This is a genomic window from Pseudomonas tremae, from assembly GCF_001401155.1.
GTDB classification, from domain to species: Bacteria; Pseudomonadota; Gammaproteobacteria; order Pseudomonadales; family Pseudomonadaceae; genus Aquipseudomonas; species Aquipseudomonas tremae.
Genome location: NZ_LJRO01000206.1, coordinates 57,672 through 115,342 on the forward strand (window position 1 = coordinate 57,672; position 57,671 = coordinate 115,342).

Annotated in this window: 51 protein-coding genes (1 of these 51 only partly in view); 8 read left to right on the forward strand and 43 right to left on the reverse strand. The window is 57.6% G+C overall.

Annotation, left to right across the window (positions count from 1 at the left end; all coding sequences use genetic code 11):
• Window positions 1-48: 48 nt before the first annotated feature.
• The 24 genes from fliJ to ALO43_RS14955 all read right to left on the reverse strand — a co-directional run bounded on the left by fliJ (window position 49) and on the right by ALO43_RS14955 (window position 30,835).
• On the reverse strand, window positions 49-498 hold the full coding sequence (gene fliJ / locus ALO43_RS14840; RefSeq protein ID WP_005890105.1) for a flagellar export protein FliJ: 450 nt from the start codon (window positions 496-498) through the stop codon (window positions 49-51).
• Window positions 499-504: 6 nt separating this feature from the next.
• Window positions 505-1,863: a flagellar protein export ATPase FliI gene (fliI, locus tag ALO43_RS14845; RefSeq protein WP_024670736.1), complete on the reverse strand. Its 1,359-nt coding sequence runs from the start codon at window positions 1,861-1,863 to the stop codon at window positions 505-507.
• On the reverse strand, window positions 1,853-2,674 hold the full coding sequence (gene fliH, locus ALO43_RS14850; RefSeq protein WP_054997726.1) for a flagellar assembly protein FliH: 822 nt from the start codon (window positions 2,672-2,674) through the stop codon (window positions 1,853-1,855). The genes fliI and fliH overlap by 11 nt, the downstream gene beginning before the upstream one ends.
• Window positions 2,675-2,689: 15 nt before the next feature.
• Window positions 2,690-3,706, reverse strand: coding sequence for a flagellar motor switch protein FliG (gene fliG / locus ALO43_RS14855; RefSeq protein WP_005890098.1), 1,017 nt, complete (start codon window positions 3,704-3,706; stop codon window positions 2,690-2,692).
• On the reverse strand, window positions 3,699-5,486 hold the full coding sequence (gene fliF, locus ALO43_RS14860; protein ID WP_005890096.1) for a flagellar basal-body MS-ring/collar protein FliF: 1,788 nt from the start codon (window positions 5,484-5,486) through the stop codon (window positions 3,699-3,701). The genes fliG and fliF overlap by 8 nt, the downstream gene beginning before the upstream one ends.
• A gap of 15 nt (window positions 5,487-5,501) precedes the next feature.
• Window positions 5,502-5,831, reverse strand: a complete 330-nt coding sequence (gene fliE / locus ALO43_RS14865; RefSeq protein WP_005890094.1) for a flagellar hook-basal body complex protein FliE — start codon at window positions 5,829-5,831, stop codon at window positions 5,502-5,504.
• A gap of 240 nt (window positions 5,832-6,071) precedes the next feature.
• A complete protein-coding gene (locus ALO43_RS14870; RefSeq protein WP_054997727.1) occupies window positions 6,072-7,484 on the reverse strand; it encodes a sigma-54-dependent transcriptional regulator in 1,413 nt (470 codons plus the stop codon).
• Complete coding sequence (locus ALO43_RS14875) at window positions 7,484-8,698, reverse strand: sensor histidine kinase (protein ID WP_054997728.1); 1,215 nt, start codon at window positions 8,696-8,698, stop codon at window positions 7,484-7,486. The genes ALO43_RS14870 and ALO43_RS14875 overlap by 1 nt, the downstream gene beginning before the upstream one ends.
• Before the next feature lie 123 nt (window positions 8,699-8,821).
• Window positions 8,822-10,297 carry a transcriptional regulator FleQ gene (gene fleQ / locus ALO43_RS14880; protein ID WP_024670740.1) on the reverse strand — a complete coding sequence of 492 codons (1,476 nt, stop codon included), beginning with the start codon at window positions 10,295-10,297 and terminating at the stop codon, window positions 8,822-8,824.
• Window positions 10,298-10,476: 179 nt separating this feature from the next.
• A complete protein-coding gene (gene fliT, locus ALO43_RS14885; RefSeq protein ID WP_005890082.1) occupies window positions 10,477-10,773 on the reverse strand; it encodes a flagellar protein FliT in 297 nt (98 codons plus the stop codon).
• 26 nt (window positions 10,774-10,799) lie between these two features.
• Window positions 10,800-11,189, reverse strand: a complete 390-nt coding sequence (fliS, locus tag ALO43_RS14890) for a flagellar export chaperone FliS (protein ID WP_024670741.1) — start codon at window positions 11,187-11,189, stop codon at window positions 10,800-10,802.
• Window positions 11,190-11,310: 121 nt separating this feature from the next.
• Window positions 11,311-12,762, reverse strand: a complete 1,452-nt coding sequence (fliD, locus tag ALO43_RS14895) for a flagellar filament capping protein FliD (RefSeq protein WP_005890078.1) — start codon at window positions 12,760-12,762, stop codon at window positions 11,311-11,313.
• Window positions 12,763-12,846: 84 nt separating this feature from the next.
• Window positions 12,847-13,239 (reverse strand): flagellar protein FlaG, encoded by a 393-nt coding sequence (locus ALO43_RS14900; RefSeq protein WP_005890075.1) that lies wholly within the window; start codon window positions 13,237-13,239, stop codon window positions 12,847-12,849.
• A 72-nt stretch (window positions 13,240-13,311) separates the two neighbouring features.
• Entirely contained in the window at window positions 13,312-14,160 is an 849-nt protein-coding gene (locus tag ALO43_RS14905) for a flagellin domain-containing protein (RefSeq protein WP_005890073.1), read from the reverse strand.
• Window positions 14,161-14,490: 330 nt separating this feature from the next.
• Window positions 14,491-15,417, reverse strand: a complete 927-nt coding sequence (locus ALO43_RS14910; RefSeq protein WP_005890072.1) for a ketoacyl-ACP synthase III — start codon at window positions 15,415-15,417, stop codon at window positions 14,491-14,493.
• 305 nt (window positions 15,418-15,722) lie between these two features.
• A complete protein-coding gene (locus ALO43_RS14915; RefSeq protein ID WP_054997729.1) occupies window positions 15,723-18,632 on the reverse strand; it encodes a TIGR00180 family glycosyltransferase in 2,910 nt (969 codons plus the stop codon).
• Between the two features lie 113 nt (window positions 18,633-18,745).
• Window positions 18,746-22,321, reverse strand: coding sequence for a glycosyltransferase (locus ALO43_RS14920; protein ID WP_054997730.1), 3,576 nt, complete (start codon window positions 22,319-22,321; stop codon window positions 18,746-18,748).
• 88 nt (window positions 22,322-22,409) lie between these two features.
• Entirely contained in the window at window positions 22,410-24,002 is a 1,593-nt protein-coding gene (locus ALO43_RS14925; protein WP_054997731.1) for a flagellar hook-associated protein 3, read from the reverse strand.
• 13 nt (window positions 24,003-24,015) lie between these two features.
• Window positions 24,016-26,076, reverse strand: a complete 2,061-nt coding sequence (flgK, locus tag ALO43_RS14930) for a flagellar hook-associated protein FlgK (RefSeq protein WP_024670746.1) — start codon at window positions 26,074-26,076, stop codon at window positions 24,016-24,018.
• 10 nt (window positions 26,077-26,086) lie between these two features.
• Complete coding sequence (gene flgJ / locus ALO43_RS14935) at window positions 26,087-27,328, reverse strand: flagellar assembly peptidoglycan hydrolase FlgJ (protein WP_054997732.1); 1,242 nt, start codon at window positions 27,326-27,328, stop codon at window positions 26,087-26,089.
• Window positions 27,329-27,338: 10 nt separating this feature from the next.
• Window positions 27,339-28,448 carry a flagellar basal body P-ring protein FlgI gene (locus ALO43_RS14940; RefSeq protein WP_005890060.1) on the reverse strand — a complete coding sequence of 370 codons (1,110 nt, stop codon included), beginning with the start codon at window positions 28,446-28,448 and terminating at the stop codon, window positions 27,339-27,341.
• A gap of 13 nt (window positions 28,449-28,461) precedes the next feature.
• On the reverse strand, window positions 28,462-29,175 hold the full coding sequence (gene flgH / locus ALO43_RS14945) for a flagellar basal body L-ring protein FlgH (protein ID WP_005890058.1): 714 nt from the start codon (window positions 29,173-29,175) through the stop codon (window positions 28,462-28,464).
• 84 nt (window positions 29,176-29,259) lie between these two features.
• On the reverse strand, window positions 29,260-30,048 hold the full coding sequence (gene flgG / locus ALO43_RS14950) for a flagellar basal-body rod protein FlgG (RefSeq protein WP_005890056.1): 789 nt from the start codon (window positions 30,046-30,048) through the stop codon (window positions 29,260-29,262).
• A gap of 46 nt (window positions 30,049-30,094) precedes the next feature.
• Window positions 30,095-30,835, reverse strand: coding sequence for a flagellar basal body rod protein FlgF (locus ALO43_RS14955; protein ID WP_024670748.1), 741 nt, complete (start codon window positions 30,833-30,835; stop codon window positions 30,095-30,097).
• A 284-nt stretch (window positions 30,836-31,119) separates the two neighbouring features.
• On the opposite strand from ALO43_RS14955, the gene ALO43_RS14960 reads away from it, so the two are divergent.
• Window positions 31,120-31,311 carry a hypothetical protein gene (locus tag ALO43_RS14960; RefSeq protein ID WP_024670749.1) on the forward strand — a complete coding sequence of 64 codons (192 nt, stop codon included), beginning with the start codon at window positions 31,120-31,122 and terminating at the stop codon, window positions 31,309-31,311.
• Here the strand turns inward: ALO43_RS14960 and ALO43_RS14965 are convergent, their stop codons facing one another.
• The 9 genes from ALO43_RS14965 to ALO43_RS15005 form a co-directional block, all read right to left on the reverse strand.
• Window positions 31,312-33,060 carry a flagellar hook-basal body complex protein gene (locus tag ALO43_RS14965; protein ID WP_054997733.1) on the reverse strand — a complete coding sequence of 583 codons (1,749 nt, stop codon included), beginning with the start codon at window positions 33,058-33,060 and terminating at the stop codon, window positions 31,312-31,314.
• 195 nt (window positions 33,061-33,255) lie between these two features.
• On the reverse strand, window positions 33,256-34,584 hold the full coding sequence (gene flgE / locus ALO43_RS14970; protein ID WP_005890046.1) for a flagellar hook protein FlgE: 1,329 nt from the start codon (window positions 34,582-34,584) through the stop codon (window positions 33,256-33,258).
• Between the two features lie 25 nt (window positions 34,585-34,609).
• A complete protein-coding gene (gene flgD / locus ALO43_RS14975) occupies window positions 34,610-35,299 on the reverse strand; it encodes a flagellar hook assembly protein FlgD (protein ID WP_005890044.1) in 690 nt (229 codons plus the stop codon).
• 15 nt (window positions 35,300-35,314) lie between these two features.
• Window positions 35,315-35,755 (reverse strand): flagellar basal body rod protein FlgC, encoded by a 441-nt coding sequence (gene flgC, locus ALO43_RS14980; protein WP_002554316.1) that lies wholly within the window; start codon window positions 35,753-35,755, stop codon window positions 35,315-35,317.
• Window positions 35,756-35,758: 3 nt separating this feature from the next.
• Window positions 35,759-36,166 carry a flagellar basal body rod protein FlgB gene (gene flgB, locus ALO43_RS14985; RefSeq protein WP_005767037.1) on the reverse strand — a complete coding sequence of 136 codons (408 nt, stop codon included), beginning with the start codon at window positions 36,164-36,166 and terminating at the stop codon, window positions 35,759-35,761.
• A 319-nt stretch (window positions 36,167-36,485) separates the two neighbouring features.
• Window positions 36,486-36,959 (reverse strand): nuclear transport factor 2 family protein, encoded by a 474-nt coding sequence (locus ALO43_RS14990; RefSeq protein ID WP_003370064.1) that lies wholly within the window; start codon window positions 36,957-36,959, stop codon window positions 36,486-36,488.
• A gap of 10 nt (window positions 36,960-36,969) precedes the next feature.
• Window positions 36,970-37,437 carry a cyanase gene (cynS, locus tag ALO43_RS14995; RefSeq protein ID WP_005890043.1) on the reverse strand — a complete coding sequence of 156 codons (468 nt, stop codon included), beginning with the start codon at window positions 37,435-37,437 and terminating at the stop codon, window positions 36,970-36,972.
• 110 nt (window positions 37,438-37,547) lie between these two features.
• Window positions 37,548-38,375 (reverse strand): protein-glutamate O-methyltransferase CheR, encoded by an 828-nt coding sequence (gene cheR / locus ALO43_RS15000; RefSeq protein WP_005890042.1) that lies wholly within the window; start codon window positions 38,373-38,375, stop codon window positions 37,548-37,550.
• Window positions 38,376-38,426: 51 nt separating this feature from the next.
• On the reverse strand, window positions 38,427-39,353 hold the full coding sequence (locus ALO43_RS15005) for a chemotaxis protein CheV (protein WP_005890041.1): 927 nt from the start codon (window positions 39,351-39,353) through the stop codon (window positions 38,427-38,429).
• A gap of 78 nt (window positions 39,354-39,431) precedes the next feature.
• Here ALO43_RS15005 and flgA point away from each other — a divergent pair, with 78 nt between their 5' ends.
• The 4 genes from flgA to ALO43_RS15025 all read left to right on the forward strand — a co-directional run bounded on the left by flgA (window position 39,432) and on the right by ALO43_RS15025 (window position 42,011).
• Complete coding sequence (flgA, locus tag ALO43_RS15010) at window positions 39,432-40,190, forward strand: flagellar basal body P-ring formation chaperone FlgA (protein WP_024670752.1); 759 nt, start codon at window positions 39,432-39,434, stop codon at window positions 40,188-40,190.
• A gap of 160 nt (window positions 40,191-40,350) precedes the next feature.
• Complete coding sequence (gene flgM, locus ALO43_RS15015) at window positions 40,351-40,665, forward strand: flagellar biosynthesis anti-sigma factor FlgM (RefSeq protein ID WP_005890039.1); 315 nt, start codon at window positions 40,351-40,353, stop codon at window positions 40,663-40,665.
• Between the two features lie 49 nt (window positions 40,666-40,714).
• On the forward strand, window positions 40,715-41,182 hold the full coding sequence (locus ALO43_RS15020) for a flagella synthesis protein FlgN (RefSeq protein ID WP_005890038.1): 468 nt from the start codon (window positions 40,715-40,717) through the stop codon (window positions 41,180-41,182).
• A gap of 82 nt (window positions 41,183-41,264) precedes the next feature.
• Window positions 41,265-42,011, forward strand: a complete 747-nt coding sequence (locus ALO43_RS15025; protein ID WP_005890037.1) for a flagellar brake protein — start codon at window positions 41,265-41,267, stop codon at window positions 42,009-42,011.
• A gap of 66 nt (window positions 42,012-42,077) precedes the next feature.
• Here ALO43_RS15025 and ALO43_RS15030 read toward each other — a convergent pair whose 3' ends face one another.
• The 3 genes from ALO43_RS15030 to ALO43_RS15040 form a co-directional block, all read right to left on the reverse strand.
• Complete coding sequence (locus tag ALO43_RS15030) at window positions 42,078-43,469, reverse strand: MFS transporter (RefSeq protein ID WP_005890036.1); 1,392 nt, start codon at window positions 43,467-43,469, stop codon at window positions 42,078-42,080.
• A gap of 54 nt (window positions 43,470-43,523) precedes the next feature.
• Window positions 43,524-44,765, reverse strand: coding sequence for a glutamine synthetase family protein (locus ALO43_RS15035; RefSeq protein WP_167346615.1), 1,242 nt, complete (start codon window positions 44,763-44,765; stop codon window positions 43,524-43,526).
• A 175-nt stretch (window positions 44,766-44,940) separates the two neighbouring features.
• The gene (locus ALO43_RS15040; RefSeq protein WP_054997735.1) at window positions 44,941-45,852 is read right to left on the reverse strand and encodes a class I SAM-dependent methyltransferase; all 912 of its coding nucleotides are present in this window, start codon (window positions 45,850-45,852) and stop codon (window positions 44,941-44,943) included.
• 233 nt (window positions 45,853-46,085) lie between these two features.
• Here ALO43_RS15040 and ALO43_RS15045 point away from each other — a divergent pair, with 233 nt between their 5' ends.
• Window positions 46,086-46,895, forward strand: a complete 810-nt coding sequence (locus tag ALO43_RS15045; protein WP_054997736.1) for a glycosyltransferase family 2 protein — start codon at window positions 46,086-46,088, stop codon at window positions 46,893-46,895.
• A gap of 207 nt (window positions 46,896-47,102) precedes the next feature.
• On the opposite strand, the gene ALO43_RS15050 is transcribed toward ALO43_RS15045, so the two are convergent.
• From ALO43_RS15050 to ALO43_RS15060, 3 genes are all read right to left on the reverse strand, one after another.
• Window positions 47,103-47,798, reverse strand: coding sequence for a sensor histidine kinase (locus ALO43_RS15050; protein ID WP_054997737.1), 696 nt, complete (start codon window positions 47,796-47,798; stop codon window positions 47,103-47,105).
• Window positions 47,795-49,396 carry a tetratricopeptide repeat-containing response regulator gene (locus ALO43_RS15055; protein WP_054997738.1) on the reverse strand — a complete coding sequence of 534 codons (1,602 nt, stop codon included), beginning with the start codon at window positions 49,394-49,396 and terminating at the stop codon, window positions 47,795-47,797. Before ALO43_RS15055 ends, ALO43_RS15050 begins: the two co-directional genes overlap by 4 nt.
• 395 nt (window positions 49,397-49,791) lie before the next feature.
• The gene (locus ALO43_RS15060) at window positions 49,792-50,466 is read right to left on the reverse strand and encodes a TIGR04211 family SH3 domain-containing protein (protein ID WP_024670759.1); all 675 of its coding nucleotides are present in this window, start codon (window positions 50,464-50,466) and stop codon (window positions 49,792-49,794) included.
• 437 nt (window positions 50,467-50,903) lie between these two features.
• Between ALO43_RS15060 and ppnN the strand changes: the two genes are divergently transcribed.
• On the forward strand, window positions 50,904-52,277 hold the full coding sequence (ppnN, locus tag ALO43_RS15065; RefSeq protein ID WP_054997739.1) for a nucleotide 5'-monophosphate nucleosidase PpnN: 1,374 nt from the start codon (window positions 50,904-50,906) through the stop codon (window positions 52,275-52,277).
• 51 nt (window positions 52,278-52,328) lie between these two features.
• Here ppnN and ALO43_RS15070 read toward each other — a convergent pair whose 3' ends face one another.
• Complete coding sequence (locus ALO43_RS15070; protein ID WP_054991435.1) at window positions 52,329-53,198, reverse strand: helix-turn-helix domain-containing protein; 870 nt, start codon at window positions 53,196-53,198, stop codon at window positions 52,329-52,331.
• Window positions 53,199-53,350: 152 nt separating this feature from the next.
• On the opposite strand from ALO43_RS15070, the gene pobA reads away from it, so the two are divergent.
• Window positions 53,351-54,535: a 4-hydroxybenzoate 3-monooxygenase gene (gene pobA, locus ALO43_RS15075; protein WP_054997740.1), complete on the forward strand. Its 1,185-nt coding sequence runs from the start codon at window positions 53,351-53,353 to the stop codon at window positions 54,533-54,535.
• A 47-nt stretch (window positions 54,536-54,582) separates the two neighbouring features.
• On the opposite strand, the gene ALO43_RS15080 is transcribed toward pobA, so the two are convergent.
• The 3 genes from ALO43_RS15080 to ALO43_RS15090 all read right to left on the reverse strand — a co-directional run.
• The gene (locus ALO43_RS15080) at window positions 54,583-55,824 is read right to left on the reverse strand and encodes an ATP-grasp domain-containing protein (protein ID WP_054997758.1); all 1,242 of its coding nucleotides are present in this window, start codon (window positions 55,822-55,824) and stop codon (window positions 54,583-54,585) included.
• A gap of 31 nt (window positions 55,825-55,855) precedes the next feature.
• A complete protein-coding gene (locus ALO43_RS15085) occupies window positions 55,856-57,106 on the reverse strand; it encodes an ATP-grasp domain-containing protein (protein WP_024670762.1) in 1,251 nt (416 codons plus the stop codon).
• 141 nt (window positions 57,107-57,247) lie between these two features.
• A protein-coding gene (locus tag ALO43_RS15090) for an amidinotransferase (RefSeq protein ID WP_005890020.1) crosses the window boundary here: on the reverse strand, window positions 57,248-57,671 show its 3' portion. Its footprint extends 677 nt past the window's final position; the window shows 424 of its 1,101 coding nt (coding positions 678-1,101); its start codon lies beyond the right edge, outside the window; it ends in the stop codon at window positions 57,248-57,250.

A 57,671-nucleotide genomic window follows, 5' to 3' on the forward strand; every position in this document is an offset into this window, starting at 1 on the left:
AGAGCGTAGACCAGACCAACAGAAGGCCAGGTCTGATTAGGTCAAAAATCAGAATGGTTCATGACGCGGCAGTCGCTGCGACAGTTCGTCCAGCAGCTTTTGCTCGCGCTTGTCTTCAAGCTTGCGCGCTTCGTCCATGTAACGCTGTACCAGCTTGCGCAGGCCTTCGACCCGCGCATAGCAGTCCTGCCAGGCCGTGCGCGCTCGAGCCAGATTGGCCGTGTGCCATTCGAGGCTTTTATATTGCTGTGCAACCGCGACGTCCAGCTGACTGAGAAAACGTTGATAGCCCAGCAACCATTGCCCGGAAACCCCGGCACTGCCGCGCTGCAACCATTGCTGCTGATAATCCTGGCGGAACTGGTCCAGCTCCTGCAGTTTGTTGTTGGCCAGGTTGACCTGCCCCTGAAAATGCCCGAGACGCTGAGCCGCCGTTCGTTCGGCAGCCTCGGCCATCTCGACCACAGGCGCCAGGCGCGCCGCTCTACTCTGAGCCATCGCCTATCAGCCGCCAGGTGCCGGGGCAAATATCGATGCAAGCGCTTCGCCACTGCCCTGCATGCTTTCATTCTCGCGCAGCGCCTGGCGCTGATAACGCACCAGCACCGGATGCAACGCGATTGCCATATCGGTTTCGCGGTCGCCACCGGCCACATAGGCGCCCACGCTGATCAGGTCACGGGTCTGCTGATAGCGTGACCACAGTTGCTTGAAGTGTTGCGCCTGGGCCATATGCTCCGGGCTGACCACTGCGGGCATGACCCGGCTGATGGACGCTTCGATGTCGATAGCCGGGTAATGCCCCTCCTCGGCCAGACGCCGGGACAGCACGATGTGGCCGTCTAGCACGCCTCGTGCGGAGTCGGCAATCGGGTCTTGCTGGTCATCGCCTTCCGACAGCACGGTATAAAAAGCGGTAATCGAACCACCGCCCTTTTCGGCATTACCGGCACGCTCGACCAGTTTTGGCAGGCGGGCGAACACTGACGGCGGATAACCCTTGGTGGCCGGAGGCTCGCCAATTGCCAAGGCAATCTCCCGCTGAGCCTGAGCAAAACGGGTCAGGGAATCCATCAGCAACAGGACGTTCTTACCCTTGTCGCGAAAATATTCGGCAATTCGCGTGCAATACATGGCCGCACGCAGGCGCATAAGCGGCGCATCATCGGCTGGCGAGGCAACCACCACCGAACGCTTCAGGCCCTCTTCGCCGAGAATGTGCTCGATGAACTCCTTGACCTCCCGGCCCCGCTCGCCGATCAGGCCGACGACGATAATGTCCGCTTCGGTAAAGCGCGTCATCATGCCGAGCAGCACACTCTTGCCCACACCAGTACCCGCAAACAGGCCAAGACGCTGGCCACGCCCGACTGTCAATAAACCGTTGATGCAGCGAATGCCGACATCCAGCGGCTGACTGATCGGGTCGCGCTTGAGCGGGTTGATCGTCGGGCCGTCCATCGGCACCCAGTCCTCGGCCTTGATCGGCGAGCGCCCATCCAGCGGACGACCGGCGCCGTCAAGCACCCGCCCCAGCATACTCATGCCCATCGGCAGACGTCCGGTGTCAGCCAGGGGCACAACCCGCGCACCCGGCGCGATGCCTGCCACGCTGCCTACCGGCATCAGAAACACCTTGCCACCGGAAAACCCCATCACCTCGGCTTCGACTTCCACCGGGTGATGGCTGTCGTCGTTGATGACCATGCAGCGACTGCCCATTGCCGCGCGCATGCCTTCAGCCTCCAGCGTCAGGCCGACCATGCGCAGCAGGCGCCCTTCGACTACAGGCTGGGCAGGCAGGCTGATCGACTCGGCGTAGGTGCCGAGTCGTTTGCCGAAGCTGGTGCGATCAAGGCGCATCGAGTGTGTCCGCGTCAGGTTCTACAGCACCACCGGAGGCTTTTACCGGCGCGGCGTCCAGATCGACATTCAGGTCTGCCGCAGCCGGATGAGTGATCTGCTCGTGCAACTGATCATGCATCCTGGAAATCGCCAGCGCGATGCGCGTTTCGACGCTGGCGTCGATGCGGCTGTGCTCGGTTTCGATCCGGCAACCGCCGGGCAGCAGGTCTTCGTCTTCGACGATTTTCCAGGCCTCCTCATGGCGCTCGCGCATCGCCTTGACCAGCAGGAAATCCTGGGGGTTGATAAAGATACGCAGGTTCTGAGCACCCATTGGCAACAGCTTCAACGCATCACGCAACACCGTGGCGATCTGCCCGGAATCGGTCACCAGCTCGCGCTGAATGACCTTGCGTGCGATGTGCTCGACCAGATGGACAACGGCTTTTTCGATCTGCGTATCCTGCTCGGCGATAGGCTCCAGCAAATGCGCCATCAACTGTTCAAGGCTGGCGATTTTAGCCGCCAATGCAACCTCAGCCTCTTGCCGAACCTTGAGCTGGGTGCTGTGAAAGCCTTCTTTTTCGCCGGTGGCAAAGCCTTCGTTCCAGGCCTCCTGGCGAATGCTCTCCAGCTCTTCGAGGGTCAGCGGCTGAACTTCGTCCAGCGGCACCTCTTCCATCTCGAGCGGTTCGTCGGCAGGCTCCGGTTCGGGTTCAGGCTCGGGTTCCACATGCGGGTCGAAGCTGGGTAACGCCCAGATATCGAGCGTCCCGGCGTCCTTGGCGCGAATGAGGTCGCTGGCCAATTCTTTATTGGGAGTGGACATGAGTCAGCTGAATCCTTAGATCATTTCCTCGCCGCCTTTGCCACCGAGTACGATCTCGCCGGCCTCGGCCATACGACGCGCGATGGTGAGGATTTCTTTCTGGGCAGTTTCCACATCGCTGACACGTACCGGACCCTTGGCTTCCAGGTCGTCGCGCAGCAGTTCGGCGGCACGCTTGGACATGTTCTTGAAAATCTTTTCCTTGATCGCTTCGTCCGAGCCCTTGAGCGCCAGTACCAGCACGTCCGAGGATACTTCGCGCAACAGCGCCTGGATACCACGGTCGTCGACATCGGAAAGGTTGTTGAAGACAAACATGAGGTCTTCGATCTGCACCGACAGGTCTTCGTCGACCTCGCGGATCGAGTCCATGAGTGCGCCTTCGATAGAACTGTCGAGGAAGTTCATGATGTCTGCCGCACGCTTGATACCACCCAGCGTGGTACGCGACGTGTTGGCATTACCAGAGAACTGCTTCTCGAGAATCTGGTTGAGTTCTTTCAGCGCGGCAGGCTGCACCGTGTTGAGCGAGGACACGCGCAGGATGATGTCCAGACGGACTTTGTGGTCGAAGTGCCCGAGCACTTCACCAGCCTGGTCGGCATCCAGATACGCCACCACAATGGCTTGAATCTGCGGGTGCTCGAAACGGATCACGTCGGCCACCGCGCGCGGCTCCATCCACTTGAGACTGTCCAGACCGCTGGTATTGCCACCCAGCAGAATACGATCGATAAGACCGTTAGCCTTGTCTTCACCCAGTGCCTGGGTCAACATTTTGCGGATATAACCATCGGAACCGACGCCGAGGCTGGTCTGATCGCCAACGATGTCGACAAACTCGCTCATCACCTCTTCGACCTGCTCGCGATGCACGTTGCGCATCTGAGCCATGGCTACGCCCACTTTCTGGACTTCTTTGGGCCCCATGTGCCGCAGCACCTGAGCCGCGTCGGTTTCACCCAGAGAGAGTAACAATACTGCCGCTTTTTCAACTTTCGAGAGTTTGGCTACCATGGCTCGTTCATTCATCAGTGTTGATCCACTCTTTCACAACCTGAGCCACACGGCCAGGATCCTCAGCCACCAAACTCTTGATTGCATTCAGCTGTGCGTCATAACCCTCGGTAGGGCTAGGCAGCAAGATACTCTGCGGTCCGCCCAGGCTCACGCGGTCGTTGGACAGCTCGCCGTCCAGCCCGCCCATGCCACCGAGCTCGGCATCGCCACCGCCGAAAGCGGCCAGTTGCTTGCTTTTGCCGTTGGTGATGTTGTTCAGCACAGGGCGCAGTACGCCGAAGACCAGGATCAGGATGAAAATCACACCCACGGCCTGCTTGACGAGGTCCCAGAACCAGGGCTGCGAGTAGAACGATGCCTCGGGCAAGACTTCTGCACGCTCGCTGGAAAACGGCACGTTGATCACGCTGACGCTGTCACCGCGGCTGGCGTCGAAACCGACAGCATCCTGCACAAGACGCGTAAAGCGGGCCAGATCTGCGGCGCTCCACGGCGCCCGGCTGACTTCACCGTTGGCAGCATTGGTCTTGACCATGTCGTCGACCACCACAGCAACCGACAAGCGCGTCAAGCGACCCTGCTGTTGCTTGGTGTGACTGATCGACCGGTCCAGTTCGAAGTTCTTGGTCGACTGCACACGCTTGTCAGCTGGAAACGGCGCCAGTGCAGGCTGACCGGTGGCCGGGTCCATGATCTGCTGACCATTGGCATCCAGCAGCGGCTGGCCCGGGGCGATAGGACCAGCAGCACCTGCGCCACCTGCTCCGGCAGTCTGCGGAGCCGTCGCAGGGCCGGGCGGCTGATTGCTCAATGCACCCGGAACCCCGCCCGAGCCTGAACTGCTGGAGCGTTGTTCGTTGACCGACTGCTCGCTGCGCAGGGCAGGCTGATCAGGGTTGAAGCTTTCTGCGGTCGATTCGACAGCACTGAAATCCACCACCGCCGACACTTCGGCCTTGTAGCGATCATTGCCCAGAATCGGCTGCAATATGTTCTGCACGCGCTGGGTCAGCATGCCTTCCATGCGACGGCTGTAATCAAACTGTTTGCCAGCCATGGTCAGCTCGGAGTTTTCCGCCTGGTCAGACAGCAAAGTGCCCTTCTGATCCACAACGGTGATCTGCGACTTGCTCAACTCAGGGACGCTGGTGGCAACCAGGTTGATAATGGCCAGAACCTGACTCGGCTCCAGCGAACGACCGGCATACAGCTCGACCAGTACCGAAGCGCTGGGCTTGCGGTCGTCACGAACAAACACCGAGCTCTTCGGGATTGCCAGGTGGACACGGGCAGCCTTGACGTTGTTCAGGGCCGAGATGGTCCGGGCCAGTTCGCCCTCCAGCCCGCGACGATAGCGCGTGGCTTCCATGAACTGACTGGTGCCCAGCCCCTGATCCTTGTCGAGGATCTCAAAACCAATATTGGCGTCGTTCTGTACCACGCCTGCCTGGGCCAGTTGAATGCGTGCACGCTGCACGTCATCGGATTTCACCAGCAGAGCCCCGGAGTTGGGCTCGACGGTGTAATTGATGTTCGCCGCCGTCAGGGTTTCCATGATCTGCTTGCTGTCCAGACCTGCCAGACTGCCATACAGCGGACGATAGTCAGGCTGCTGCGACCAGAGAACCACGGCAAAGCCGATGGCCACGCTCGCTGCCAGACCGACCATAAGGCCGACCTGACGCAGCATGGTCATTTCGGAAAGATTTTCCAGAAAAGACAAACCGAACAACGGTTTCTTATCGGAAGCGCCCGCTCTTGCAGGAACGGGATCGGCAGTTGCTTCGGCCATGACTCAGTACGTCCCTTAAACCGGCATCTGCATGATGTCTTGATACGCTTGAACCAGCTTGTTACGAACCTGGGTCAATGCCTGAAAAGACACACTGGCTTTCTGCGACGAAATCATGACGTCGGTCAGATCAATACCGCTCTTGCCGACTTCAAAAGCACTGGCCAACTGGTTAGAGGCCTGCTGAGTCTGAGCAACCTTGTTCACGGCCTGGCCAAGCATGTCGGCGAAGCTGCTGGCTCCGGCTTCCTGCGCGCCGGACACGGGCTTGGGAGCAGACATCGCATCCATCTGCATGGCCCGCATATCCAACATCAAGCGATTAAATTCAACACCTTGGCTCATGGACGTTTCTCTCGTAAGGCCCGCAAATTTTTGACACTGATTCAGCGGGTACAGAAGACTTAGCAACAACGGTGCCAGCTAGATAGAGGCAATTTGCCACACCAGATAAAATGTCATGTCGCCTGTCATGAAATGGCCCTGAAGCCCGCGCGATTCAAGGCCTGAAGACTTTCAAGACAGGTGTCGGTGTTGTTGCGGTTCAGCAATCGATTTTTATGCCTGACGAGCTGAGTCCGTCATTCAAGTGGCAAACAGATAAGCCTCGACGTCCATACCTGCGTCGCGCATCTGAGCAAGCTTGTAACGCAATGTACGCGGGCTGATACCCAGCCTTTCAGCGGCTTCTTTGCGACGCCCGCGCTCCGAACGCAGCGTGTCGATGATCATTTGAAACTCGCGACGCCGAAGGTCATCCCCCAACGCGCCGACCGACTCGGGACTGACACCGGCATTGGCATTCTCCGCGACGGACATGACAGGCAAGGACGCTGCAGCCTCTACAACCGCCGCTGGCAAGCTGGTGACTGGCCCCGACAGACAGAAATCCTGCGCCTGAATCACGCCGCCCTGCTGCAAAATCAAAGCGCGCTGCACGGCGTTATCCAGTTCTCGCACGTTGCCCGGCCAGGGGTAACCCACCAGACACTGCTGCGCTTCGGCAGAAAGCCGGACCGGCGCATGCTTCATTTTATTGACATGCTTGGCCAGAAGCCGCTCGGCCAATGGCAGAATATCGGCAGTCCTTTGACGCAACGCCTGCCAGGCCAGTGGAAACACCGACAGACGATAAAACAGATCTTCACGAAAGCGCCCCGCCGCCACTTCGCCCGCCAGATCACGGTTGGTGGTAGCCACGACACGGATATCCAGCGTAATCGGCTTGCGCGCTCCAACGCGCTCTACCTCTCGCTCCTGCAGCACCCGCAACAGCTTGGCCTGAAGCCCCATGGGCATTTCGGAAATTTCATCAAGCAGGATGGTCCCGCCGTCAGCCTGCTCGAACTTGCCGGCCTGCGCTGCAATAGCGCCGGTAAACGAGCCTTTCTCATGACCGAACAGAGTGGCCTCGAGCATGTTGTCAGGAATGGCCGCACAGTTGATCGCTATAAACGGTTTATCGGCACGCGGCGAATTTTGGTGAATGAAACGCGCCAGTACTTCCTTGCCAGTACCGGACTCGCCGGAAATGAGGACTGTGGAGTCGCTTTTTGCCACCCGACTGGCGAGGTTCAATAACTGAACGCTGGCAGGCTCGACGGCAATCGGCCCGTCACTCTCGGCAGGCCCCAGACGCCCGAGCGCGTGCCGAGCAACCAAGGCGATAAGGGCTTTGGGCTCAAAGGGCTTGACCAGGTAATCGGCTGCACCCTGGCGCATAGCGTCCACCGCTCGCTCGACAGCGCCGTGCGCCGTCATCAGCAGCACCGGCAACTGCGGATGCCGGCTGCGCAGCAGGCTCAGTAACTGATGGCCATCCATGCCCGGCATGTTGACGTCGCTGACCACCAGATTGAACGGTTGCGCCTCGACGGCCAGCACCGCCTCTTCGGCAGAGCCGACCGCTTTGTAGCCATAGCCGGCCAGCTCCAGGGTTTCGCCCAGCGCTTCGCGCAATGCACGGTCATCCTCGACCAATAGCACGTTGATCGACATCAGTGATTACCCAACTGGCCGGAAGCCGGAATCAGCGGCAGGCTGACAATTGCACAGGTGCCGCGCCCGACGCGGGACAGGTAATGCACCCCGCCCTGATGCGCACGCGATACTGCGGTTACCACCGCCAGACCCAGCCCGGTGCCGTTGGTCTTGGTGGTGAAAAACGGTTCGCCGATACGGGCCAGTGCAGCCCTGTCCATGCCGCTGCCGCTATCACTGAAACACACACGCAGCATGTTACCGCGGCTGTAGGCATGAATTTTCAGGCGCGCCTGACCGGCACTGGCCTGCACCGCGTTTTCAATCAGATTGAGCAGCGCACCGACCAGCGTGTCGCGATTGCACAGCAGTTCGCCGTCAATGCTGTCGCACTGCCAACGCACCGCAACGCCCTGCACATGAGTGGTCGCGGCATTCTGCAGTGCCTGGAACAGCACGCCCGGCGTCAGGCGATCAGTCAGCGGCAACTCGCCACGGGCGAACACCAGCATGTCGCGAACCTGATGCTCAAGCTCATGCAGACGGTCCTTGAGACGCGCAGCGAATCGCTGCTGAGTCTCAACCGGCAATTCCTGCTCGGCCAGATGGCTGGCATAAATCATGGCGGCCGACAACGGGGTGCGGATCTGATGCGCCAGAGAAGCCACCATTCGCCCCAGCGACGAAAGACGCTCGTGACGGGCCAGCTGCCCTTGTAGATGACGGGTCTCGGTCAGGTCATTGAGCAGCACCAGTTGACCCGGCTCGGCATCCAGTGATCGAGTGGCAATGGACAGCCTGCGGCCGTCCTTGAGAGACACTTCATGGCCGTCGTCTTCGCGCGGAGCAAAGCAGCGGCTGATGACGTTACGCCAGAGCATCCCCAGCAGCGGCTGGCCCAGCAGGTCAATGGCGGCCGGATTGGCTTCGCGCACAACACCCATGCCGTCAATGACGATCACACCGCCCGGCAGCAGGTCGAGCAGGTTCTGCAGACGATTGGCCAGACGCTCCTTTTCTGCCAGTTCCTGCAGACGCTGGACGCCGGCATCGGCCAGCTCGCCCTTGAGTTCAGTAACACGCGCCTCGAGCAAGCCGTAGGAATCGGTCAATTGCGCCGACATCTGGTTAAACAGCGAGAACGCCTGCTCGAGTCCCTGACGACTTTCGAATTCCGGGGAATACGGAACCTGAACAGATGAGGCAGAAGTCAGTTGGGCGGCCTGGGACATAGTTCATCTCTCTCGTGGCGAACCGTCAGTTAAACGGTGTGTTAAGAGAGACTTAGCAATCCTCGTGCCGAAAAAAAACCCCTGAAAATTCAGAGGCTTGATTTTTGGCGTTTACAACAGGCGTCAATCCTCCGCCTGTTCGTCCCCTTCGCGACGGCTCATCCCGTACTTGCGCATCTTCTCGACCAGTGTGGTCCGACGGATCCGCAGACGCTCCGCAGCGCGGGCAACGATACCGTTGGCATCGTCCAGCGCCTGCTGAATAAGGCCCTGCTCAAGGCCACCGAGGTAGTCCTTCAGATCAAGCCCTTCAGGCGGCAGCATGGCACCCGAAGAAAAGTTCGGCGTGTTGCTGTTGATGGCGACACGCTCTTCGATGTCGCTGCGCAAGCTGTCAACCATCTGCTCGTCTTCATCATCGACGTAGCGAAACTTCTTAGGCAGCTCGGCCACGCCAATCACGCCGTAGGGATGCATGATCGCCATGCGCTCCACCAGGTTGGCCAGTTCACGGACGTTGCCCGGCCAGGCGTGACGGCACAGCGACATAATGGCCGCAGAGTTGAAACGGATGGAGCCGCGCTTTTCGTGCTCCATGCGCGAGATCAATTCATTCATCAGCAGCGGGATGTCTTCGACGCGCTCGCGCAACGGCGCCATTTCGATGGGGAATACATTGAGGCGGTAATAGAGATCTTCGCGAAAACTGCCAAGCTCGATCATGTTTTCGAGATTCTTGTGCGTCGCCGCAATGATGCGCACATCGATGCTCTGGGTCTTGTTGCTGCCCACGCGCTCAAACGTACGCTCCTGCAATACGCGCAACAGCTTGACCTGCATCGGCAACGGCATGTCACCGATTTCATCGAGAAACAGAGTGCCGCCATTGGCCAGCTCGAAACGGCCGGCACGGCTGGTGATGGCCCCGGTAAACGCGCCCTTCTCGTGCCCGAACAGCTCGCTTTCAAGCAGTTCGGCCGGAATGGCCCCGCAATTGACCGGGACAAATGGCGCATCGCGGCGCTTTGAATGATAGTGCAGGTTACGGGCGACGACTTCCTTGCCGGTGCCCGATTCACCGAGAATCAGCACGCTGGCGTCGGTGTCGGCAACCTGCTGCATCATCTGCCGTACGTGCTGAATCGCACGGCTGGTGCCTACAAGGCTGCGGAAGAGATTCGGCTCACGATGGCGACCACGCTCGCGAGCCTGATCGTACATTTCACGATAGACCTGGGCACGGTGCAGAGAATCGAGCAGTTTGCTGTAGCTGGGCGGCATCTCGAGCGCCGAAAGCACGCGACGACGCAGGTCCTCCGGCAGCTCGACAGAAGAATTTTCGCTCATCAGCAAGACAGGAAGGAACTCATCCCATGCTGCGATGGTCTTAAGCAGCCCTTGAAGGCTGCCCGGTGCACTGACGCTGCCCACCAGCACGCACAGTACTTCTCGCGTAGACGTCAGAGAGCCGACTATCTGCTGCCAGTCCTGGCTGGAGCAAGAGAGGTTTTCTTCGCCAAGAAAATTCAGGATAACCGCCAGATCCCGGCGGCGCTGGCTATCGTCATCGATTAGCAGAATCTTGATTTCACGCCACATGCAATAGCAACTTCCCTAGTCAACTCAATGCCCATGATTGGGGGGGCAGCTTGGCATCTCAGCCGAATGTAATCTTGAGACGCCAGAAAATAGTAAACATCACTAGTTAAGTCAAAAAAACGGACACAGTCAAATTTATGGCGAAAATCTTGTTCGACAATAAAAATGACAATTAAACATTAACCGAAGAGATGGTATACCTTCGTCGCATTTTTGGCATTCTGGATTTGAGCCATTTCATCGACAACGGCTTGACGCTCACCGGTTGCAATATCAATTAATTGCCGATAGACACCCAGCAGCTCTTCCAGATTGCTGCGCAAAGCAGGTTCATCGGTCGGCGACTCGCCTACAACCGCATCGACACACTCGCGACAGGCCAGGTCAAGCTTGCCTATAGCTTCCCAATCGCGCTCGGCAAGCGCCCCAACCAAGGCCTCTCGGGTTTCTTCGATACGCTTGAGCGCAGCACTCATGTTCTTGTTCTCCTCAGGACATCTGCTTACTGCAAGGTGCCAATCGCATCCCAGCCTTCTTTGACAGTGATCAGCAGGCCAGCAACTTCATCGAGAATCTTCTGGTCATTACGAGCGTTGGCTTCGGCCAGGCGCGTCATCATGTAATGGTAAAGGTTGTCCTGTCTCAGCAGGCTTTCGCTAGGCGAAGTTTCCAGGTCCAGCCCTTCACGCAGCCCACCGACGATGTCGATAGCTTTGCTGATGAGTACGCCCTTATTGGCGATGTCCTTGCGGGTCATCGCACCCTTGGCCTGAGCGATACGGTCAAGACCGCCTTCCATCAACATCTGGACCAGACGATGAGGGCTTGCTTCCGAGGTCTGAGCCTGGGCGCCGATTTTCTGATACTGCCGCAACGCTAACATCGGATTCATAATGGGCCTCGTAACAAATCCAGAATATTGATACTAAGCTATCGACGCACTGCCCGGAAACTTTAGCCCAAAAGCAAGAACCCGACACAGGGTCGGGTTCTTGGCACTTCGGTAAAAGAACTTACGAAGCGTTCTTCTGCGCGTTCATCGCCTCGAAGATCGAGGTGATGCTGCTGGCCGTTGCCTTGAGCTGACCAACGATCAGGTCCATGGCGTTGAATTTCTTGGTAAGCGTTGTGGTCAGCGTCTCGATACGGCGGTCAAGCGCTTCCTTGTCAGCGTCAAGGCGTTTCTGAACCGTGTTCAGGCTTTGGGTCTTGCCGGCCAGAACACCACCAGCCTTGGTGTAGGGGTCGATTGCCTTGCTCATGCGGGTGACCAGCCCTTTATCGCCGTTGAACAAAGCGTCAATCTGACCGCCAAGCTTTTTATCATTCAGCGCGGCGGTGAACTCGACGGCGTTCAGTGACAGCTTGCCATCACCCTGCTGGGTCTTGATCCCCAATTGCGAGAGCGAGTTGAGCCCGTCTCCCGATGTAGCGCTGGCGATCTGATCACGAATGCTGGCGAGCAGCGCACGAGGAGTGGCATCGCCCGTCAATGCAGCTGGGGTGAACACCCCTTTAGCATCCACACTACCCTTGGTCAGCGACGACGTCAGGCTCACCAGAGTGTTGTAAGAGTCGATAAACGTCTGCAGCGATGCTTTGATACCGTCAGTGTTGACCCCTACGGTAACCACTGTATCGCCCGTAGTTGCAGTGCTGGGCGCCAGGAGATTAAATGACACGCCCGAAATCGCCGTGCTTACCGTGTTGGTCTTGCTCGAAAGGGCCAGACCATCGATGGAAAACTGGGCATCCCCGGCAGTCGCGGAAATCGCACCCGCACCCGGGATCGGCTTGCCATTGGCGTCATTACCAGGGCTGGTAGCACTCATCAGCTTGGTGCCATCGATGTTCAGCGCTTCCTGACCGGCAGCACCCTTGACGGAAATATCGCTGCCAGCGCCCGTAGTGGTTGAACTGAACACCAGCCGGGAGCCGTTGTTGTCAGTGATGATGTTGGCAGAAATACCTTTACCCTGAAGCGACGTGTTTATCTGGTCACGCACTTCCTGCAGCGTAGAGGTCTTGGAGATGTCGACTTTTTGTGTAGTGCCATTTTGAGTGATTTCCAGAACACCACTCGGAATAGCACTGGCTTGCGAGGAACTCATCGCGACGGTCGCAACCTTCGACGCGGTCGCCAGCTTCTGCACATTAAGGGCATACGCGCCGCTGACTGCGGTGTTGTCTGCGGTTGCCTTGACCACTGCTTCATTGGCAGATGACGCAGCGAAGCCCAGAAAAGCAGGCGTGGTTTTGCTGCTCAAGGTATCCATTGCTTTCTGGAAAGCAGCCAGAGCTGATGTCAGCTGGCTTACCCCGGAAAGAGATGCCGTGGTGGTGGCGGTCTGACGGTCGATCTGGTTTTGTTTCGGCGTACGCTCTGCATCAGTCAGCACCTTTACGATACTGCCGATTGCCAGGCCTGAACCCAAACCTGTGGAAGCTGAAATTGGACTTGCCATGGTGCTTCTCCCTTCAAGAATATCGCGAGGCCTGTCGCCTTTTCAAAAAGGCACATAACCCGGCAACAAATACCGTACTGACGATCAGGCCTTGGCGCGGAACAACAAACTGTTCGCATCACTCAGGCTATCGGCCAGCTTCAGGATTTCTGCATTGGGAATCTGTCTTACGACTTCACCGGAATCGCTTGCAATCACTTTGACAATGACTTTGCCAGAATCTTCGTCAATCGAAAACTCAAGATTGCGTTTTACCGTGTGAAAGAATTTCTGAATATCCTCCGCCGCCGCCTTGACTTTGGCGTCGTCATTGGAATCATCCTTGTGCAGGTCGGAACCTTTACTTTCGGCCGTCGCTGCAACACGCTCGACGGGCTTCGTGTCGGCAGGCTTATCAACTGACGGCTCGGTCACGGAGACCTGACTCGCCGGTTGAACGGCCGGATAAGACAAGTTCAGCTTCACACTCATATCCATGACCATCACCTCTGAAAGTAAAAAAGCGAGAGAGCACTGTTAAGTACTCCCCCGCCAAAACTCATTACGGTATTACTGAAGCAGTTTCAGTACAGCAGACGGCAGCTGGTTAGCCTGCGCCAAGATCGAAGTCGAAGCCTGCTGCAGCGTTTGTTGCTTGGTCAGCTGTGCAGTTTCAGCAGCGAAGTCGGTGTCCTGAATACGGCTCAGTGCAGCACTGGCGTTTTCGTTGATGTTCTGCAAGTTGGAGATGGTGCTGGTCAGACGGTTTTGTGCAGCACCGAGATCAGAACGAGTGCTGTTGATGGTCTGCAGAGCCGAGTCGATCGCGGCGATGGCAGCAGAGAAGTTGGTCTCTGCAGCAGCGCTGTCGGAACCGACGATGGTGACTGCCGAACCGACACCCAGGGTGTTTGCGTCAAAGCTGGCGCTCAAAGTCAGAGTGATCTGGTTCGAAGCGCCCGAGTTGGAGCCAACCTGGAAAGTCATGGTGCTTGCAGTACCATCGATCAGCGGCTTGCCGTTCAAGTTGGTGCTGAGGGCGATACGGGTCAGTTCCGAACTCATCTGAGTGAATTCTTTGTTCAGTGCAGTACGGTCAGACTCACTGTTGCTGTCGTTTCGCGACTGAACAGCCAGTTCACGCATACGTTGCAGAATGTTGGTCGACTCTTGCAGCGCGCCTTCAGCGGTCTGAGCAATGGACATACCGTCGTTGGCGTTTTTGATCGCCATCGTCTGACCTTTGATCTGCGAGTTGATCTTGGTGGCGATGTTCAGGCCAGCAGCGTCATCTTTCGCGCTCATGATTTTCAGGCCGGAAGACAGACGACCCATCGAGTTCGACAGTGCGTCGGAGGCGCGGCTCAGGTTCTTCTGGACGCTCAGCGACGTTACGTTAGTGTTTACTGTTAAAGCCATGATGAATTCCTCGTTGGTTTGGTACTACGTGGCTTCCGGCCCCTGCAAGCGCCGGGTGTGCCTAGAGAACCTTCGTAATAGTTATCGTCGCGATGGCAGGTTGCTTGAGGGTTTTTTTTTAATATTTTGCCATCACCCTGCCATCCCTTATAAAACAAGGACTTGGCGTATAATCAGGCGATCACAAAGACAGGCAGACCCCCACAGTAAAGAGCCTGCGCAGAGGGGGCGCCCGGCAGAGAAGTTAAAGTGTGAAGTGCATCACTATTTGTTTTAAAAAAAAACGCCTGGGGACATATCCGCAGGCGTTTTCTGTACAGCCATGTTGAATCAGGCTTTATAGATAATGGCAGAGCCCCAAGAAAGCCCCACCCCGAAACCACTCAAGGCGACTCGCTGCCATGAAGAGCCGAGTACGTGCTTTTCAATCAGCAGCGGAATGCTCGAAGACACGGTATTGCCGGTCTCGACCATGTCCTTGAGAAACTTCTCGGGCTTGTCTTCGAAACGACGTGCAACGGCGTCGACGATTGCAGCACTGCCCTGGTGAATACAGAAGGCATCGATGTCGTCAGGCGTAAGGTCTGATTCGGCCAGCAGTTCGTGCAAGTGTGCCGGCACCTTGATAAGGGCAAAGTTGAAGACCTGACGACCGTTCATGAAGAACACGCCATTGCTGACCTTGAGGTGCGGCGCGCCGGAACCGTCGGTGCCGAACTTCGCCTTGCCCAACTGCCAATCGGCGTCTTCACCCATCCAGGTGGCAGTGGCCGCATCACCAAACAACATGGTGGTGTTGCGGTCTTCCGGATCGACAATCTTCGAATACGGGTCGGCGGTGATCAGCAGACCGTTTTTCAGGCCTGCCGCTTCCATGAAGCCCTTGATCGCATAAATACCGTACACATAGCCGGAACAGCCCAGCGAGATATCGAACGCAGCAACGTTGGTCGACAGGCCCAGTTTGTCCTGAACGATGGCAGCGGTATGCGGCAAGCCTTCCTCGTCGCCGTTCTGGGTGACGACGATCAGCACATCAATGCTTTCGCGCTTGAGCTGGGGGTTGTTGGCAAACAGCGTATTGGCCGCTTCAACGCACAGGTCAGAGGTTTCCTGACCGGCGTCTTTGCGCGGCAGAAAGGTGGAGCCAATTTTCCCAAGGATGAATTCTTCATCCTTGCCGAATTTGGCGCCTTGAGCGTAGTTATCGACGCCTGCAACAGGCACGTAACTCGCTATGCTTTTAATGCCAATCATCATGGCTTCCCGATGAGTAAACAGGTCATTTTCCGTCCCGACGAAATCAGGGCGCTAACGAATAGGGGTGATTTTCAGACATTTTCAGGGCGCTTGGCAGGTTAAAGCAAGTCAGGCGCATGTCGCTCCCTGTAACACAATACAGTGAAGATGCACTTTATGACCTGCAGGTCACTCCGGATTGCATGCTTTGCGATAATTTAAGCGAGGGGAAAACCAGTCGGAGCTTGACAGGCAGGCTCCGCCGAAGAGGCTTTCAAGCAGCGAAACGGCTGCGGCGCAACCGTTTCGCTGGCGTACAGTACTCAAACAGCGAGCGTGAACCCCGGCCCTTTCAGATCAAGGTTTGCGTTGTACGCTTCATCTTGCGCGAACTGCGCCGACCATTTATCGATCAGCGCGGTGCGCGCTTGCTCGGGGGCATGCATCACACCGGGATGAACCACCTGAACATGCGGGGTCCATACCGTCAGATACCCCGCCTGCGAAGCCTTGAGGCACAGGTCGACATCGCTCAAACCCTCGGCGAATTCGGCTTCGTCCAGCCCGCCCAGCGCGTCATACAATTGCTTGGCAATCATCAGGCAAGCCGATGAAACGGCAGAGTAATTCTGCTCGACCACCAACCGCTGCATGTAGCCTTTGGACGTCTTTGGCTCACCGACAAAACCCGATCCAACCCCACCGTTGAGGCCCAGGATCAGACCGGCCTGAGTCACCGTACCTTCACGGTCAACCAGCTTGGCACCAACTACACCCACCTCCGGACGCTGAGCCTGATTGAGCAATGACTCGATCCAGCCGACGTTGACGATCTGGCTCTGCGCATCCAGCAGGATCAGGTATTCGCCGCCGGCCTCCTGGCTGGTCAGGTTGAGCAAGGCAGAGGCACTCATACGTTGCGAGGCCCGCAGTACACGCACACGCCCAGACACCTGCTCCTGCTTGTCGAGCCAGGTCGACAGTTCGGTGGAAGTGCTGGCGTTGTCGCCGATCAACACTTCGTAACGCTGATAACGAGTACGTTGCAGGATGCTTTGCAGACAGCGCTGCAACTCTGGCAAGTTGTCCTGGCTGTGCAGCAGAATCGAGACCACCGGACGATGGGCATGACGGTAATCGATCTTGTAGGTGCCAGGCTGCGCAGAGCTGATTTCCGCCTGATAGCCACGTTTGCCAAGGTGCCGCTTGAGGGCTTTCTGCTCATCCTGATTGTCTTCCAGCGCAGGCGCTTCGCAGATCAGCACAGGTTCGCTCAGGTGAGCCAGACCGCTCATGCCGCCCTCCTCGATCAGGCGCAGCAACAGATCGAACTCGAGCGCCCTGGGGAACTCTCGCGAGTAACCGCCAGCCTCGACCAGCAAATCACGACGGATCAGCCAATGGCGGGCCATCAAAGCCGGCAGGCTTTGCAGCAGATCAAGGTTGAACCCCGGACGGAACACGGGGGCCAGTGTGCCGTTGGGTTGACGCTGAACTTCGTCGACCGCGACCGCCCGGCACTCTGCTGCATCAACCAGTTCGGCACTTGCCAGGAGCAGACCGCTACGAGTGAACTCTTCACCGGCCTGCGCCAGCATCAGCCAGTCGCTGGGCGACTGCTTGACGACCAGGTTGATCTTGTCGATGTAATTGCTTTCAGTCACCTTCACGAAATGCAGGGTGTTGTGCAGCGTGGTTACTGCCGGCAGTTCTCCGGTCGTGAACACCACCACTTTGAACGACTTGTAATGACTGTTGATCAGGCTGTCGAACGTCGCTTGCAGCTTGAACACGTCTGCGTCCAGATCCAGCAACAGGATACCGATCTGCGAGCCGGCCGATTTACTGGCGAGCTTTTCGGTGATTTGCTTGAGAGCGTCAGGCGCAGGATCACGCGAATCGAGCCAGTTGAGCAGCCGACCGGACGCCATACTGTCGAGCAGTCGGCCGTTGTCGACAGCGGACGCCGCCTGCAGACGCTGCCCCCAGGCAGAAACCAGTTCGATCTGCTTCTCGCTGTCTTCGTCATCTTTATTGTTGCGCAATTCATCGAGCAGGCTCTGCACGACGCCGATATTGAATGCGTAAGTTTCGTAGGCGTACCACAGACGGCTAAGTCGCGCTTCGGCGTCCGGGTTGTTCTGCGCACGCAGCAATTCAGCCTGTTTCAGCAGTGCGGCTTCAAGGCCTTCCATCTGCACGCGGCCTGCCGGCATGACGTGAATCAGGAATTCGATCCTGGCCAGCTCATCGAACAGCGGCTGATTATAAAACGGCAGCTCGACAAACTGGCGAGGCTCGAACAGCGCATCCGACTGCTCAAGAGCGACGTTCCAGACTGCACTGATGATTTTCTCGTCACCTTGAAAACCCTGGGTCTTGAGGCGCTCAGCCATGGCGGCGAACCCGGCCAGAATGTGCTGGGTGCCCTGCACGCCTTCAAAGCCCGAACCTTCGCCGAGCAGCGCGGCCAGTTTTTTGGCAAACGCCTCGCGGGCCGCCTTGGCTTTCGGGTCAGTGTGCTTCACCGCTGCGGCGATGGCCCCGCCGTGGCTTGTACCGGCCTCTTTGCCCGGCGTGAAATGCAGGGCGTACGCAATCGGCAGGATGCGCAGGCGTGCCGCAGCAACCAGGTAGGTCATATGACCGATTTCCTGCCAGTGCGGCTCGGTGTCCTCGGCAACTGAAGCGAACCACTGCTGCGCCAGCTCGGTCCGCGTCACCGCACTCAGCAACGACAGACCTTCGCTCATGAAACCCAGAACCCGCTCGGCAGCATCATCTGAGGCATGGTCTTCGCAGATCTTGCGGTCGCGACGGAAATAGTCCACCTGGCTGACCTGCGCCTGATAGCTCAGGCTGTAGCCCTGACAAGCGCCATAAGTCTGGTTGCTTTCAAGAAAGCTCAACGCTGAGATCAACGCGTCAGGCAGTAGAAAACTGTCAACCGGGGCCTGCACCACGAACGGCGTAGTTATCTGCTTGAGGCCTTCGGCGATCCTTGCACTGAGGCTGGCATTTGCCAATTCGGCGCTTTGCACGTAATGCACGCTGGAATTGCCGGCGATTTCCGCATCAGGCTCAGCCGACGCATCGACCACCACCACGTTGCACGCAAAGGCGCTGTAGTACTTCAAGGCACGACGCAGGAAGTCAGGTTGCTCCTTGGCCAATAGCAGCAGGGTAAGACGCTGATTCAGAGCGGTGTGTTCATTTCCCGAATGGCTTTGCATGGTCTTTCCTTATAGCGAATCGATTGCGCCTTCAACCCGCAGCGGGCGTTGAAGCAAGAGCATAGCGTTCGGCCTCGGCGGGCGAGCCGCTGAGGCCTGTCCAACGAATCAGATTAGTCCGGCAGCCAGCCGTTGGCCCAATACTGCAGGTTTTCTCCGCGCAGCATGAAATCACGCAGCACCGTCTCGCGCAGTTCGTCGCCCATGCGGTAACTGGCGCTGGGGTCGGACAAGTGCATGCGAATTGCCTGCAACCATTCTTCAGAGCTGTTGGTGTACACGCGGGTGGCTGGCAGATGGCCGCGATACGCCTCGGTGTCTGAACAGATGACCGGGTAGCCGCAGGCGCCGTATTCCAGCAACCGCAGGTTGCTTTTACAGTCATTGAAGATATGAAATTCCAGCGGCGCCAGTGCCAGGTCAAGGTTCAGGCTGGCCAGTTTGGCTGGGTAAGTCTTCAGGCTGACCGCCGAGTGAAACTCATGAATGTAAGGTTTGAGCAGATCCGGACACATGCCGAAAAACACCCACTCGACCTCATCAGCCAGTTCACGCACGACGTCCACGATCAGTTCCAGATCGCCGCGATGGCTGGTGCCGCCGCCCCAGCCGATGCGTGGCTTGTCGGAACTGCGACGCTTGCTTCTCAGGTTGTTCCACAGATGGGTCGCCAGCATGTTCGGCACTACGCGAATATCGCTGTGCATGCTCGACAGTACCTCGGCCAACGGGTGAGTCGACACCACTACCCGGTCGCACAGGCCGATGCCCTTGCGCAGCATGGCGCCAATGTTGTCGGGCATGTTGCGCTTGTGCTCGTTTCGCTCCGGAACATCGGCGATGTAATCATCGAGCTCGAATATACGCATCGCATTGGAATAGTTCTTGGCCAGCTCGATGTCCGGGACCTTGGCTTCGGTGTAGCGCCCCTGAAACACGATGACATCTGGCGACTGACGCTCTATCTCGACTGGCGATGCCGTCTCGTAGGTCATGCGGCCAACCACCCGCCCGGCACTGATCAATTCAAGCAATGGCTGGCTGACCCGGTAATGACCGACCGCCGACGAGTTGACCGCCATGCCGAGGATAGAAGGCAGATGACGGCTGCAGAACGGGTCCCAGCCGACCAGCAGGCCGGGATCAAGGGTAAACGACAGCGTTTCGTTGAGGTACAGGTTGGTGTTGTACGCCTGATCCCTGGCCATCTTCGGCAGCCATTTCTGGAAGAATGCCTTTTGTTCGTTATCGAGCGCCTTGCGCAAGGTCTCGTTACGCTCTGCGGCACCGGGCTCGGCCAGCACCATTGACGAATCGGGGGTGCCGACAATCAGGTAACCCTCACGACCGACGCGCATGCACAGGTCCAGATCCTGCAGCCCCTGCGTGAAGGTCGCGGCGTCCATTTCTCCCGCGCTGTCGAACACTTCCTTGCGCACCATCAGGCAATTGCCGCTGACCGCACTCCAGTTCTGCGTCAATTGCAGGCGCTGCATGTAGCCGCTCGCCCCTGCCGGGAAATTGATGAAGGGCCGACCAGCCAGGCCGTCCATGCCCATTACCATGCCCGCATACAGAACAGTGCCCTGCGGGTTGAGAATACGTGGGCCGACGATTCCGACCTCAGGGCGCTGAGCGTGATTGAGCAGCCCTTGCAGCCAGTCAGCCTGATGAATCATGGCATGCGGACTGAGCATCAACAGATAATCGCCACGCGCCTGACGGGCAGCATGGTTCTGAGCGAATGCTTCGCTGCCTGTTTCAGGCAACGAAAAAATCCGCAGTTTGTCGGTGCCTAGCAGGCTCATCGCCGCAAACCACTCGCGAGCATCGGCGCCTTCACTGGCATTATCGACGACCAATACTTCGTAGTTCGGGTAGGTCGTATTACTGAGCAGGCTATCTACGCAGCGCTCCAAAGCGCCCAACTGGTCCTTGGCAGTAATGATGACTGACACCAGCGGCAGTGACGGATGCACGTACTCGATGCGGTTCAGCAACGGCAAATGGTCATGGTGAATCAGATGATCCCTGCCGATACGCGTCAGATGGGCGGCCACTACCGATTCGTTGTGTTCAGCGACACAGGGCAATGACAGCCAGTCGGCAAACGCCAGGCGGGACTCGACCTGCACCTCGGCGATATGCTCGATGGTCTGTGGCCCTACACCCTCGACCAGGCGCCAGATGACGTCATGGGGTGCCAGCTCCGCGTGGGCCGAATCAAAACCGCCCATGTCCAGCAGGTTGCGGCGTTCGAACGCCAGCGTGCGCCCCACATAAGGGTAGGCACGCAGCAGGTCCAGATTGAAACCAGGCTTGAAAATAGGCTCTCTGGATTCGTCTTCGACCAGAGCCCCTTCATCACTGTAGATACACAACAAGCCAGAAGTCTGGGCGATACGCTCGGCCAGCACCAGCAGCGCGGGCTGGGTCAATCGGTCGCCAGCGCGAAGCAGGTAAACCCAGTCGGCGCTGTCCAGCAGCGGCAGTACTTCGTTCAACTGCCGAGCCCAATCGCGCTGTAAGGAAAAACGCAATACCTGAGGGTCGTCAACGTCAGCGTTGGTCAATACCACCACCGAATCGGCAGCGTAATCCTGCTCGGCAATGCTACTCAGCGTGATGTCAAGACCTTCGGCATCACCGTCAGGGTCGATGATCACCGGGACAATCCGCGGCTGCCAGGCCCAACTGCCAATGCGTCGTTCCAGCAGCTTTTTTTGCGGAACCGAAAAGCGTCGGCAGGACAGCCACTCCGCGTACAGCTCGGCATAACTGTCGCTGTTGCTGCCGACGCGGCTCATCATGATGCCCTGTCGACCGGCCATTACCCCGTAGAGGCCAACTTCATCCCACTCGCGCGGCACTTCGTGCGCTCTGCGCAATGGCAGGAAACGCGCCCAGCCCTGGGCAGGTGCGTCTTCCCCGCTGCGCGCCTTGAGCATTTCATTCAGCCAATCCCATTCGGTGGTGGCTTTTTGAAGCATATCCGTCTGACTGCTGAGGCGACCGGGATGAAGCCGCTCGGTGCTCTCGATAGCGTTAAGCACCACAAGATTGCCGCGACGCAGCAAGCAGATGAAAAGCGTGAAATCCAGCAGTGCGACAAAGCCCTGCCCCGGCACCGCAAGGGACGGCAGATACTCCAGGACATCGGCACTACGCATCAGCGCACCGCTGAAACCGCCGAGATAATTGCGTGACGTACGCTCGAAGATCGCCAGCATGTCCTCACCCTTGAACACGGCGTCGTACGGTACAAGACCGACGTTTTCCATGCGCGCCGGCAGTACATAATCATCCACATCCACCAGATGGCGTTTGCTGACGACAAGCTGCACATCCGGATAGGTGTCGAGGGTCTGCGCCTGATGCGCGACGCAGTAGGTGTAGAGGCGGTCATCGTCGCAGAGAAACTTGATGTATTCGCCGTCAGCCTCTTCCAGACACTTGAGCAAGTTGCCCTGAAAACCCAGACGCCGAGGATTGCCTACGTAGCGCGCTCGCTCGTTGCCGGAAGGCACCAGCTCGTCAAAAATCGTTTTTATCTCGTCGGTAAGGCAATCGTCGCAGACGATGATTTCGATATTGTCGTACACCTGATCCAGAGCACTTTGCAGCGCAGCACGGAAAAAGCGTGGGTTGAGGGCGGGGATGACGACACTGACGAGAGGGGCTGAATTCACTATTACAGACTCGCGAGCGGCGGGAAACCAACAGGTCGAATGGCTCCCCTTACCGCTGAAAAAAGACGGCGGATGCTCACGTCAGGGTTCAAAGCTGACTGAACAGGTTCAACTTGGATAGCATGGTAAACACCTGCTGGGAAGCATCCAGCATGGTCTTCTGCAGCGTCAACCGGGTAGTTGCCTCGACGATGTCGGCGTTGACGTAAGAGCCCTGCTCCGTGGTGTTGTTGCCCTTGAGCAGATCGTTGGTCACGCCCTGAGCAATTGCCGCAAGCTGACGCGCACCGCCAGCGGAACGCGCCGTGGATGCCTGTTCGATACTGCTGCTCATGTTGCCCAGCGCGGTATTCAGCGACGCAGTCAGTTTCTGGGAAGCTACCAGATTGCCGTCGGTGGGCGTTGACAGCGCCTTGATGGCCGCTGTCAGTGTATTCAGTATGTTTTCGGTCTGGTGGGTACCGGACTCGACGACGAACTGATCGCCAGCCGCAGGCGTGCCGCTCAGGTTGAAGTTGACCCCGGAAGCATTGGCCGTCGACCCAGTCATAGTGCCGCTGGATACCGGCTTGCTGTTGCTGGTCAGTGGCGCTGCGTACAAATCGTAAGCGGTCGGGCTGGTGAACTTGAGAATCGCGCCTTCGGTCGGGAACGTATTGTTGAACGCGGTACGGTCGGCAGCCGTATTACCGACATTCGAGCTGCTGACGGTAGCGGTCGATGTATTACCGGCACTGCGCGACGTGGAAACGCTGTCTGGCGTCGAAGCCAGTTGATAACTGCGGTTGGTCAGCGCGGCATCGGCTGTGGCTTGCGAAGCTCTGTCTGCAGCAGGCAGGTTGATGTTGAGGCTCAGTTCCACACCCCGGAAGGTAAACGACTGAGCATCGAACGAGCCATTGCTGAACTTGCCTCCGGACGACGTATCCGTGGTCACATCGGTGCCAGTGGCATCGGTGATCTTGAATTGCGTGCCGCTCAGGAACGTCATCGTGTAGGGTTCGCCGCCCTGATAACTCGAGTTGTAGACCGAGGTAGACGTCACCAGGCCACCGCTGAGGCTGACCTTGCCATCATCGGTTGCCGGGGACATCAGTGTCGAGGACGTGCGAGTGGTGTTGACCGCCTGCTCGAACGCGTCGAAACCCGTCGTGTTGCTGGCCATTACCAGACCATCGCCCACCGCCAGATTGATGCTGGTCTGGTCGCCCTTGTAACTGTATGAACCGTCGGCGTTCTGGGAATACGGCGGCGTCGAGGCCTTCGACCCGGCAAATATGTACTTGCCGTTAGGGTCCTGGCTGTTCATCAAGCCCAGAATCTGGCCCTGATACTGCTTGAGCGCCGCGGCTTTGGCGAGACGATCGGAGTCAGTGTAGGCGCCGTTGGCAGCCGATACGATTTCATCGCGGGCAGCCTGCATCGTGTCGATAATGCTGCTCAGCGTGGTTTCAGTGGTCACCACGTTGGTATTGATCGTGCCGATATTGCCTTCGTACTGGTTCAGCATGGAGTTCTGCTGAGCCAGTTGCAGAACACGGGCTGCGCCGACCGGGTCGTCGCCTGCCGTATTAAGCTTGATGCCGCTGGAAACCTCTTCGCCGGTCTTGCTGAGGTTCGAATAGTTACGCTGATAATTAGCGTTCGTGGCTTCGTAAAACTGGGTAGTCGAGATACGCATGGCTCACGATTCCTTAAAGGCTGTTAATCAGCGTGCTGAAAATGGTTTGTGCCGCCTTGATGATCTGCGACGAGGCCGTGTAGTACTGCTGATACTTGATCAGGTTGGAGGCTTCTTCGTCGAGCGATACACCCGAGACCGAATCACGTGATGCCTTGGCCTGACCGACAACGGCAGCAGTGGCCGTGACATCGTTCTTGCCTTGGCTCGCCAGAGTGCCCACCACCGAAACCAGGTTGGCGTACGAACCCGAAAGGCTGCTACCCACGCCACCGTTGCTCACGCCGACGGTCTTGGCCGTCTGCAGCCCTACTACAGCTAGCGCGTTGCGGTTGTCGGACGAACCCCCCCCCGTCATGCCGATGCTGAAGGTATCGTTGGCAACCGGCGATCCGGAAATCGTCATTTGCAATTCGAAGGCGGTCTTGCTGCTCGGTGTTGTCGTAGTGTCGGTGTAGCCGACGTTCAACTTCACCGTGTTGGCCTGACCCTGAATGATCGAACCGCCCACCGCGTTGCCATTCTGGTCAAGCACTGCGCCGCCACTGGCGTTAATCAGGCTATAAGTCTGCACGCCGGTACTGCTGACGGCACCCATCACCAGTTTCATGGGGGCGGAATCTTTGAGCGCATTGCGCAAGTCGGCAGTCTGCGTGCTGCTGTAGATATTTGATTTGGTGTTCAGCACCGGCTGGGTGAAACCACCCGTGCCGGAGTTACTGCTGCCCGCCGTCGCCGTCAGTGGCGCTGCGGCTGCAATGTCCTTGGCATCGGTCAGGACCACCGAGATGCCCGAGGCGCCAGTGCGTGTCGGTGTGAGCTTGAAACTGTCACCCGCGGCCAGATTGTTGCCGTTGAGGCTGACGCTGAAACCGTCGAACTGCTTTGGCGGGTTGTCACTCAACGCACCGGCGCCCACGCTCTCGCCGTTGGGCAGGCGACGGATCGTGAAATTGGAAGCATCACTGAACGTTACTTCGTAATCATCGGCGGTCAGCTTGCTGGCATCACCGATGGTGACGTTCAGATTGCCGGAACCACCGCTGTTGGTGGTTTTGCCGATGCTGCGCTGGGTGATGGCATCAGCGCTGTTGATGCTGGAATATAGGCTCGAACCAAAATTACCCTTGCTGTCGATACCCTGGTTCAGCTGGCTGTTGACCTGATCCGACAGCACCATCGCAGTACGGCCCAGTTCATTGGCCGCAGGCACCAGCACTTCGGAGCGATAACGCAGCAGCCCGCCGATCGAACCGCCGGTGAGGACTGAGGTGACGTCGGTCTGAGTCTGGCCGTAGGCGATCTGCACGTTGTATTGCAACGGATCGGACGGGCTCGGGGTGGCCGACATCTTGTAGGAGGTACCACCGCTGACCAGAGATTGCCCGGTGCCGGTATAGATGTCGTAGTTACCGTTGTTCTCGACCACCTTCACACCCACCAGCTCGTTGAGTTGGCGAACCGCTTCGCTGCGCGAGTCGAGCAGTGTGTTTGGCGTGGCGTGGCCCGCCGACGCCTGAGTAATCTGCTTGTTCAGGCTCGCCAGCGTGGTGGTCAGCTCATTGACCTGCTTGGTGTAGGTATTGAGCTGGGAATTGACGTTGTCATTCTGCGTGGACAACTGCGAAGAGACCGAATTGAAGCGTGCGCTCAGCGCGCTGGCCTGGGTCAGGAACGAAGAACGTTCCGCCGACTGCGTGGCGCTGGTGGCAATACCCTGCATCTTGGTAAAGAAATCCGCCAGCTGGACGGAAATACCCGTCGCATTGTCGGACAGCAGCGTATCGGTCTTGCCTGCCTGACCGGAATAGGCGACTGCATCCGCGCTAAGGGCGGTGCTCGATTGCAACTGAGTGTCCAGGTAGCTGTTGTAGATGCGACGCACGTCGGACAACGTTGTGCCGGTGCCGAGATAGCCGACACCCTGACCAAGGGCAATCTGTGCCGACGCCGTACTCAGCACTTGCTGACGCGAGTAACCAGCGGTGTCCACGTTGGCCGTGTTGTTACCGATGGTGTTGATCGCAGCACTACTGGCGTTGATACCTGAAAGCCCAATTGAAATCAGCGACATGATTAAAACCTTATAAAGTCGTGGAAGAGCCCGTTGCAGCGGCGTATGTCTGGTAACTCTTCATCTGCTTCGCAATCTGCGAAATCTTGCTGGCATAGTCCGGGTCGGTGGCGTAACCGGCCTTCTGCAATTCTTTTACAAACTGTTCCGGTTTATCGGCCGAGTTGACCACTTCTTTATATCGATTGTTGTTCTGCAGCAGGCTGACCAGATCATGGAAGCTGTCAGCGTACGAACCATAGGAGCGGAAATCTGCCGTTTCCTTGACCATTTTGCCGTCGCGGAACTCACTGGTGATAGCGCGCGCCTCGGCGCCCTTCCAGCTACCGGCGGCCTTGATGCCGAACAGGTTATGACTGCTGCTGCCGTCCTGCTGACGCATGATCGACTTGCCCCAGCCGGTTTCCAGCGCGGCCTGAGCCACCAGCATGACCGGGTCTACACCGATACGCGCTGCGGCTTCCTTGGCCAGCGGCAGCATGGTCTCGACGAACTGATCGGCGTTGCTGAACGCGCGCTTGGCCGGGGCCAGCGGCGGCTGGGCCATCGTGCGCACGTATTCCGGCGCAGGCGCCAGGTTCGGGTCGAGTGTCCAGTCGCCGTTCTTGCCAGCGATCCCCGGAGCAGCGCGAGCCGGCACAGGACTGTTGGTCACCACTGCGGTGGCCGACGGCACGATGCCTGCCAGCAGGCGGTCGGTGAGCTTGCTCGGCAAGGACAGGCGACGGGCATTGAGCATGGCCATGTCGTTGCGGCCTTCGCCGGACGCCGAAGCCGCTGCAGCTGCCTGGTCGGCCGCCGCCGAACGCGTGGCCCACAGCGGACGCTGGTAGACACTGGTCGCCAGACCGGTCTTGGCAGGCGCCGCGTCAGTGGCGGTCGCAGGCCTGGCCGCATCGGTTGGAGCCGCGTGCTGGATGCCCTTGTCTTTCGACAACTGGCGCATCAGGACGTCCTGCAGGCCGATACCGTTACCACGGGTAGACAGCGTGACTGCCAATTGCTGGTCATACATGTCCTGATACTGCCGCGTCGCCGCGGTGTTCATCGGGTTGTCCTTGGCCAGCACTTCGTTGGCCGAGCGCATGGCCTTGAGCATCTGGCTGACGAACAGCGATTCGAACTCGCGGGCCACCTTTTTCTGGTTTTCCACGCTGTCCTTGTCGCCATGCTTCAAAGCCGCCAGACGGTTGACGTCGGTGTAGGCACCGGAGTCGACCGCTGATGAAATTCCGCCCTTTGGCATATCCATGCGCAAGTCCTCAGATAACGATCAGGTCGGCTTGCAGTGCGCCGGCCTGTTTCAGGGCTTCGAGAATGGCCATCAGGTCACCGGGCGCAGCACCCACCTGATTGACCGCACGGACGATCTCATCCAGCGTGGTGCCTGGACCGAACTTGAACATCGGGTGCAGCTCCTGCTGGGCATTAACCCGCGAACGGGGCACTACCGCGGTCTGGCCACCGGACAGCGCGCCCGGCTGGCTGACGATCGGGTCTTCGGTAATGGTCACGGTCAGGCTGCCGTGCGTCACAGCGGCAGGCGAAACCTTGACGTTCTGGCCGATGACGATGGTGCCGGTCCGGGAATTGATGATGACCTTTGCAGCGGTCTGACCCGGATCGACTTCCAGGTTCTCCAGAATCGACAGGTAATCGACACGCTGACCCGGATCAAGCGGCGCGGTTACACGCACCGAGCCACCGTCCAGCGCCTGGGCGACGCCAGGGCCGAGCAAGTCGTTGATCTTGTCCACAACCCGCTTGGCCGTGGTGAAGTCGGAACGATTCAGGTTGAGGGTCAGGGTATTGCCCTGATTGAAGCCGCTCGGCACCGAGCGCTCTACCGACGCACCACCTGGAATGCGCCCCGAAGACGGGACATTTACAGTGATTTTCGAACCGTCACGACCTTCCGCATCGAAACCACCCACGACCAGGTTGCCCTGAGCGATGGCGTAGACGTTGCCGTCGACACCTTTCATAGGCGTCATCAACAACGCACCGCCACGCAGGCTCTTGGAGTTACCGATCGAGGACACGGTGATATCGACCGTCTGACCCGGCTTGGCAAACGCCGGGAGGTCTGCATAAACAGCCACCGCCGCGACGTTTTTGAGCTGTACGGTGCCGGAACCGGCCGGCACCTTGATGCCGAATTGCGACAGCATGTTGTTGAAGGTCTGCAGGGTGAACGGGGTCTGGGTGGTCTGGTCACCTGTACCATTGAGACCCACGACCAGACCGTAACCGATCAACTGGTTGGCCCGTACGCCGGAGATGCTTGCGATGTCCTTCAGGCGCTCGGCCTGAACGCCGAACGCTGTGGACAACAACAAGGTCGCCGCTATCAGTTGCTTGAGCTTGATCATGTCTATCCCGCTATCAGAAAGGGAACAACGGGCTGAGGAAGAACCGGTCGAACCAGCCTGGCTGGCTGGTGTCGGCAAAGGCTCCGGTCCCCGAATAGGTGATGCGTGCATCGGCAATACGGGTAGAAGAAACAGTGTTGTCGGTTGCAATGTCATCGGCGCGAATAAGCCCGGCGATCCGTACCAGTTCATCACCGGTGTTGAGGGTCATCCACTTCTCGCCACGCACAGACAGGATGCCGTTGGGCAGCACATCCGCAACCGTCACGGTGACCGAACCGGTCAGGCTGTTGCTCTGCGCGGCCTTGCCGTCACCTTTGGTCGTCCGGGCGCCGTTGTAACCGGCGTTCAAACTGAGGTCATTGCCGCCAATCGGATTGTTGGTAGTCAGCCCCGAACCGAACAGCGAGGTCAGGCCGATACTGTTGTTGCTGTTCTTGGACATGGCGGATGTCGCCGCCTTGCTCGCCGCCATACGCTCGGAAAGCGTGATGGTGATGATGTCGCCGACACGGAACGCTTTGCGGTCGCCGTACAGGTTCTGCTCGAAACCGGCCTGATAGATGGCGCCATTGTTCGAAGCAGCCGACATGGGCGTACGCGGCAACACCGGAGCGTAGTAAGGGTCATTGGGCTTTGCCGTCGGCGCAACACAGCCGGACAGCAGGGTGATCCCGCACAATGAAGCGATCAACACTGAAAGACGCGGAACACTAAGGCGGTTCATGACACTTGAAACCTCGCGGTGTAGCAGGCGCTTATCAGGCGCCCTGTCGGATTGAGCAGTTTTCCTGGCAACAACATCAGTGCCTTAAAGGTTCTGAGTCAGGTTTTGCAGCATCTGGTCAGCGGTGGAGATCACTTTGGAGTTCATCTCGTAAGCGCGTTGGGTGGTGATCATGTTGACCAGCTCCTCTACCGTGCTGACGTTCGAGTTTTCCAGGGTGTTCTGCAGGGTCGGGCCCAGGCCGTTGAGGCCCGGCGTGCCGATCTGCGGCGCGCCGCTCGAACCGGTTTCAAGGTACAGGTTGCCACCGATGGCCTGCAGGCCGGCCGGGTTGATGAAGTCGGCAGTCTGAATGTTGCCGATGATCTGCGGCGTTGCGGTTGCACCCGCCAGCGTGACCGAAACCGTACCGTCCTGGCCGACCGTGAAGGTCTGTGCAGCCTGTGGTACGACGATCGCAGGCTCGAGGGCATAACCGTTGGCGGTCACGATCTGGCCGTTGGCGTCAAGGTGGAAGGTACCGTCGCGGCTATAGGCCACGGTGCCATCCGGCTGAGTCACTTGAAAGAAGCCGCGACCGTTGACCGCCAGGTCCAGCGGGTTGTTGGTGGTCTGCAGGCTGCCTGCCGTGAAGTTCTTTTGCGTGCCGACAATGCGCACACCGGTACCCAGTTGCAGGCCGGACGGCAGTTCGCTGTCCTGAGTGGACTGAGCGCCTGGCTGACGCTTGATCTGGTACAGCAGGTCCTGGAACTCGGCGCGATCACTTTTGAAACCTGTGGTCGAAACGTTCGCCAGGTTGTTGGAGATCGTGGTCAGGTTGGTGTCCTGAGCGGCCAGGCCGGTTTTGGCGACGTATAGTGCAGGAAGCATGTGTGTTCTCCTCAAGCGCCGGTTTGTCGGCGCAAGCTGTCATTGATTAGCCAAGTTGCAAGACGCGCGCCATAGACTGATCGTCTTCTTCAGCGGTCTTCATCATCTTGACGTGCAATTCGAATTGACGGGACAAGGCCAGTACCGAGGTCATTTCCTCGACCGCATTGACGTTGCTCGCCTGCAGAAAACCGGACTCGACCTGAACCGTGGCATCTGCATCGGCAGGCCGACCGGTCTTGGTGTGAATCAGGCCGTCAGGGCCTTTTTCCATGGTCTTGAGGTCGGGCTTCACCAGCTTGATGCGGTCAACCTGGGCCATCACCTGCGGGCTCTCGCCCAGCGAACGGATGCTGATGGTGCCGTCGGAGCCGATCTCGATCTGCTGCTGAGGCGGCACGGCGATCGGACCACCATTGCCCATTACCGGCAAACCGCTGCCGTCGCGCAACACGCCCAGCGCATCGATGTTCATGCCGGAACTGCGGGTGTACGCTTCACCACCGTCGGGCGTCTGTACTGCGATCCAGCCATCACCCTTGACGGCGATGTCCAGTTCACGACCGGTCTGCACCATAGCGCCAGCGGAGAAATCAGTGCCAGGGCGTTCGCTCATGGCATAGGCACGGGAAGGCATGACCTCGCCAAACACCGGCATCGAGCGGGCCTGTTCAAGGTCACGCATGAAACCGTTGGTCGAGACGTTTGCCAGGTTGTTGGCGTGAGCCTTCTGCGCAATCGCGTTTTCAGATGCACCGCTCATGGCGACGTAAAGCAACTTGTCCACAGTCTTCCTCCTCCGACAGACGCTTGCCGCCTGTAGCTGTTCTGAAAGGGTTAAAGCAATTTTGGGACCAACTTGTCAGGGTCGATACAAATGCTTGATTAGTCAGCAAAAACGGGCACCCTAGATACAGGTCGAGGCAAAGCGCCAGCCAATAGCGGCGGCGGACTGCCGCCCCTCCTTCGCCGAAGCCGATACAACGCCAAAAAAACTTCGCACACACGCATCGACGACCCGGACGACAGTGATAATCTGGCAGTCATTACAGACCTCATCGGTAAATCGCCATGTCTTTTCGTGGGTGCTTCGTCGGCACTGCAGCTGCCAGCCTGATGGCCCTGGCGCTGCTCGCCCAGGCCGCCCCCGCGCATTACTACAAATGGCAGGGCGACAGCCGCATCGTCTGTGCCCAGAGCAGCCCCGGGCCAGGCTGGAAACGACTGAAAGGCCACTTCATCAAGGCCGACTGTTCGATCTGATCAAGTCGATTGAATCAGCGTCTGCATCAGCGTGACCTCTGTGGATATCGCCTTCGAGTTGGCCTGATAGGCCGTCTGCGCCTGAATCAGGGCGATCAGCTCATCCGCCAGCACGACGTTCGACCCCTCCAGCCCGCCACTGATGATGCTGCCCAGCGTGCCGATGCCCGGCACGTCGTAGTCGGCCACTCCGGAATCTGCAGTTGCCGCCCAGCGTGTGTCGCTGCGCGGCTGCAAACCGTGAGGGTTGGCGAAACTGGCGAGCATCACCTGGCCTATATCCTTGTTCATGCCGTTGGTGAAACCCGCGCGCAAGATGCCGTCGCGCCCGACGTCCAGGCTCTTGAGTTCCCCTGCCGAATGACCGTCGACGTAGGCAGACGAGCGCGAGCTGGCGGCGTTGTGCTGAAGCAGATTGGTAAAGTCGATGGTCATGCCGTTGGCGCTGCCAGCCGCCCCGTTGGGGGCCCAATGCTCGCGCTCGGTACCGGGGCTCGCCACCATCGCCGGCGACCAGCCCTTAAGCTGCAGCAGGTTGCCTTTGCTGCTGTCCAGACCAGTGCTGCCGGTCAGCGACACGACCGAACCATGGGTATCGAACACGATGTTGGCCGTAAGCGGCGCTTTTGATTCGGGTTGTTGCGGGTTTCGATCATCAATCAGTACGTGCATCCGCCAGCTGTTGGTGCCGTCTTTCACGAAGTATTGTTTCAGCTCGTGCATGTTGCCCTGACTGTCAAAAATCTGATTGCCGAACATCCTGCTGTAAGTGTTCAGATCAGAGGCATCGAAGTCCGGAACCGAACGACTCATGACCGAATCGGTGGGGTCGAGAACGCTTACTCCAGCCTCTTCCAGCGGCAACGAAACAGTGCCGCCATTGAGAGAACCGCTTGCCATCCACACGCCATTGACTTGCCTGGCAGGCACCCAGTCCTGCAACGCAAACTCAGTGTCCGAGATTTTACGAATGTGCTGGTTATTATCGCTGTACGACAGAGAGCCATCGGGTTTGAGCTCAACGCGTACTTGCAGCGGCGTCACACTGTCAGGGTCCAGCGGGTTGCGCCCATCCACCAACACATGCATCGTCCACTGGTTATCTTCGGTCTTGACGAAGTACTGCTTGAGCTCGTGATCAGCCGCCTGCACAGGAACAATCCCCACGTCCTGAATGGTACGGCCGGCAACCCGAGTGTAGGTCGCCGGGTTGGCAGGATCAAAAACCGGCAAGCGGGAGAGCGAGGGCAGCGACGAATCCAGATTGATATTTTCGGACACTCTGGTCGTGGCCCTGGCTGCGACGTTGGACGTGTCGATCTGCAAGTCCGTGCGAATGCCACTGATTATTTCGCCCTTGTCATTCGCCGCATAGCCTTGCAAGCGGCCGCCATCGCTGTCGACCACAAAATTGGCGGCATCCTTGAGGAAAGCGCCGGCTCGCGTATAGGCCAGAGAGCCCTGATCACTCACCACAAAGAAGCCGTTACCCTGAATGCGCATGTCCAGCGCATTGCCGGAACTGATCACCGTTTCACCCTGATTGAAGTTCTGCTGCACCGCAGCCAGTCGCACACCATCGCCCACGGCATTGTTTCCATTGCCGAGCTGCGCGGACGAATACAAGGCCGAGAATTGCGCACGAGAGGATTTGAAACCGAGGGTGCCTACGTTGGCGATATTGTTGCCTGCTACCTCCAGTCTCTTGTTGGCAGCGTGAATACCACTGATCGCTGTATTGAATGACATGAGTACTCCCTTGCCACAAAGGCATTTTATAGAGGAGCTTTATTCTCACACCATCGTGCGTAGGACATTTCCAAGTAGGTTGAACGACCCATCCGTAACTTTAAACACGGTCAGAACTTGACGGATTCATTAATGACCGCGCATAAAAAAACCCCTTTTTACAGGGGTTTTCAATACCGACCGCTATGACGTGGATTACGTCATCTGAATAGTGGTCTGCATGATGGTGCTTTGTGTGGAGATAGTCTTGGCGTTAGCCTGATAGTTGCTCTGCGCCTTGATCAGGTTAACCAGTTCCACGGTCAGGTCGACGTTGGACTCTTCCAGCGCCTGACCCGTGATGTAGCCCAGGGTACCGGACTGCGGAGCGCCACTTACCGGTACACCGGAAGAGAACGTTTCGCGCCAGTTGGTGCCACCGGCCTGCGCCAGGCCTTGCACGTTGGCGAAGCTGGTCAGCGACGTCTGGCCGATCACCTGAGACTTGCCGTTGGTGTAGGTTGCAAACAGGTTGCCGGTCGAATCAACGTTCATCGCGCTGAGCTGACCCGTGGCGTAGCCATCCTGATCCTGCTTGAGCAGACCAGAAACCGAAGCAGTCTGGGTAATGTCGGACATGTTCAGTTTGATGGAAGCTGCGCCGGTTGCCCCGTTTGCGGCCCAGGTTGCCGAACTGCCAGTACCGATCTGTACACCAGGCACCCAGTTGTTGACGGCGAACGTACCGTCGGCATTGAACTTGATGTTGGCGCTGTCGCTGGGGACAGTGCCCGGCGCAGCAGTGACCAGATTACCCGCAGAGTTGAACGTCAGGTTGTTCTTGTCCGGCGTGGTGCTGGCCGGGTTGGAAATGCTGCGCCCGTCCATCAGGGAATACATCGACCAGGTGTTGGTGCCGGTCTTGACGAAATACTGATCCAAGGTATGAGCATTGCCTTGGGTGTCGTAAGTAGGCGTGCTGTATTTGGTGTTGTAGGTCTTGGTGTCAGTGGCATCGAAAGTCGCAACGGACGGCATGGGAGTCGTCGAGTTCAGGTTGGCCGAGTTGGTGATGGTGGTCGTGGCCTTGGGCTCCAGGTTGGACGAGTCCACACGCAGATCGCTGAGCGCACCGGTTACCACCGAACCACTGGCGTCCACGTTGTAACCCTGCAACTTCATGCCGCTGCTGTTGACGACGTAGCCTTCCTTGTCGGTGTGAAATGCACCGGCACGGGTGAAAAGCTTCTCGCCGTTATTGCTGAGCATGAAGAAGCCGTCGCCGTTGATGGCCAGGTCCAGGCTGTTGGCAGTACCGGTGGTCAGGCTGCCCTGCGAGAACTGCTGGGAAACCGCTGCAGTGGTAACACCGCTGCCGACACTGCTCTTGCCCGACGTGCCACGGATCGACTGAGCGTATTGGTCAGCGAACTCGGTACGCGATGATTTGAAACCGGTAGTCGCTACGTTGGCAATGTTGTTGCCGGTAACGTCGAGACTTTTGTTTGCAGCATAGAGCCCACTAAGGCCGATATTGAAAGACATGTTTCACTCCTGCGCCGTAGCGGCTCTACAATCCGATGGTTTGAACTTTGGACAGGGCAACACTGCCGCTGGCCAGGTTAAGCGTTGTTTCAGCACCGTTGACACCCAGCGTGACGCTGTGAACCGTGGCGGGCAGATAAGTCGAAAGTTGCGTGTTCTTGCCGTCGATCGAGCCCTCGGCCTTGAAGCTGTAAGTGCCCGATGGAAGTGCTGTACCACTTGAATCCGTACCGTCCCAGGCAAAGCTGGTAGTGCCGGCTTTTTGCGCCCCAAGATCGACGCTGTCGACCAGATTGGATTGCGCGTCGTAAACCTTGACCGTTGTCACCGAGCTGGCGCCCGGAACCACGATCGAGCCGGTCAGGCCCTTGCTCGTATCGACAGAAGTGCTGCCCGAATCGATGATCACCGAACGGCCCACCAGCGACGACGCCTGTAAGGCCTGGGACGACTTGTAACTGCCGGCAATCGTGTCAACCGTCTTGGTCAGGTTCTGCATGCTTTCAAGGCTGCTGAACTGGGCCAGCTGAGCCACGAACTGGGTATTGTCCTGTGGGTCCAGCGGGTTCTGGTTCTTCATCTGCGTAACCAGCAGTTGCAGAAAAGAATCCTTGCCCAGCGTACCGGTCGAGTTGGTCGCGGTAGGTGTCGGGTTTTGCAGCGTGTTCAAAAATGTCGATGAAACGCTGTTTGATGAGGTGCTATCAACGGCCATAACGTTCGCCTTCTATCACTGACCGAGGGTCAGAACCTTCTGCATCATGGATTTAGCGGTGTTCATGATTTCGGCGTTGGTCTGGAAAGACCGGCTGGCGGAGATCATGTCGGCCATTTCTTCCACGACATTGACGTTGGGGTAATAGACATACCCGTCCTTGTCGGCAGAAGGATGATTGGGCTCGTAGCGCGCTTCGAGGTTGGAACTGTCTTCGATAATGCCGTTGACCTGAACACCCTGCCCCGCTTCACCCTGATCCTGGAACAGCGAACCACCTGTCGATTGCTGACCCTGCATCACGGTGGCAAACACCGGATGGCGGGCGCGGTAGGTCTGGTCCATGCTCGAAGACACGGTCTCGGCGTTGGCGATGTTACTGGCCGTGGTGTTCAGACGCGTGGTCTGGGCACTCATGGCGCTACCGGCAATGTTGAACACATTGGCTAGTGACATGATTTACTCTCCGCGAAGGGCTGCAACCAGCCCTTTGAACTTGCTGTTGAGCAATGTGAAGCTGGCCTGGAAGCCCATGGCGTTCTCGGTGTAACTGGCCGTCTCGACCTGCGAGTCAACGGTGTTCTGGTCCAGCGAAGGCTGCGACGGCGTGCGATACATCAGCGTGCCATCGTCATTCCCCATGCCCTCGGCTTCGATATGACGGCTGTTGGTCTTGTTCAGCGCGAAATGACCGTTCTGGGCCTTGTCGTTTTCGGCAGCCAGCACCGAAGAAAACTCCAGATCGCGAGCCTTGAAATTCGGAGTGTCAGCGTTGGAAATGTTGTTGGCCAACACCTCTGCCCGCTGAGCCCGGAAGTTAAGGGCCTTTTCATGTATGCCTAACGCTTTATCGAAGCTGATGCTCATTTCGGGAAACCTTTGCCGGTTGACCTGATTCTGTTGTTACTGACAAAGCAATCGGCGTGCCATGTTGCAAAAGCCAATGATTGCAAGGGTTGCAGGCAACGCGGAGGCGGCAATGCCAGAAAAGCGGCAAGGCATTTCCGCTGTGAGGGGTAAAGCGGCAAGGTGGGTGCCGTTTTTTTGCCAGTATGGTGTGTGTCGCTTCAAGCGAGCCCGCCATTGCGAGCGTCGCCCCGAAGGTCGTCGGGCGACGCTTCGCTTTTTCCCGATTAGTCGGGCACCAACAGTAAAGCCGGCGTACACGGTACGCCAGACAGCTCAATCAGAGGCCCAGCTCACTCAACCCCGGGTGATCATCAGGTCGCCGCCCCAGCGGCCAATGGTATTTGCGCTCGGACTCAGCAATCGGCAGATCGTTGATACAGGCAAAGCGCCGTTGCATGAGGCCATTTGCGGCAAACTCCCAGTTCTCATTACCGTAGGAACGGAACCAGTTGCCCGAGTCGTCGTGCCACTCATAGGCATAGCGCACGGCAATGCGGTTATCCGTGAATGCCCAGAGTTCCTTGATCAAGCGGTAGTCCAGCTCCTTGCGCCACTTGCGCTCCAGAAAGGCCTGAGCCTCTGCGCGACCATTGATGAACTCGCTACGATTACGCCAATAGGTGTCTTCGGTGTAGGCCAAAGCGACTTTAGCCGCGTCGCGCGAATTCCAGCCATCCTCGGCGCCACGAACTTTCTGGACTGCAGTCTCCAGGGTAAAGGGTGGAAATGGCGGTCTTCCTTTATCACTCATCTCAGCGTCCTCAGAACGGCTTGTAGGGCAGGAATTTTCCATCGAGGGTTATCACGGCTCGCTCACCCCCTTCTGGATCTTCGACTTTCTTGATGTCGAGCTTGAAGTTGATTGCGCTGATGATGCCGTCGCCGAACTGCTCGTGTACCAAAGCCTTCAGCGTGGTGCCATAAACCTGAACCATTTCGTGGAAGCGATAGATTGTCGGATCACTGGAAACGTCTTCGACATTGCCGCGCAACGGGATGGTTTGCAGTTCTGCGACCGCGTCTCTGTCCAGCCCGAGACGCTCGGCGACCACCTCGGCTACCGCTTGCGGTAGAGGATGCTGGCCGAGCAGCGCTGCAGTGACGTAGACCACGCTCAACCCGGTGTCATTGGCAAGCGCCGCCCAGGTCAGGTTCTTGGCTGCCTTGGCCTGCAAGACGCGTTCGGTCAACTGCTGGCGCGGCGTGCTGGATATATTGCTGTGTGGCATAACTCATTCCTTTACGGTTTGACTAAATGACACCCTCAGCAATACCACATTGAGACGCGGAATAAAAAAAGAGACCCGAAGGTCTCTTTATGAACAGCACCCAGCAGTTATTACTTGGCCTTGTAGATGATCCCCGGGCTGCACTGAACCATCTGGTAGTGGTCCGGCAAACCGTTGAGCGCTTCGGAGGCGCCCAGGAACAGGTAGCCGCCCGGCTTGAGCGTGCCGTGGATGCGCAGCAGGATGTCTTTCTTCACTTCTGCCGAGAAGTAGATCAATACGTTGCGGCAGAACACGATGTCGAACTTGCCCAGCGCCGAGTAGCTGTCGAGCAGGTTAAACGAGCGGAACTCCACACGGCTTTTGATCGGCGCCTTGACCACCCAGCGGCCCGGGCTTTTCACGTCAAAAAAACGCTGCAGACGATCAGGTGAAAGACCGCGACCAATCGCCAGGCTGTCGTATTCGCCGGTTTTGCAGTTATTGAGCATCAAGCCTGACAGATCGGTTGCAACAATCTGCGCGCCCGACTTGAGCTGGCCCGGGTTGGCGCGTTCGAACTCATCGATGGACATCGACAGCGAATACGGTTCCTGACCCGACGAACAGGCTGCCGACCATATGCGCAGGCGCTGACCAGGGCTTGCCTTGATTTGCTCGGGCAGGACCTTGTTCTTCAATACCTCAAACGGGTAGGTATCGCGAAACCACAGGGTTTCGTTGGTGGTCATCGCATCGACCACCTGCTCACGCAAACCACTGCGCGGCTGGGTCTGGATACGCTGGACCAACTCGCTCAACGATTTGATGCCTTGCTGCTCCATCAATTTGTTGAGGCGGCTGGACACCAGGTACTGCTTGTTTTCCCCAAGCAAGATGCCACAGGCTTTTTCCAGAAATACCCGGAACTGATCAAAATCCAAATTACCCGTAGACAAGGTGCCGCCTCTCAAATCATGTGAATCACCGGGGACGACGCCCCCAGCTGATTATTCTGCTGCATTGATCCGCGCAACAACCCTGGCGGCAAGGTCATCAGGCCGGAATTTGGCGAGAAAGTCATCAGCGCCAACCTTCTTGACCATCGCCTGGTTGAACACTCCGGACAACGAAGTGTGCAAGGTGATGTGCATCTTCTGCATGCGCGGGTCATTACGTATCGCCGCAGTAAGGGTATAGCCATCCATCTCCGGCATTTCAATGTCGGAGATCATCATCAGAAACTCTTCTTCCGGTTTTTTGCCTTCCGCGACCAGCTTGAGCAGGTAATCCAGCGCCTGACGACCGTCGTTGAGTGCTACCACTTCCACCCCGACAGTTTCCAGGCAACGACTGACCTGCTTGCGAGCCACAGAAGAGTCGTCGACCGTCAGCACGCGCATCGACACGGCCTTGTGCTTGACGTCTGCATCGATAACACCCACCGAAATCTCTTCGGAGACCGGTGCCACTTCGGCAAGAATTTTCTCGACGTCGATGATTTCCACCAACTGATTATCGACACGGGTCACGGCCGTCAGGTAGTGATCGCGCCCGGTGCCCTTGGGCGGCGGATGGATCTCTTCCCAGTTCATATTGACGATGCGTTCAACGGAATGCACCAGAAAACCCTGAACCTTGGTGTTGTACTCGGTAATGATGACGAAGGAATTAACCAGCGAAATCATCCCGGCGGAGCCTGTCGCCATTGCCAGATCCATGATCGGAATGGTGCCGCCCCGAATGCTGGCGACGCCCCGGACGATCTTGCTCGATTTGGGCATGATGGTGAGTTTGGGGCATTGCAGTACTTCTTTTACCTTGAAGACGTTAATCCCGTAGAGCTGCTTGCCGTCGAGACGAAACAAGAGCAGCTCCAGGCGATTCTGACCCACCAGCTGAGTTCGCTGGTTTACTGAATCCATTACACCTGCCATGCCGAACCCCCTAACCAAAATGACCGCCACCCGTGCACTCGATCAACAAGCGGCACGGGCTTTGCTATTTGTAATTCCATGAACGCAAAGACGACAATTTCTCGACACTTCGCATTAGAAACCCGCAGGCTTCTGTGCGCAATCGCTCTGCTGTGCCTTTGTGGCGCCAGCAACCTCGTCCGTGCAGAGAATTTCACACTGCCTGAACAGCTTATCGGCGTCACCCAAGGGTTTCTTGAGTTCACAGTAGAAGACTATTTGGCAACCAACCAGATTGATGGACGTCATGACATACAGGTAAAGCAGCTGGACCCGCGTTTGCGGATGGCTACATGCGACAAGGATTTGACAGCCAGCCTGGAGAGCCCGCGTCCGGTTGGCCGGGTAACAGTGCGCGTGCGCTGTGAAGGCTCCTCGCCGTGGACAGTGTTCGTACCTGCCCAGGTTCAGCTGTTTCGCAACGTCGTGACGGTCATGCGTCCGCTCAAACGCGACGCCATCGTGACCGAACAGGACGTTGCCATGCGCGAGCGTGATGTGAGCAGCCTGGGGCAGGGATTTCTGGCATCACTTGATCAGGCAGTCGGTCAGAAGGTTGTCCGACAAATGGTCATCGATCAAGTCGTCACTCCTGTGGCACTCGAGCAGCCGCAGATGATTCACAAGGGTGATCAGGTGGTGATCATCGCCCGCACCGGTACGCTGGCGGTGCGGATGCCAGGGGAAGCGATGTCCGACGGCGGTTTCAACGAACAGATCCGGGTGAAGAACCTCAATTCACAGCGGGTGATAAAAGCCAGTGTCACAGGCCCTGGTCAGGTGGAAGTGGCCATGTGATGCATTGATGCTGGCGCAAAGGGTGGGTTTTTTTTAGACTGCGGAGAATGTCCGACGGTGGAAAGCATCTATTGAGAAGCTTTATCACAATCCGCCTAAAGTTTAATTGGGGTTGGCCGAAAACAAGGCAAGCGTCCAAACACCCAGAGGTTTTTCAATCATGGTCATAGATTTCAGTCGCCTTAACAATTCACAAACTGTCTCTAGCACGAACCGTGCCAGCGCCAATAAAGAAACCATTAAAACCGATGCACTAGCACCTGCTGCCACCGCAGGCGTCAAGAGCACCGGGGAAACGTTTTCCTTGAGCAGTGAGGCTCAGCAGTTGCACAACATCACGGACAAGCTGAACGATCTGCCAACCGTCAACAGTGCACGCGTCGCCGAGCTCAAGCAGGCCATCGCAGACGGTAGCTACAAGGTCGACAGCAACCGTGTTGCCAGCAAACTGTTGAATTTCGAAACCCAACGCTAAGCCACGGCTCGCGCTGGATATTCTGGACGCTTAAAAACCAGAGCATGCGATGCAAGACACTAATTTGCTGCAGATGTTCACCGATGACATTGCTTCGAGCCGTCAGCTACTTGAGCTGTTGCAGGCCGAATCAGTGATACTTCATGGCCGCGACATGGGCGATATGGAACAGGTACTGGCGCAGAAACAGGCGCTGGTCATTCTGCTCGACCAACATGGTCGCAAACGCAGCCAGTTGCTGGCCAGTGTTGGCCTGCCTGCAAATCGCGACGGTCTCCAGCAACTGGCCAGCCAGTCGGATATCGGTGAGCAATTATTGACGGCGGGCGACGAACTGAACGCGTTGATCAATGAATGTCAGGTTCTGAATGATCGGAACGGCAGTCTTATTCAGTTGCAACAGGTCAGCACTGCCCATCAGCTGCGTATACTGAACGGCGGCGATACGCCAACGCTCTACGACAGTCGCGGTTCAACTGCGCTTAGAGCAAAACCCCGCCCTCTGAGTCAGGCGTAACTTCCTGTACCAAGGTGTCGTGCGTAGTGGCAGAATGCCTGTTGTTGCGTTGCCGTAGTATTTTGCCTGGAGATTCAAGAACGTGAATGGCTCAAGCGCGGACGATGCTCCGCAGCCCCCCAAGGTCCTCAACACACCTTTGGAAATTGCCGCAAACCTGCGGCTGCTGGTCGAGAGTCATGATCCGCTGATCATTACCTTCAATGAGCGCGCCCAGCGTTTTCAGAGCTACCTCCTGGAAGTCGACCGCGATAGCAACACCATGGCGCTCGACGAGATGATCCCCCGCGACGGCGAACGCTTTATCGGTAATGGCGAATCCTATCGCGTAGAAGGTTTTCACGACGGCGTGCGCATTGCCTGGGAAAGCTCGGCGCCCATGGAAATCCTCGAGATTGATGGCCAGCGTACGTACCGCGGCCCGATGCCCGATGAAGTCATCTACCACCAGCGTCGCAACGCCTTCCGCGCAGCCCTGAAGCTGGCTCAGCTGGTTGATGTCGAGATCGGTGGCGAGCGCATGAAAACGACGCTCACCGGCAAACTGCTGGATATTTCTGCCACCGGCTGCAAATTGCGTTTCGAAGGCGACGTTTCCGACCGTATGCAGTTGGGCCAGGTCTACGATCGTTTTATCGCCAAACTGCCCTTCGGTGCCATGACCGCTCCCGTGGAGCTGCGCCATCTGCACTTCGAAGAAAGGTTTCACACTACATTTGCCGGCGTACGCTTTCACAACATGAGCGGGCTGGTGCAGCGTCAGGTCGAACGATTCGTCTACCAGTTACAGCGTGAAGCACGTCGCTTCGACAAAGACGACGACTTCTGACAGCAAAGAACATGTGCCAATGATTGCGGCAGCCATGCCGCAATCGCATCCCCCCTTCTGCTGCCCTCAGGCCTTCCAGGTCTCGTTCTCGCCCTCGCGCACTTCCTCCGCCACCTCAGGCTCGACGTCAGCCACCGCTTCCGGTTCAAGCTCCGACTCTGGCTCCGGTTGTGGCTCGACAGTCTCTGGCTCGACGGTATTCTGCATCTGCTCCTGGACCACCTGCTCATCCACACGCGGATCGAGCGCCACCACCAGTGGTGAACTGGACATACTGTCCGGCATCGCAACGTGGTGCAGCGGAGCGTTCTCCACCTGGTGCAGGTGAGTGACAGCCTTCGGCCTGATGAGCAATACAAGAATCGCCGCAGCGCCGCAGACAAACACATACAGCATGTGGCCGCCGAAAACCTTCATGACCACACCCGCAGCCAGCGGGCCAATGCTTGCGCCGATACCGTAGGTCATGAGCAGCATGGCCGTCAGCGACACACGACGCTCGGCCTCGACGTGGTCATTGGCAAATGCCACCGCCAGCGGATAAAGGCAGAATTGCATCAGCGATGCCAGAAAACCGACACCGAACAACACTTCAACCGGCACGCTGGGGAATACCGCCAGCGGCAATGACGCCACCACTAGCGCAGCCGCAAACACCCGCATCAGCACCGAGCGATCATAGCGGTCCGAAAGCAGGCCCAGCGGCCACTGCACCAGAAAGCCGGCCAGAATGCAGCAACCCATGAACAAACCGACCTGTTCGGTAGACAGCCCCTGTTCGGCGGCGTAAACGGGTGCCAGACCATAGAACGAACCGATTATCAGACCTGCGCCAAGCACCGCCGTCAGTGACTGCGGAACGCGCTTCATGAAGAACCGGGGCTCCAGCGGAGCCGGATGCAGAGGCGCCGGGTGAATGGCGCGGGTCAAGGCGACGGGCACCAGGCACAGTGCAAAACACAATGCCACCAGCATCAGCAGCTCAGGGCCCAGTTGCGGGTGAACCACCAGCACCAGCTGGCCAAGCACCAGCCCCAGGTAGGAAGCGATCATATAACCGCTGAACACCATGCCGCGCTGCTTGGCCTCGGCCTGTTCGTTGAGCCAGCTCTCGATGACCATGTATTGACACATCATGCCCAGGCCGACGATTACCCGCAGCACCAGCCACGCTGGCAGCCAGCTGATAAGGCCATGCCCAAGCACAGCCGCCCCGACAATCCCGGCGCACGTGGCGTAGGCGCGAATATGGCCGACACGGCCAATAAGACGGTGGCCGATCTTGCCGCCCAGCACCAAGCCGAAATAGTTGGCAGCCATTAAAGCACCCACCCACAAGCTGTCGACCTGATCAGCCGCCAGGCGCAGGGCCAGATAAGTGCTCAGCAGACCCGAGCCGATCAACATCATCAACGAGGCAAAATAAAGCGCTCGAAAGGATTTCCAGATTTGGCGCATCAACTTTCCAAAAATAAGGAGTCGTCCGAATGGACAAGCCCGATACTGCGATTCTTAAACCTGAGCAGCCAGAACGCGCCGTTCCCAGGGGGTGATCTCGTCGAAAAAACTGCTCAGTTCCATAGCCTTCGACGCGACGTAGCCTTCGATGAATTCATGACCAAACAGTTCCTTGGCCAGCTCACTGCTTTTCAGACGTTCGAGAGCGGCATGCAAGGTACAAGGAAGTGACAATTCTTCCGGCACCTCGATTTCGCCTTGCATAGCCGCAGTCGGCTCCAGGCCCTGTTCAACACCGTACAACCCCGCCGCAAGGCTCGCCGCAATGGCCAGATAAGGGTTGGCGTCTGCGCCCGGCAGACGATTCTCCACTCTTCTGGCCGCCGCCGCACTCGCCGGAATACGCAGTCCGGCGGCGCGATTATCGTGGGACCAGCAGGCATTGTTGGGCGAGGCATAGGGATGAAACAGGCGCTGATAGGCATTCACATTCGGCGCGAACAATGCCGTGAAATCAGCCATGCAGGCCTGCTGTCCGCCAATGAAGTGGCGGAAAGTGGCTGTCGCCTCGCCATCGGCGTTGCTGAATACATTGAGTCCGGACGCTATCTCTACCACGCTCTGATGAATATGCATCGAACTGCCCGCCGTATTGGCCAACGGTTTGGCCATGCACACCACCATCAGACCGTGCTTGAGGGCGACTTCTTTGAGCAGGTGCTTGAACAGAAAGGTCTGGTCGGCCAGCGTCAACGGATCGCCGTGCCACAAGTTGATCTCGAACTGACTGACGCCCATCTCGTGCATAACCGTGTCACGTGGCAGTCCCAACGCCGCCATACAGGCATAGACCTCGGCAAAAAACGGCCGCAGACCGTTATTGGAACTGATGCTAAACGCCGAGTGCCCCGCCTCGCGGCGCCCGTCCAGCCCCACCGGCGGCATGAACGGCTGATGCGGGTCGGGATTTGGCGCAAAGACGAAAAACTCGAGCTCGGTGGCGACCACCGGCGCCAGGCCTTGACCGGCGTAGCGGGCAACCACCGCCTTTAACTGGTTGCGGGTGGATAGCATGCAAGGCTCGCCGCTCAGGTCAACGGCATCGCAGATCGCCAATGCCCTGGGCTGATCGCTCCAGGGCAGGCGGTGGATCTGCTGCGGGTCGCTGACCAGCGCCAGGTCACCATCATCGCTGCCGTAAAAGCGCGCCGGAGGATAACCACCCATGATGCATTGCAGCAGCACGCCGCGTGCCAGTTGCAATCGGCGCCCTTGCACAAAGCCTTCGGCCGTCATGACCTTGCCGCGCGGCACGCCGTTCAAGTCGGGAGTTACGCACTCCACTTCATCAATGCCCGACAATAGCTGAGCCAGCGAGTGGGGATCATTGCGTGTCATGGGTCAATCCTTTGAGGGGGAGCTGCAAGTCTGAAGCGACTGGCTTCAAGCCTCAAGCATTAAACCTGTCCCGTCAAAGCACCGGATTGTGGAAAGGCGCTCCGGTCACTTCGATGAACTCCTTGCGGTAATCCTCGTTCTCCGGGTCGACCACGAGGGCCTGACGCAAGAACTCGACGCCTTCGGCGAAATGACCCAATTCACGACTCAGGGCGCCAGCCAGATGCAGCCTGTTGGCATCGAAAAAATTGAAGGACAGCAGGATTTTGGTCAGAGTAAGCGCGTTTTCGAGCTTGCCCTCCATGAGCAACTGATTGAACTGTGCATTGAAACCGGCGATATCCTGCCATTTTTCTGCCGACAAGCCTTCAACCTTGCGCAGCACGAGGGTGTGGCCGTTGCCTACTTTCGAATCGGTCTCTTCCACGCACTCGATGTACCACGACCCCAGACCGGAAGTGTTCACATGGTTGACGGCGCGAATCATGCTCTGCAGAGAGAACACCTGGTAGTGACCGCGCCATTCACCATCGGCGACGGTGGTCATGTCGACCTTGTTTTCATAGTCTTCGATCATTTGCGCCAGCGTCGTCAAACGACGAGCGCGGTCTGTCCGTGCGGCGGTGCGCTTGGGGAATATGCAGAAGAAAACGCCACCGTTTTTCAATACCCGAAGGGCTTCGACATAAGCGGAAAACAGGTTGGGAACGTGCTCGATGACGTGCGAGCTGATCAGGTAATCGACCGACGAGTCCGCCGTGTGGATGCATTGAAAGTCGCCAAGCATATCGACTGTCGAGACACCACCCGACACCTTCATCTGTTCAACGAAGTACTGCTGATAATCCTCCATGTCACGAGGGTGCAGGAACTCGACACCGTTGCACGGTGCGACGTTCAGACAACTGGGGAGGTTGAAAGCGTTATGAGCGGCTGCTCCCAACTCGATACCGTGCCCCTGGCAGTACTTATTAGCTAACAGCATCACCTACCCACCGCTCATCGTATATTGGATACAGCCTTTCCGGGGTGTCGGCGGTCCCCGGCAAAACTTTAGCCGGTACAGGCCCGAAGCCCCGCCCGCCGGGGCATTGGCGCAAATATTGCAGACCACCAGGTACGCATAATGATTTACGTCAGCGCAGCCCTGAACACGGTGCCAACGCTGACGCAGGCCATGAAAAATCAGGTTAACGCTCAAGAGAACAGAGGATCACCATGATTGATGGTCAAAAGGTTGGCTGCGGGATCGTCACGTATAACCGTCCGGCACTGCTGAAAAAACTTTACGATTCATTGCCCACCGACATCATCGACAGCATTGTCATCATCAATGATGGCGACGAGTACCCCGAGTTCTCTGCCTACGGCAGCGAGGTTTTATTCAATAATGAAAGCAACCTCGGCGTCGGAAAGTCCAAGAACAGAGCGTTGTCGCGACTGATGGAGACTGGCTGCGAGCATTTTTTCCTCATCGAAGACGACATCTACATAAAAAGCCCTGAGGTGTTCGAGCTTTATATACTGACCTCGACTCTGACCGGCATACAGCACCTGAATTACAGCCAGCACGGTTTGATGAACAAGACGCCGGATGGCGAGGCCAATGCAGTGTGCAAGATTGATTATGGCAATGGCATCAATTTGCCATTATACCGCCATTGCGTCGGGGCGTTCTCGTACTACTCGAGGCGCAGCCTGGAAGCCGCCGGGTTGATGGACGAGACGTATCACAATGCGTTTGAACACGTCGACCACACGCTGGCCATCATCAACCAGAACATGCATCCGCCGTACTGGTTCTTTGCCGACATCGACAACTCCCAGCTTTACCTCGGAGACGAGCCCTGGACGCTGGAAAAATCAACGATTTCGTCCAATGCCCAACACCGCAAAAACGCCCTCGAAGCTATCGAACACTTCACGCTCAAGCATGGCTGTTCGCCGATTAAACACCCGCTTGCCTCCAATCAGGAGCTGATGGAGAGCCTCAACAGCATCAAGCAGAACTTCGGCCTGAATATCTGAGCCACGATTGTGTCGGAGAATCACTGCCCCCAAGGTTCTGTACGAAACCTCGGCGAGCGAAGGTCAGGCAAAGCAAAACAGGCGATGAGCGGCCGGGGTCGCGTTCGACTCTACGTGTTGTGAATGGGCATTCCGATTTGACTCTCATCCGAGCCTGTTCTTAACGCAGCATCACCGAGCGCAGCCACTTTTCGTACAGAGCCTAATTCAAGGCAGTGTCATGCTGAACAGCGCACCTCCCAGCACGCCGCCATTGGCAATCTCGATACGCCCCTGCATGCCGCCTCGCGCATGCAGTCGCGCGATGTGCGCGGCAAAATACAGGCCCAGCCCGGTGCTGCCGCTGCCCTGATTGATCCCCTGCACGTAGTCGGTCTGCTGCTCGATCAGGTAGGCCGGGTAACCCGGACCATCGTCGTTGACGGTGATCTTCAATTGACCGCCTGCCCCTGAAACGCTAACGAATATCTGCTCGCGGGCAAAACCGATAGCGTTGACGATGATGTTGCCCACCACCGAACCCACCAGTTCGCGGTCGAAAAAGCCCAGCGGGCTCACGACATCGATGTCGCTGCGGGCCACGATGCCACGGCTGGCCAGCACGTCCTGATGATGGGCCAGCTGCGCTTCGATGAAATCGTCCAGCTCGTGATAATCCGGACGCAGCGGCATCTGGTTGACGCCGAGTTTGTACAGGCCCAGCAACTGCACCAGCATGCCGTTCAGGTTGGCGAACTCGTACTCGATCACACCGTGTTCCGGTGTGTCGCGCTGCTGAACAGAAAGCTTCGCCAGCCACTCACTGTGCGCCTGGGTCAGCGTCGCCAGCGAATTCTTCATGTCATGCACGGTGGAGGCAATCACCATCGAGAAATCAAGCCCCTGCTCCCTCTCTTCACTCATGCGCCAAACGCCCTCTCCCTGAGTTTCTGATAACGCTCAAAACGCGGGTCGCTGTCCGGGATCTTGCCGACCATGGTCAGGCTGGCCCGGCATTCGTCCAGGCCTGCCTGGCCCAGATTCTGGCCGGGATGGAGCAACGACTGCGCCATGTTGAGCGCAATACTGAGATTTTTCGGCTGCAACGCCAGAGCGCTGCGAAAAAATGCCTGTGCTTCGGTGAGGTTGCCGGACTTGTAGCTGCGCACGCCTTGCAGGTTCAAATCGCTGGCGGCCTTGTTGGCGCCCAGAATGGCAGGGTCGTCAGTCATGCTGGCGACGCTTTTCATCACCGCCGGGTCATCGCCATAGACCTGCGCGCAGTGCTTCAAGACACCGGCACCCGCCTCTTCCTGCCCCAGTTGCTTAAGCTGTGCTGCCACCATCAGGGCGGCGTCGGCACTGAGGAACAGCTCCGACCCATCGAGTCGGGCCATAGCCTGCTCGGTGAGTTTGGCGGCAGCTTCGGGGTCCGAGTGTTGCAGGCTGGAAGCCTTCATCAAGCGCGTACGCACTTGCAGACCTTCGTCGTTGCTGTGCTCCTTGGCGACTTCGCCCAAGGCATTGTTGACCTCGACCCTGGTCCGCGCATCAAGGCCCTGCTCGCCACCTTTGCTGATCAAGGCATGCGCCAGCCCGAGGTTGGTTTCAGGGTCCTTGAAGCGTGAATGCTGCCCTTGGGAAACCGCTTGGCGATAAGCTTTGGAGGCACTCTCGAAGTCTTCGTTACCCAACGCCAGCTTGCCCAGCAGCCTTTGGCGGCGGACCGCCAACGGTGACAGACGCACTGCACTTTCGAGCACAGTCTGGGCGCGCTTGGCATCACCAAGGGCCACCAGCACGTCAGCCAACCCGTCGAACAGCGCGGGCATGATCGGAAAAGCCTTGATCCCCTGCTCGTAGACCACCTGCGCCTCGGCGGCCTTGCCACGCTTCAGCAACAGCCTGCCCAGCGCGCCATATGCCCAAGGGGTGGCGCGGTCGGCCAGAATAGTCTTGAGGAAGACTTCCAGCGGTTCGTTCTGCTTGAGGTCGCGCAGAGCCTCGGCCTTGTAGCGGAGACAAAGCGGCGCATAACGTGGGTCCTGCTTGATCAAGGCGTCGCAAGCGGCCAGCACCTGGGCCGGATTGCGCTGGTCGAGCGCCTGCAGAATCGGCTTGAGCAGCGTCTTGCGCTGCACAAGTTTTTCCAGGCGCTGAGCCAGCCCGGCCCGATTGAACGGCTTGGTCAGGTAGCCGTCCGGCTCCCACTCCAGCGCGCTCATGACCATGGCCTGACTGTTTTCGGCAGTGACCATGATAAAGACGCTTTCATGACTCAACAGCCGCTCGACCATCAGGTCCTCCAGCACCTGCTGACCATTCTTGCGACCATCGCCAAGGTTGAAGTCATGCAACACGAAGTCATAGCGCTTTTGCGCGCACATGCGCAAAGCTTCCTCACCGGAGTCGGCGGTATCCACTTCCTTGACGCCCAGCTCACGCAGCATCGACCTGACTGAACTGCGAAAGTCAGAGAAGTCATCAACAATAAGAAAGCTTTTTTGGTTGTACGCCAGCATCCGGATTCCTGCACAGGAGAGGTAAAAATACGAGCCCTGACAGCCCCGAGAGCTACTCGGACCGGGCTCGGCAGCACGTCTTTCAAGACGTGCTTGATAACTGATAGCTGACTGATATTCAGGCAAAGCCCTGCGCCGCTATCCCGTGTAACGGGACAAGGTTTGCAGCGACACTCAGTTTTTCGACCACCCGGACAAAAACTATAGCGCAAACATGCACTTCGCCTGTTGTGTGCGAGTCAGTCAGGTGCAGAATTTGCGAGCTGGATCGTATAGGCAGAAACAGGAAGGGTATTGCGGGGAAGCAGATCGACGAATGAAGGCAGGCGTCATGCAACGCACAACTTCACGGGTAGCATGCCGACACAGGGCGTCGGCATGCCTGCGTGACGCACTTAGACCCAGCCGTCGTTCTTCTTGCGGCCTTTGGTCAGAGCCGGAAGAATCAGACCGACCAGCAGCCCGGCACCGGCGATGCTCCCGCCGTAGACCATGTAACGCATCATTACCTGCTTGTTCTCGTCGCCAAGGCGCGCCTGGGTAGCACGCAATTCGGCCTGGGAGTCCGCCAGCTGATCGTTGAGGGTCTTGGTCCGCGCTTCGAGCTCATCGACCAGCTTTTTGCGCGCATCCAGAGTCTCCTGCATGCCCTGCACGCGGGTTTTCCAGGTGTTGTCGATACCGGCCAGTTGTTCGGTCAGCTCGGCGACCTGCTGGGTCAACTGCGGCACACGCTCGGCCTGGCCAGGGACCTCCTGCAAGTCACTGCTGGGAATCCACACGGTGGAGCCGCCTTCGCCGCGCACTTGGCTGAACTTGCCGGAGTTGGAGAGCAATTCGACCTTCTGCCCGGATTTCAGCGTACCGACGATGCGATGGTCATCCGTTGGCCCACTGCGTACGTAAGTGGTAAGGCTGTCGCTGACCCAACGCTCGTTGCCCGCCGCCTGAGCGTTACCAGGAACAATCACGGTAAGTACAGCACCGAACAGGCCAGCCCCCAATAAACGACGTGACACGGAGAACAGGCCAGGGGCACGGGAAAGAAGTGCAGGAAGATGACGAGACATGGCGATAATTATCTTTATCCGGAATGAAAATAAAGCCTCGTTGAACGGGCCGGCTTAGGATGGGGACGGCAGGCGACCAAAGGTTTTGCAACTCCTGCCCGGACGGATTGTCTGCCAATGACACGCAACAAAAAGCGTATCAGGTCCCTTTTTTGCAGAACGTCCAAAAACACCATCAGCTAACAGACTCCTCGAAACGGGTCAGGTTCACTATCGCCCTGCGCTTGCGTCAAAATTCAGCCGCACGGTGGCCGTGAGCAAGTCCCTGCTTTCAAACGAATTCGGCTCTGGCGCGACGTTTGGCCCTCAAATCAGGCTCCGGCACTGTGCAACGTTTGCTTTCCCGTGCAAGTGCTGTAGAAAAGGTCTCACAGGCCTGAGTGCCGAGCGCACTCACCATCCTGATGCTCGACTGCATCGCTCTAATGGAAAATAGAATGCTCTCAAGACAAGTGATTAACGCCACCGTAAGCCCGAAAGGCAGCCTTGAAACCCTGTCGCAACGTGAAGTACAGCAACTCAGCGCTGCAGGCTCTGGCAGTACCTACACCCTGTTTCGCCAGTGCGCCTTGGCCATCCTCAATACCGGCGCCCATGTCGATAACGCCAAGACCATTCTTGAAGCGTACGAAAGTTTTGAAGTCCGCATCCATCAACAGGATCGCGGTGTGCGCCTGGAGCTGCTCAACGCTCCGGCCGATGCTTTCGTTGATGGAGAAATGATCGCCAGCACCCGTGAAATGCTGTTCAGTGCGCTGCGCGACATCGTCTACACCGAAAGCGAACTGGACAGCCAGCGCATCGACTTGAGCAATTCTCAGGGCATTACCGACTACGTGTTCCACCTGCTGCGCAACGCCCGTACCCTGCGCGCCGGTGTCGAACCGAAGATGGTGGTGTGCTGGGGCGGCCACTCGATCAACACCGAAGAATACAAGTACACCAAGAAAGTCGGTCATGAACTGGGCCTGCGCAGCCTGGACATCTGCACCGGCTGCGGCCCGGGCGTCATGAAAGGCCCGATGAAAGGCGCGACCATCGCTCACGCCAAGCAACGCATTGTCGGCGGTCGTTATCTGGGCCTCACTGAGCCTGGCATCATTGCTGCCGAAGCGCCGAACCCGATCGTCAACGAACTGGTGATCCTGCCGGACATCGAAAAGCGTCTCGAAGCGTTCGTGCGTGTCGGCCACGGCATCATCATTTTTCCAGGCGGCGCAGGCACTGCCGAAGAGTTCCTGTACCTGCTGGGCATCCTGATGCACCCGGACAACAAGGACGTACCGTTCCCGGTGATCCTGACCGGCCCGAAAAACACCGAACCGTACCTGCAGCAACTGCACGCGTTCGTCGGTGCCACGCTGGGTGAAGAAGCGCAGCGGCACTACCAGATCATCATCGACAACCCGGCAGACGTAGCGCGGCAGATGACCCAGGGCCTGAAGGAAGTGAAGCAGTTCCGCCGCGAGCGCAACGATGCGTTTCACTTCAACTGGCTGCTGAAAATCGAAGAGAGCTTTCAGCACCCCTTCGATCCGACCCACGAAAACATGGCGAAGCTGCAGCTCAACCATGACGTGCCTACTCACGAACTGGCCGCCAACCTGCGCCGCGCGTTCTCTGGCATCGTTGCCGGTAACGTCAAGGACAAGGGTATTCGGCTGATCGAAGAACACGGCCCGTATCAGATCCAGGGCGACCCGTCGATCATGGGCCCGCTGGACAAGCTGTTGCAGGCGTTTGTCGACCAGCACCGGATGAAGTTGCCGGGTGGCGCGGCTTATGTGCCGTGCTATCAGGTCGTTGCCTGAACGCTTAAGTAATACTCTGTCGATAAACGGGGCGCGCTCAGCCCCCCGTTTCTATTTCTGCTGACGAAACTCTCGGGGCGATTGGCCGGTAGCGCGCTTGAAGAACCGCGAAAAATAGGCGGGTTCGGAAAACCCCAGGCTGTCGGACACCTGATTGATGGTCATGGTGGTGTAGATCAGGTTGCGCTTGGCCTCGAGCAGCAGCCGCTGGCTGATGATCTGCAACGCTGACTGGTTGCACAGGCGCCGACACAGCGCATTCAGATGAGCCGCGCTGAGGCCCATCGCCTGCGCGTGCTGGTCGATGGACCAGTGCTCGCGAAAGCTTGCCTCCAGTTGATGCATGAACGCCTGTAGATGCTCGCGGCCACGGTCAAGCGAATGAGTTTCTTCGCCGGCGTGCGCGCTGCAGCGCCGGCTCAGCCATACCGCCAATACATTGATCAGCGAATGCAGCATCAAATCGCGACCGGCTCCGGGTTGCCGGTATTCGCGCGCAATGGCGCTGAACAGCGTGTCCACATAATGGCTGTCTGCGCCCAGGGAGTAGCAACGCGCCGTGCTCATCGCAGTGATGTCGAGCGCCGTCTCGAGCTGCTCTACCAGCGGTCGCGCCAAGCTGAGAATGTGCCCCTGAATGTCTTCGGCAAACCTGAAAGTGTGGACGCTCAGTGCGGGCACCACTTGTAGCGAAGGCGTCTGGACCTCGCTGACCATGTCCTCGACCTTCAACATCGCCTTGCCCGATTGCACATACAGCAACTGGACCAGATCGCCATGCCGGTGCGGTTTGATCTCCCACTCGTGCATCTTGCTGCGCTCGGGTATCGACTCGCAATGGATCAGGTCGGGCGTGGGCCAGGCCGTGGTTTCGCCGTAAAGCTTGAACACCGGTATCGCTGTGACAGCAGGTCTGGCCATGTCGCTCTCCTCGCCCGAACCCCTGAAAAGTCCAGATAATTCGCTGGATATTGCCTTCTTATCTCGTTGGCATCCATTAAAAATGCAGGAGACAAAAACAATCACATCCCGCTGGTTACCGCCGGCAGGGATCAATAGACAGGACTATCGCCATGAAAACCCAGGTTGCCATTATCGGTTCAGGTCCTTCCGGGCTGCTGTTGGGCCAACTGCTGCAGCGTGCCGGCATCGACAACGTGATCGTCGAGCGCAAGAACCCGGACTATATCCTCTCGCGCATCCGCGCTGGCGTGCTTGAGCAAGGCATGACCGACCTGCTGCGTGAAGCCGGGGTCAGCGAGCGTATGGACGCCGAAGGACTTATTCACGATGGCTTCGAGCTGGCCTTCGACGGTCGCTGCGAGCGCATCGACCTGAAAAACCTTGCCGGTGGCAAAACCGTGACGGTCTACGGCCAGACCGAAGTCACCCGCGACCTGATGGCTGCTCGCGCGTCTATCGGGGCAATGACGGTTTATGACGCAGCAGACGTCAACGTCCATGACCCAAAGACCGACAGCCCTTACCTGACCTTTGTGAAAGACGGCGAGACCGTGCGCCTCGACTGCGATTACATTGCTGGCTGCGACGGTTTTCACGGCGTGTCCCGGCAATCGATCCCGTTTGAAGCACTGAAAATCTTCGAGCGCGTCTACCCGTTTGGCTGGCTCGGCGTGCTGGCCGACACGCCGCCGGTCAATGAAGAACTGGTTTACGCCAACCACCCGCGCGGCTTTGCCCTGTGCAGCATGCGCTCAGCCATTCGCACCCGTTATTACGTACAGGTCAGCGCTGACGAAAAGGTCGAAGACTGGTCGGACGATCGTTTCTGGGGTGAATTGAAAGCCCGTTTGCCCGCGCACCTGGCAGAACGCCTGGTTACCGGCCCGTCCATTGAAAAAAGTATCGCGCCGCTGCGCAGCTTTGTGGTGGAACCCATGCAGTACGGCCGCCTGTTCCTGCTCGGCGACGCTGCACACATCGTCCCGCCCACCGGCGCAAAGGGCCTGAACCTCGCGGCCAGTGACGTCAGCACGCTGTACCGGATCCTGCTCAAGGTCTATCGCGAAGGCCGCACCGACCTGCTGGAAAAGTACTCGCAGATCTGCCTGCGCCGCGTCTGGAAAGCCGAGCGCTTTTCCTGGTGGATGACCTCGGTGCTGCACAACTTCCCAGGCACCGACGCCTTCAGCCAGCGCATTCAGCAGACCGAACTGGACTACTACGTCGGCTCGGAAGCCGGACGCAGGACCATTGCCGAGAATTATGTAGGTTTGCCGTATGAAGCGATTGAATAGTGAGGGCACCGAACACATAACCTAATGCCGATACCGAAGGCGTCGCTTTACAGCTCGGACGCTGTATGAACACTGTAACTGTCCACAATATGCTTCAAGTCCCGCGCAACGCTGTCTCGATCTCCGCAGAATACAAAGGCGCCCAGACAGTCCTTGTGGCAGAAAAACTCGCCTGAAGCGATATCGCCAACTTGCGCAATAGTCTTCATCTTCAGGGTTGGCAGAGTTTCGATGCTCGGCAGTAGAACCTGAGTAACGTGAAGTTTTTCTCTGGCGAGGTGTTTTTTGGGGAATGTCATATAACCGAACGCCTCGCCCGCACGTTCAACATGTAGCGCATCGACAAGCCCTAACTGAACGGCAAGGTGAATGAAACGCAGGTCTATCCCATGAGCGATTTTTATCATATCGACAGTGGAAGCCCCACCAGGCCGATAGGCAATTTCAAGCAATTCAAAGCCGTTGCCAGCATCACCAAACGCTTCGATATGGTAAACGCCATCAGGCCCGTCAAAAGCGGACAACACACGCTCGATGAAGGGCCGCCAGAGGTGCTGGATATCTTCTTCGGCAAGTGAAAAATAACCCAGCGGGCATTCGGCGAGATAGTCGATGGGTTTACCCAGGTACTCTCCCGCCGCAAGGAATGCCAACTGCCCTTTCAGAACGACCGCGTCCAACTGATAAAGAGGCTGCGGGTTGTAGGTTTCGATCAGATACTGGTGTTCGTTCATGTCCTGATAGTCATCACTAGCAGGGGCATATGCCTCGAAAAGTTGCTGAGCCTCAGTAATGATTTTGACCCCGACAGCGCCCGCCATGGACCGAGGCTTGAGGATAACCGGAAAGGTCACTGCCCCGCGGCTAATGTCATCCACGGTGATTTCTCTTGCTGTCGGAATATCGAATGTCTGGGCAATATGCTTCATTCGTTTTTTATCACGAAATCGTGTCGCCATGTCGAACGTCAACCCTGGCAACTGCCAATAGTCATTGGCCCACGCAGCGATGTATACGGCAAATTCATCATTCGGAATGACGGCCGTTACGGAATAGGTGTTTGTGATCTGACTGAATACTTTTTCGACGTCTTCGTGAACGGCAAAGTCCCGGACCACAAAGTTGCCATCGCGCTTCAACTCCTCTCCAGCCTGACCCAGAAGATCCTCCAGAAGGTAGATGAACGTCCACGCAGGGATCGGGTAACGGCTCCTGATTCTGGCAACTACCTCGCTGACATCCAGCTCGGAGGAAACGATCAGAATAGTGTTTGGCTTACGTATGTCGATCAACTGGCAGCCCTTCTGAAAGTGGTTGTCATTATTGGGCAGAGGGCTGTTTTTCAGCCGCAACCTGTACCGAATAATGTTCGTTCAGGTAACGCACGTCCCGTGAGACAAGGTCGCGATCCCCACAAAATACGAAAGACCCCAGCGAATCCTTGTAACAGTAGAATTTTCCCGATGCGATGCCACCCAGAGTCGGTACGGCGTGAGTTCTCAAGGTGGGCATGTTTTCGAGAGGAGGCAAGGAAATCTGAGTGACGTAAAGCGCTTCAGCGGAGAGATGTTTTTTCGGAAAGGTCATATAGCCGAAGGCTTGCGCGTTGCGCTGGATATTGAGCGGCGGATTCAGACCCATCTGCGCCGCAACATGAATAAACTGCAGGTCCAGCCCATAGACCATCTCGATCATCTCGACAATGGCTGCTCCACCTGGACGATAGGCAATCTCCAGAAGTTCTGTACCTGCACCTGCGTCCGCAAACGCTTCGATGTGATACACGCCATCTGGCGCATTGAATGCAGTGAGTACCGATTCAGTAAAATGCCGCCAGGTGTCCTCGATCATTTCATCGGTGACAGACAATACGCCGACGGGTTTTTCGTGCTGAAAATCCAGGGGTTTACCCAAATATTCGCCGACCGAGATGAACGACATCACGCCGTTCAGCACCACACAATCAATATGGTAAATGGTATTGGGATTGTACTGTTCAATAAAATATTGACGTTCATTCATGTCTTGGTATTCGGCGTACCAATCGACATCCATCTCATGAAGCTGCGTTGCATCAGAGAGTATCTGGACGCCCTCAGACCCCGCCAGAGAGCGCGGTTTGACAACCACAGGAAACGCGACCTGCCCGCTTTTGATTTCATCCAGCGTGATCTCTTTTGCCGTCAGGATGCCGGCCTGCTGGGCGATCTCTTTCATTCTTTTTTTATCACGAAACTTCCGCGCATTCTGGCGAGTTATGCCAGGCAGCGCCCAACGGTCATTGGCCGATGCCGCGACGTAAAGAGAGAACTCATCGAAAGGGACAGCAACGGAAACACTGCAGTACCGGGCAATGTTATCCAGTGCGGCCTCTACCTCGGCTGAAACGGAAAAATCAGATACGATGAATGTTCCGGAGCATTTCAACGCCTCGCTTGCCACGCCCAGATAATCTTCCAGCAAAAAAACAAATTGCCAGTCGCTCAGGTCATACACCGCCTTGATGTTGTCTATTGTCAGTGCAACGTTCAACTCGGAAGAGACGATCAGTACTGTTCTGTTGTGATGCATTTCAACGCCCCGTCGCGGTAATTCGATTGCTCGAATCCCCTTAAACTGCTGATGTGGCAGAGCCTGGGTTGGGTACCCGGCGCCTGGTTAAACGCACGCCTCCCCTGCACGCTGGGGAACAAGGGAAGCGGCACACAACCGTCAGATATAACGCTTCAGACTGCCGCTGCGTTTGACATCCAGCGTGGCGCAGTGAAAAGAACCGCCGAATGTCTGGAAATGTTTAAACGGACAGAGAATGGTTTTGAAACCCCACTTCTGAAATGCACTGATCAGCGCGTCCTCGTCTTTTTCAACAACAACGGTCCTTTCATCCAGCATGAGCACGTTGGTGTGAATCCACTTGGACGTGATGTATAGCGGATGATCATCTGGCAGCGTAGAGGGCGGTGGATTCAGAATTTCCCAGTCTTTGAAAATATCGGGAATCTGTGGCACCCAACCTTTGTTAATAAGTACACGACCCGGCGCCAATGGCAATATCGTCGTGTCGATGTGCATGGGCCCCGGTTCTTCGAACTCATAAATGTGAATATGGTACTCCGGCCCCAGTGTTCTGCGCAGC

Coding starts and splice junctions, on each gene's coding strand:
- fliJ (WP_005890105.1), bottom strand. CDS start 498: ATGGCTCAGAGTAGAGCGGCGCGCCTGGCGCCTGTGGTCGAGATGGCC.
- fliI (WP_024670736.1), bottom strand. CDS start 1,863: ATGCGCCTTGATCGCACCAGCTTCGGCAAACGACTCGGCACCTACGCC.
- fliH (WP_054997726.1), bottom strand. CDS start 2,674: ATGTCCACTCCCAATAAAGAATTGGCCAGCGACCTCATTCGCGCCAAG.
- fliG (WP_005890098.1), bottom strand. CDS start 3,706: ATGAATGAACGAGCCATGGTAGCCAAACTCTCGAAAGTTGAAAAAGCG.
- fliF (WP_005890096.1), bottom strand. CDS start 5,486: ATGGCCGAAGCAACTGCCGATCCCGTTCCTGCAAGAGCGGGCGCTTCC.
- fliE (WP_005890094.1), bottom strand. CDS start 5,831: ATGAGCCAAGGTGTTGAATTTAATCGCTTGATGTTGGATATGCGGGCC.
- ALO43_RS14870 (WP_054997727.1), bottom strand. CDS start 7,484: ATGTCGATCAACGTGCTATTGGTCGAGGATGACCGTGCATTGCGCGAA.
- ALO43_RS14875 (WP_054997728.1), bottom strand. CDS start 8,698: ATGTCCCAGGCCGCCCAACTGACTTCTGCCTCATCTGTTCAGGTTCCG.
- fleQ (WP_024670740.1), bottom strand. CDS start 10,297: ATGTGGCGTGAAATCAAGATTCTGCTAATCGATGACGATAGCCAGCGC.
- fliT (WP_005890082.1), bottom strand. CDS start 10,773: ATGAGTGCTGCGCTCAAGCGTATCGAAGAAACCCGAGAGGCCTTGGTT.
- fliS (WP_024670741.1), bottom strand. CDS start 11,189: ATGAATCCGATGTTAGCGTTGCGGCAGTATCAGAAAATCGGCGCCCAG.
- fliD (WP_005890078.1), bottom strand. CDS start 12,762: ATGGCAAGTCCAATTTCAGCTTCCACAGGTTTGGGTTCAGGCCTGGCA.
- ALO43_RS14900 (WP_005890075.1), bottom strand. CDS start 13,239: ATGGATATGAGTGTGAAGCTGAACTTGTCTTATCCGGCCGTTCAACCG.
- ALO43_RS14905 (WP_005890073.1), bottom strand. CDS start 14,160: ATGGCTTTAACAGTAAACACTAACGTAACGTCGCTGAGCGTCCAGAAG.
- ALO43_RS14910 (WP_005890072.1), bottom strand. CDS start 15,417: ATGATTGGCATTAAAAGCATAGCGAGTTACGTGCCTGTTGCAGGCGTC.
- ALO43_RS14915 (WP_054997729.1), bottom strand. CDS start 18,632: ATGCAAAGCCATTCGGGAAATGAACACACCGCTCTGAATCAGCGTCTT.
- ALO43_RS14925 (WP_054997731.1), bottom strand. CDS start 24,002: ATGCGTATCTCGACTACCCAGTTTTACGAAGCCACGAACGCTAATTAT.
- flgK (WP_024670746.1), bottom strand. CDS start 26,076: ATGTCGCTGATTTCAATTGGGCTTTCAGGTATCAACGCCAGTAGTGCT.
- flgJ (WP_054997732.1), bottom strand. CDS start 27,328: ATGGATATGCCAAAGGGCGGAATTTCATCAGCGGTCGACTCCGGTGCC.
- ALO43_RS14940 (WP_005890060.1), bottom strand. CDS start 28,448: ATGATCAAGCTCAAGCAACTGATAGCGGCGACCTTGTTGTTGTCCACA.
- flgH (WP_005890058.1), bottom strand. CDS start 29,175: ATGAACCGCCTTAGTGTTCCGCGTCTTTCAGTGTTGATCGCTTCATTG.
- flgG (WP_005890056.1), bottom strand. CDS start 30,048: ATGCTTCCTGCACTATACGTCGCCAAAACCGGCCTGGCCGCTCAGGAC.
- ALO43_RS14960 (WP_024670749.1), top strand. CDS start 31,120: ATGTCTTTTCGTGGGTGCTTCGTCGGCACTGCAGCTGCCAGCCTGATG.
- ALO43_RS14965 (WP_054997733.1), bottom strand. CDS start 33,060: ATGTCATTCAATACAGCGATCAGTGGTATTCACGCTGCCAACAAGAGA.
- flgE (WP_005890046.1), bottom strand. CDS start 34,584: ATGTCTTTCAATATCGGCCTTAGTGGGCTCTATGCTGCAAACAAAAGT.
- flgD (WP_005890044.1), bottom strand. CDS start 35,299: ATGGCCGTTGATAGCACCTCATCAAACAGCGTTTCATCGACATTTTTG.
- flgC (WP_002554316.1), bottom strand. CDS start 35,755: ATGTCACTAGCCAATGTGTTCAACATTGCCGGTAGCGCCATGAGTGCC.
- flgB (WP_005767037.1), bottom strand. CDS start 36,166: ATGAGCATCAGCTTCGATAAAGCGTTAGGCATACATGAAAAGGCCCTT.
- ALO43_RS14990 (WP_003370064.1), bottom strand. CDS start 36,959: ATGAGTGATAAAGGAAGACCGCCATTTCCACCCTTTACCCTGGAGACT.
- cynS (WP_005890043.1), bottom strand. CDS start 37,437: ATGCCACACAGCAATATATCCAGCACGCCGCGCCAGCAGTTGACCGAA.
- ALO43_RS15005 (WP_005890041.1), bottom strand. CDS start 39,353: ATGGCAGGTGTAATGGATTCAGTAAACCAGCGAACTCAGCTGGTGGGT.
- flgA (WP_024670752.1), top strand. CDS start 39,432: ATGAACGCAAAGACGACAATTTCTCGACACTTCGCATTAGAAACCCGC.
- flgM (WP_005890039.1), top strand. CDS start 40,351: ATGGTCATAGATTTCAGTCGCCTTAACAATTCACAAACTGTCTCTAGC.
- ALO43_RS15020 (WP_005890038.1), top strand. CDS start 40,715: ATGCAAGACACTAATTTGCTGCAGATGTTCACCGATGACATTGCTTCG.
- ALO43_RS15030 (WP_005890036.1), bottom strand. CDS start 43,469: ATGCGCCAAATCTGGAAATCCTTTCGAGCGCTTTATTTTGCCTCGTTG.
- ALO43_RS15035 (WP_167346615.1), bottom strand. CDS start 44,765: ATGACGGCCGAAGGCTTTGTGCAAGGGCGCCGATTGCAACTGGCACGC.
- ALO43_RS15040 (WP_054997735.1), bottom strand. CDS start 45,852: ATGCTGTTAGCTAATAAGTACTGCCAGGGGCACGGTATCGAGTTGGGA.
- ALO43_RS15045 (WP_054997736.1), top strand. CDS start 46,086: ATGATTGATGGTCAAAAGGTTGGCTGCGGGATCGTCACGTATAACCGT.
- ALO43_RS15050 (WP_054997737.1), bottom strand. CDS start 47,798: ATGAGTGAAGAGAGGGAGCAGGGGCTTGATTTCTCGATGGTGATTGCC.
- ALO43_RS15055 (WP_054997738.1), bottom strand. CDS start 49,396: ATGCTGGCGTACAACCAAAAAAGCTTTCTTATTGTTGATGACTTCTCT.
- ALO43_RS15060 (WP_024670759.1), bottom strand. CDS start 50,466: ATGTCTCGTCATCTTCCTGCACTTCTTTCCCGTGCCCCTGGCCTGTTC.
- ppnN (WP_054997739.1), top strand. CDS start 50,904: ATGCTCTCAAGACAAGTGATTAACGCCACCGTAAGCCCGAAAGGCAGC.
- ALO43_RS15070 (WP_054991435.1), bottom strand. CDS start 53,198: ATGGCCAGACCTGCTGTCACAGCGATACCGGTGTTCAAGCTTTACGGC.
- pobA (WP_054997740.1), top strand. CDS start 53,351: ATGAAAACCCAGGTTGCCATTATCGGTTCAGGTCCTTCCGGGCTGCTG.
- ALO43_RS15085 (WP_024670762.1), bottom strand. CDS start 57,106: ATGCATCACAACAGAACAGTACTGATCGTCTCTTCCGAGTTGAACGTT.